Origin of the sequence: Streptomyces sp. ID05-26A, from assembly GCF_033794685.1 — a bacterium.
GTDB lineage: Bacteria > Actinomycetota > Actinomycetes > Mycobacteriales > Pseudonocardiaceae > Lentzea.
Genome location: NZ_JARAYZ010000005.1, coordinates 1 through 57,531 on the forward strand (window position 1 = coordinate 1; position 57,531 = coordinate 57,531).

Below are 57,531 nucleotides of genomic sequence, written 5' to 3' on the forward strand. Positions count from 1 at the left end.
TAGGCCAGAGGTGGAAGACCGGTAACGGTTGGAGCTGACTGGTACTAATAGGCCGAGGACTTGTTACAAAGACGCTACGCATCCACTGTGCGGTTCTGGAAGAACCGAGCGGCAACCGATCGCCGCAGGTAAAATTCCATAGAGTTTCGGTGATCATAGCGTTGGGGAAACACCCGGTCCCATTCCGAACCCGGTAGTTAAGCCCTTCTGCGCCGATGGTACTGCACTGGTTACGGTGTGGGAGAGTAGGTCGTCGCCGAACATTCTTTCCAGAAGACCCTCGAGGGTCGAGCACTCAGGTGCTCCCCTCGGGGGTTTTTTGCGTGCCCTGGATTCCCGCTTGCGCGCTCTGATCTGATGGGTCCATGGACGCAGTCGTGCACGTCACGCTGGAATCGTTCGACGCAGCCACCCACGATCGGCTGGCGGCCGATCCGGTGCGGAACACGGTCGCGCTCACCTCCCTGGACCGCATCCGCCGCTCGCCGGCCACCGAGGAACCGCCGATCCTGATCACGTTCCACGACAACGGCGAAGTGATCGGCTCCCTGGTCCGCACGCCACCGTGGCCGTACCAGGCAGCGGATCTCCCGCTCGCCGCGGTGGAGCTCGCGGTCGATGTCGCCGCCAAGGTCGATCCGGACGCTCCCGGCGTCACCGGTCCGCGGGAGAGGTCTGAGGCCTTCGCCACAGCGACGGGCAAGAACTACAAGGAATCCCTGGCCACCAGGCAGTACAGGCTGACCGCGCTCGCCCCACCGTCGATCGACGGCACGAGCCGCATGGCCACCGAAGACGACGTGGAACTCCTCGCGGCCTGGCGCGAGGCCTTCCTCAGCGAGGCCGTACCCGAAGCACCGGCCGCACCGGCGACCGAAGCTTTGCGCACTTCGCTGCGCCTCGGCCAGGGCCACGCTCTCTGGGTGATCGACGACACGCCGGTCGCCTGGGCCGTCGCGAGCCTCCCGCAGGCCGGCATGACGAGGATCGGCCCGGTCTACACCCCACCCGAGCACCGCAGGCACGGTTACGGCGCCGCGGTCAGTGCGATCGCCACCCAGTGGGCCCTGGACCAGGGCGCCACCGAGGTCCTCCTCTTCGCGGACCTGACCAACCCGACCTCGAACTCGATCTACCAACGCATCGGCTACGAACCACTCGACGACTGGGCGGAGTTCTGGTGGAAGCACTGAGCCACAACGACATCAGGGATTTCCTCGCCGTGGCGGGGAACTTCCTCGACGCCGACCCGGTGAACCACAGCGTGCACCTCACCGGTCTCGACGCCGCGTTGGCGGGCAAGAGGCCGGCGGTCACGTTGATCTCGTTGCACGACAACGGAACCGTCGTCGGCGCGGTGACGAGGATGGAGGGTCGCCCACTGCACGTCGCCGCGATGCCGGCGGTCGCGGGACCGGCGGTGGCCGAGGTCCTGCGCGGTGAGGACATCAACGAGGTGACGGGGAGCCGCGACCGGGTCGAGGCCTTCCGCACGGCCTGGCGCACGGGCGGCCGCGAGACCTACTCCCTGCGCCTGTACCGGCTGGAGGACCTGGTGGTGCCGGACGTCCCCGGCGAGCCGAGGCCCGCGACCCCAGCCGACGACGAACTGGTCACGGAGTGGTGGGTCCAGTTCGTGGGGGAACTGGACGGCCTCCCCCGCGACGAGGCCGAGAAACGGATGCGGGACAGCAGGTGGATGTCCGCGGGCCACGTCCTGTGGCTGGTCGACGGCGTCCCGGTCTCCTGGGCGGCGAGCACCACGCCCCTCTGCGGCGTGTCCAGGGTCGGCCCGGTCTACACCCCGCCCGAGCACCGCAGGCACGGTTACGCGGCAGCCGTCACCGCGGCGGTCAGCCAATGGGCGTACGGAGAAGGTGCCGGCCACGTCGTCCTCGCGGCGGACGTGGCCAACCCGACGGCGAACTCCGTCTACCAGGGCATCGGCTTCCGGGCGTTCTCCGACTGGTCCGAGTACCGCTGGGACTAAGCGAACAGCTCGGGTGCCAGCGGCCGGTTCCGGACGTGCGAGGAGAACACGAGCGACGTCGTCGTGTCGCCGTACCGCTGCATCACCTCGACGAGCTCCTCGAGTTCGGCCATCGACCGGCAGACGACCCGCAACAGCCAGCAGTCGTCACCGGTCACGTGGTCGGCATCGAGAACCTGAGGCAGCACCAGCACCTGCGTGCGGAACCGGGGTGTGTCGAGCGATCGCACTCGCACGCGCACGATCGACTCGATCGGCAGGCCCAGCCGCGAAGGCGACACCACGGCGGTGAAGCCGGTGATCACACCCAGCGACTCCAGCCGCCGGACCCGTTCGGTGACGGCCGGCGCGGACAGCGACACCTCGCGGCCGAGCGCGGTGAACGACATCCGCCCGTCCTGCTGCAGCAGCGACAGGATCTTCCAGTCCACGGCGTCGAGTTCCACCTGGAAATCATAAGCAGATCGACTTGGACGCCTGGAGTTCCTCATGTCCGGAACGGCACTGTCCCAGCAGGATCAACGGCATGACGAACGCACTGCGCTTCCCCGCCGCCGACCCGTCCGCCGCGGCTGCCCACTTCGCCGCCGAGCTCGCGTTCGAGGCCGACCCCGACGACGTGCACCGCGACCTGCTCGACGGCGACACCCGCGGGTACGTCCTCGTGGAGACGCGGGCCCCGGAAGCGTTTGCGCAGGCCCGCATCCCCGGTGCGATCAACCTGCCCTACCGCGATCTGCCGGCCGTCCTCGACCTCGACCCGGACCTGGTCTACGTCTGCTACTGCGAGAGCTTCCAGTGCAACGCGGCGACCAAAGGGGCACTCGCGCTCGCCGAACGCGGCTACCGGGTGAAGCGGCTGTCCGGAGGCATCACGGCCTGGCGGGAGGCGGGCTATCCGGTCGAGTCGGATCAGGTCGCCGGGCCGGGCGTATCGAAGGTCGCGTGTCACTGCTGACCGGAACCCACCTAGGCTCAAGTGCGTGAACGCACCACGCCTGCTCGTTCTGCAGCCCTCCGAGTCGGACCCGCTGGCCAAGCTCGGCGGCTGGCTCGAAGCCGAGGGCATCGAGCTCGATCTCGTGCAGTTGAAGAGCGAGCCCGCGCCGGAGAGCCTCGACGGTTACCAGGGCGTCATCTGCCTCGGCGGCGAGATGGGCGCGCTCGACGACCTCGACCACCCCTGGCTCGCGGACGCCCGCCGGTTGCTGTCGAGCGCCGTGTCGAAGCGGCTGCCCACCCTGGCGATCTGCCTCGGCGCGCAGCTGCTCGCGGCCGCCACCGGTGGCCAGGTCCGCAAGGGCCCGCAGGGGCCGGAGGTCGGTGTGCTGCTGGTGGCGAAACGAGACGCCGCCGCGAACGACCCGTTGTTCGCCGACCTGCCGTTCACGCCCGACGTGCTGCAGTTCCACAACGACGAGGTGCACCTGCTGCCACCCGGCGCGGAGCAGCTCGCGGCGTCCCCGAAATATCCGAATCAGGCGTTTCGGGTGGGCGAGAGCGCTTACGGCCTGCAGTTCCACATCGAGACGACCCCGGAAATCGTCTTGAACTGGGCGGCCAAGGATCCCGATTCGGCGTCCTGTGCGCGGGCTCACCACTTCGACCAGGAGTTCCTCGAAGAGTCGCACCGCGACTTCGAGGAGGTGTGGCAGCCGTTCGTCGCCCGATTCGCGAAACTCGTTCGGGGAGAACTGTTGCCCGCACTCGGTTCGGGCACACAACTTCCGTTGGTGTGACGTTACTTTCGTAGGTTTTAAGACATCCTCCGTTGGCGGTACCGTAATCTCCTGGACAGCTTGTTCGATCCAGCCGGAGGATCACTGTGGATCCCGCTCTTGTAGTGATCATCGTCGTCATCACTGCTCTCATCTTCGACTTCACCAACGGGTTCCACGACACGGCCAACGCCATGGCCACCTCCATCGCCACGGGTGCTTTGAAGCCCAGAACGGCGGTAGCGCTGTCGGCGGTGCTCAACCTCGTCGGCGCGTTCCTGTCGGTCGAGGTCGCCAAGACCATCTCCGGCGGCATCGTCGACGACGCCCAGATCACGCCCGCCATCATCTTCGGCGGGCTGGTCGGCGCGATCATGTGGAACCTCGTCACCTGGTACGCCGGGCTGCCGTCGAGCTCGTCGCACGCGTTGTTCGGCGGTCTGATCGGCGCGGCCTGGGTCTCGTCCGGTGTGGACGCCATCCACTTCGCCAAGGTCGTCGACAAGGTCCTGGTGCCCGCGGTCGTGGCGCCACTCGTCGCAGGCCTGGTCGCGGCCATCGCCACGATCATCGTGTACCGGCTCAAGAAGGCCGCGGACCCGCGCGTCGCGCACACCGGCTTCAAGGTCGGCCAGGTCGCGTCCGCGTCGCTGGTCTCCCTCGCGCACGGCACGAACGACGCGCAGAAGACCATGGGCATCATCACGCTCGCGCTGATCACGTCCGGCTCGCTCGCCCCCGGCTCCGGCCCGCCCACCTGGGTGATCGTCAGCGCCGGTCTCGCGATCGCGGCGGGCACGTACCTCGGCGGCTGGCGCATCACGCACACGCTGGGCCGCGGCCTGACGACCATCGAGCCCGCACAGGGCTTCGCGGCGCAGACCTCGACGGCCACGGCGATCCTCGCGTCGTCGCACCTCGGCTTCGCACTCTCCACGACGCACGTCGCGTCCGGCGGCATCATGGGCTCCGGCCTCGGCCGTGACCGTCGTGGCGTCAAGTGGGGAACCATGGGCAAGATGGCCGCCGGCTGGCTGCTCACCCTGCCCGCCGCCGGCATCGTCGGCGCTCTCGCGGGCAAGTGGGCCTCGACCGGTGCCGTCGGCATCATCGGCGTCGCCGCCATCGGCATCGTCGTGTCGGCCGTCATCTGGATCATGGCGCGGCGCGAGCCGGTCAAGCCCGAGCACATCGTCGACGAGGTCGCAGCCCAGGCCGAGCTGCACAAGGTGGCGGCATGAAGGTGGACTGGGAGGCGCTGCTCCAGGTCTTCGGCGCCACGCTGCTGGTCACGGTTCTGGTCGTGACGTTGTTCGTCGTCGGCATCCGCGCGCTGTCGGGTGACAAGAAGGCTCCCGCGTACGCGAGCTTCGCCGGGTGCGTCGCCGTGGTGCTCTACGGACTCTCACTGATCGTCTTCTAGACGTGTGAGGGCCGGTGCCGGTCGCGGCATTAGGGTTGGCTCACGATGAGCGAACCAGTCCGCCACGCGTCACCAGCAAGATTCGGTCTCACCGAGCCGCGCAGCGAGGAAGTGCTGCGCGCGCTCGGCCTGTGGGCTGACCGCAGGCCCACCGAGGGCTCCGAGCCGGTGCTCTCGGCGTTCTCCCGCTGCCCCGACCCGGACCTCGCGTTGCGCGGCTTGGAGCGCCTCCAAGCTGTCGCCGACTGGGACGCCCTGTCGGCCGCGCTGCACGAGGACGTCGTGGTGCGCGGGCGTCTGCTCGCCGTGCTCGGCTCGTCCACCGCCCTGTCGGACTTCCTCGTCGCGAACCCCGAACGGTGGCGTTCGCTGACCGAGGACGTCGACGTGTCGATGGACCTGGCGGACGGCGATGTGCTGCGCACGGAGTACCGCGCGAAGCTGCTGCTCGTTGCCGCGAACGACATCGCACACGTCGTCGAGGCCGAGTTGCCGTTCGTCCCGTACGACACGGTGGCGGCACAGCTGTCCGATTTGGCCGTGTCCGCGCTACGGGCGTCGTTGAAGCTCGCCGCGGAGAAGGTCAACGGCGCGGACCGCTGCCGGCTCGCGGTGATCGCGATGGGCAAGTGCGGTGCGAACGAGCTGAACTACGTGAGCGACGTCGACGTCGTGTTCGTCGCCGAGGGTGATCTGGGCGTGGCGACCCGGCTCGCGAGCACCCTGATGCAGATCGCCGGCCAGTCGTGCTTCGAGGTCGACGCGGCGCTGCGGCCGGAGGGCAAGGCGGGTGCGCTGGTCCGGACGTTGGACGGGCACGCGTCGTACTACAAGAAGTGGGCGCGGACCTGGGAGTTCCAGGCGCTGCTGAAGGCCCGGCCGGTCGCCGGGGACGCCGAGCTCGGGCAGGCCTACCTCGACGTCGTGCGGCCGTACGTGTGGACGGCGGCCGAGCGCGAGAACTTCGTCGAGGACGTGCAGGCGATGCGGCGCCGGGTCGAGGACCACGTGCCGACGCCGCTCGCCGACCGCGAGCTGAAGCTGGGCCGCGGTGGTCTGCGCGACGTCGAGTTCGCGGTGCAACTGCTGCAACTCGTGCACGGCCGTTCCGATGAGGACCTGCGCATCCAGGCGACGACGGCGGCGTTGGCCGCGTTGGGCCAGGGCGGGTACGTCGGGCGCGACGACGCGGCGGACTTCGGGCGTTCGTACCGGTTCCTGCGCACGCTGGAGCACCGGCTGCAGCTGCAGCGTTTACTGCGCACGCACCTCTTCCCGGCCGACGACGACACGACGGCGTTGCGGTGGCTGGCGCGGTCGGTGGGGCTGGCGGCGGACGGGCGCAAGTCCGAGGGACAGGTGCTGCTCGCGGAGTTCCGCAAGCACGCCAACCAGGTCCGGCGGCTGCACGAGAAGCTGTTCTACCGGCCGCTGCTGCAGTCCGTGGCGGGCGTGCCGACCGAGGCGTTGCGGCTCACCACCAAGGAGGCCGTGGCGCGGCTGGCCGCGTTGGGCTACACGTCGCCGGACGGCGCGTTGCGGCACATCCAGGCGTTGACGCACGGGATGTCGCGGCGGGCCCGTATCCAGGGCGCGCTGCTGCCGGTGCTGCTCGACCTCTTCGCCGGCACACCCGACCCGGACGGCGGGCTGCTCGCGTACCGCAAGGTGTCCGAGGCGCTCGCCGAAACCCCCTGGTACCTCAGGCTGTTGCGCGACGAGGGCGCGGTCGTCCAACGGCTCGCGGTGTTGCTGGGCACCTCGCGGCTGGTGCCGGACCTGCTGGTGCGCGCGCCGGAAGTGTTGCGGCTGCTGGCGGATACCGACGCGCTTGTTGGCGGTGACCCGCACTCGATCGGGAAACCCTTGCGCAGCGCCGTTTCCCGGTACGGCGACGCGGCACGGGCGATCGCGGCCGCACGATCGTTGCGGCGTCACGAGATGCTGCGGATCGCCGCCGCGGACCTGCTGGGGTTCATGCCGTTGGAGACCGTCTGCGTCTCGCTGTCCGAGGTGTGGGGTTCGGTGCTGCAGAGCGCCCTGGACGCGGCGGTGCGGGCGTCCGGTGAGCCCGTGGCCGCGCTGTCCGTGATCGGCATGGGCAGGCTCGGCGGGCACGAACTCGGGTACAGCTCGGACGCCGACGTGCTGTTCGTGTGCCGGCCGTTCGAGGGTGTGTCCGACTCCGAGGCGGTGAAGTGGGCGAGCGGCGTCGTCGAGAAGATCCGGCGGTTGCTCGGCGCCCCGTCGCAGGACCCGCCGTTGCAGGTCGACGCCGATCTGCGGCCGGAGGGACGGCAAGGGCCGCTGGTGCGGACGCTGGAGTCGTACCGCGCGTACTACCGGCAGTGGGCCGAGATCTGGGAGAAGCAGGCGCTGCTGCGGGCTCGTTTCATCGCGGGTGACGCTGCCCTGGGAGCCGAGTTCGAGGCGTTGATCGAGCCGCTGCGCTATCCGGCCGACGGCCTGGACGCGGCGTCCGTGCGGGAGATCAGGCGGATCAAGGCGCGGGTCGACGCGGAACGGCTGCCGCGCGGTGCCGACCCGAGCACGCACACCAAGCTCGGTCGTGGCGGGCTCGCGGACGTCGAGTGGACCGTGCAGTTGTTGCAGCTGCAGCACTCCGGCGCAGTACCCGGCCTGCGCACACCGTCCACAATGGCCGCGATGCAGGCTGCCGTCTCCGCCGGTCTGCTGGCCGCGGAGGACGCCGCCTCGCTGACCGCCGCGTGGAACCTCGCGACGCAGGCGCGCAACGCCGTGACGCTGGTGCGGGGCAAGGCTTCTGATCAACTGCCGACGTCCGGGCGCGATCTCGTCGCGGTCGCGTCGGTGATGGGCCACGAGCCCGGCGGCGATCCGGGCGAGTTCCTGGAGGAATACCGCAGGACCACTCGTCGTGCACGTGCGGTGGCGGAGCGTGTCTTCTACGGTGAGAAACCGTGAAAGCCATCGCGTACGACCGGTTCGGCGACGCCGAGGTCATGTCGTTGCAGGAGCTGCCCGACCCGCTGCTCGGGCCCGACCAGGTCCTGGTGGAGGTGCGTGCGGCCGGGGTGAACCCGGTGGACGGCAAGGTCAGAGCCGGGTACCTGCAGGGGCTGATCCCGCACCACCTGCCGGTGATCCCGGGGTGGGACGTGTCCGGGGTCGTGCGGGCCGTCGGCGTCGGTGTGCACGAGTGGAAGCCGGGCGACGAGGTGCTCGCGTACGCGCGCAAGGACCACGTCCAGTTCGGCTCCTACGCCGAGCTGATCTCGGTGCCGGTCCGGATGCTCGCGCGCAAACCGTCCACCGTGGACTTCGTGACCGCGGCCGCGTTGCCGCTGGTCGGGCTGACGGCGCTGCAGGCGTTGAAGGTCGTCGGCACGGGTTCCGGCGACGTCGTCCTGGTGCACGCGGCCGCCGGCGGTGTCGGGCACGTCCAGGTGCAGATCGCACGTGAGCTGGGCGCTTCACGGGTCATCGGCACCGCGTCGCCGCGCAACCACGAGTTCGTGCGGTCGCTCGGGGCCGAACCGGTCGCCTACGGTGACGCGCTGGTCGACGCGGTCGCGGAGCTCGTCGGAGGCGACGGCCAGGTCGACGTGGTGGTGGACAACGCGGGCGGGCTCGCGTTCGACCAGTCGTTGCAGCTGGTGCGCGACCGGGCGCGGATGACGTCCATTGTGGACGGGGCGCGGGCGCTGGAGAACGGTGTGGTCAACACCTGGGCGAGGCCCGACGCCGGGCAGACGCAGTGGCTGGTGGACCTGGTCGCGAATGGCCGGCTGCGCGTCGAGGTGCAGCAGACCTTTCCGTTGGCAGAGGCCGTGAAGGCGCACAAGCTGCTCGAAGGTGGCCACGTACGAGGAAAAGTCGTACTGACCGTCTGAAATCTTCAGGTATTTCTTCAGGTTTGGGGGCACTCCTCGCGGCGTGCCCCCATTTCTGAACTGTTCAGTCCTCGTCGGAATCGGGGTCCACCGCGGGAGCGCTGGTGTAGACCTCGACCACCCACTCCTCCTCCAATGCTTCCGCGTCGTCGACGTCGGGCACGAGCCGGTTGTAGACGCGGACACCGAGGTCGAGCACGTCAGCGGCTTGAACCGCTTCGAGCGCGTCTGGCGCCGAGTCGAAGATGTGGGTGGTGAGCAGCTGCGGAGCCGTGAATTCGGCGACATCTTGAGACACGCGCGGACCCTAGCGCATTGACGTTTCACCCAATCGAGATGAGACTGGGGCGCGCTCAGCGGGGGAGCTGTAGTTGTCGGGGGTCTAGCAGAGGAAGTCATGCAGCATCGCAGGGTCACGCGCCGAGGAAAGACCGTGATTGCCATCGCGGGCGTGGCTGCCGGGGTGCTCGCACTACTCGGCGTGATCGAATATGCACTGAGCGGCAACAACTCCGCCGCCCAGCCCAACGTCACCGCCACGACGACTACGTCGAACGGCGTCGAAACCCCTGATGGCGCACTGGAAACGACAGAGCCGTCGGCGGAAACGAAGGTCACGACGGGCTCGTTCAAGCAACAGCGCGGCATGCTGACCATAGAGGTCACCCGCGTAGAAGCCGCGAACAGCCGCGTGAAGCTCTTCGTGACGGCCACGAACGCCTCCCAGGCCAGGATGACCCTCCCCGTCGTCGGCATCGCCGTCGTGGACGATCTGAACCGCACCTACGCGGCATCGAGCAGCAAGTGGGACGGCCTCGTCACGCAGGGCACCACGACCTCGGGCACCGTCGTGCTCGACGAGAAGCTCGGCACCGGTGTGAACTCGCTCACGCTGACGTTCGGCTCGATCTCCGGCCAGTTCGCCCCGACCGGCGCCGCGATCACGGTCACCGGAATCCCGCTGCCGAAGTGATTTTCTGACCACACCGGGTACGCCTGGTGCGCGCCGACGGCCTCACCCGCGCCGAGGCGTGAGCCGGAAATGCCTGAGCCGGACGAAAACGGCGAGGAATCGCGCGGCTGATCGCCTAGCCTCTCGTCCGTGAAGTACCTCTTCTTCTGGGGCCACCAGCCCGAACACGACGGCAGCGTCGGCAAGGGCTGCCTGTCGCAGTGGTGGCCGTGCACGTTCGTCGTGGAAGGCCGCTCGTTCGCCTCCGCCGAGCACTACATGATGTGGCGCAAGGCTTTGCTCTTCGGCGACTCGGCGGTGGCCGAGCGCGTGCTGGCAGCCCGCACGCCCGGCGAGGCCAAGGCTTTGGGCCGTGAGGTGTCGGGTTTCTCCGACCCCGACTGGGTTTCCGCGCGACTGCAGATCGTCGTGGAGGGGAACCTGGCGAAGTTCGGCCAGGACCCGGCGCTGCGTTCTTACTTGCTGGGCACGGGTTCCCGCGTGCTGGTCGAGGCAAGCCCGCAGGACCGCGTGTGGGGCATCGGCCTCGTCGCGTCCGACCCGCGCGCGTCGGACCCCGCCCAGTGGCTGGGACTGAACCTGCTCGGCGAGGCCCTGATGCAGGTGCGTGCCCAGCTCGCGTCGTGATCCCGCGCGGGCATGGTCCTTTTCGGATCATGGCGCCCCGCGTGAACCCCGCGGCCGTCCCGCACGTGTTCCAGGCATCAGGGAGAACCGGCAGGGGAGAACTGGTGTTCAGCTATTCGGGACCGGCTCGGCTCATCTACGCGGACGGCAACGCGTTCCACATGGACCGGGTGGATCTGATCGAGACCGTGACCGACGACGGTGTCTGGCAGCTTTCGGGCGCGGGCACGGCCGCCGAGCCCCTCACCGAGGGGGATGCCCGGATCAGGCTGCCGACCGGGGGTGACGCCGACGTCTTCGTCTCCAACGTGCGGCTCAGCGGGTCGTCGTCCACCGTGACGCTGCTCGCCACCTAGACAGGCCGAAGGCCCGGCGGGAACTCCCGCCGGGCCTTCAACGCACAGCTCAACCGATCACACGTCGTAGTAGAGCGCGAACTCGTAGGGGTTCGGGCGCAGACGCAGCGGGTCGATCTCCTCGGAGCGCTTGTACGAGATCCAGGTGTCGATCACGTCCGGCGTGAACACGCCGCCCTCGAGCAGGAACTCGTGGTCGGCCTCCAGGTTGTCCAGCACCGCGTCGAGGGTGGCCGGGACCTGCTTGACGTCGCGGGCCTCCTCGGGCGGGAGCTCGTAGAGGTCCTTGTCGATCGGGGCCGGCGGCTCCATCTTGTTCTTCACGCCGTCGAGGCCCGCCATGACCATCGCCGAGAAGGCGAGGTACGGGTTGCCCGAGGAGTCGGGGCAGCGGAACTCGACGCGCTTGGCCTTCGGGTTGTTGCCCGTGATCGGGATGCGGATGCACGCCGAGCGGTTGCGCTGGGAGTAGACCAGCGAGACCGGGGCCTCGTAGCCCGGGACCAGGCGGTGGTAGCTGTTCACCGTCGGGTTGGTGAAGGCCAGCAGCGACGGGGCGTGGTGCAGGATGCCGCCGATGTAGTGGCGGGCGGTGTCGGACAGGCCCGCGTAGCCGCTCTCGTCGTGGAACAGCGGCTGGCCGTCCTTCCACAGCGACTGGTGCGTGTGCATGCCCGAGCCGTTGTCGCCGAACAGCGGCTTCGGCATGAAGGTGACGGACTTGCCGGCCTGCCACGCGGTGTTCTTGATGATGTACTTGAACAGCATCAGGTCGTCCGCGGCGTGCAGCAGCGTGTTGAACTTGTAGTTGATCTCGGCCTGGCCGCCGGTGCCCACCTCGTGGTGCGCGCGCTCGACGGTGAAGCCCTGGGCCTCCATGTTGAGGACCATCTGGTCGCGCAGGTCGGCGTAGTGGTCGTTCGGGGTGACGGGGAAGTAGCCACCCTTGTACTTGACCTTGTAGCCGAGGTTGCCGCCCTCTTCCTCACGGCCGGTGTTCCACCAGCCGGAGACCGCGTCGATCTTGTGGAACGCGGAGTTGGCGGTCGTGTCGAACTGGACCGAGTCGAAGATGTAGAACTCCGCCTCGGCACCGAAGTACGCGGTGTCGGCGATGCCCGAGTCGGTGATGTACTGCTCGGCCTTGCGCGCGATGTTGCGCGGGTCGCGGCTGTACGCCTCACGCGTGAACGGGTCGTGCACGAAGAAGTTCACGATCAGCGTCTTCTCGATCCGGAACGGGTCGAGGCGCGCGGTGAACAGGTCGGGCAGCAGCAGCATGTCCGACTCGTGGATGGACTGGAAGCCGCGCACGGAGGAGCCGTCGAAGGCAAGGCCCTCTTCGATCGCGTCTGCGTCGAACGCCTTGGCGGGCAGTGTGAAGTGCTGCATCACGCCCGGCAGGTCGCTGAACCGCACGTCGACGAACTTGACGCCCTCGTCGGTGATGAACTTCAGCACCTCGTCGGAATTCTTGAACACCCTCGTCGACTCCTTGACTATGGACAACGGCTTGTCATCACGAGCGACCGTATGTCGGCGGTGTTGCCCGTCCGTCACTCTGATGTTTCGCCAGTGTTAACGGGGACGGTCGAGGGGGCAAGGCGACCTGCCCGTGCTCACCCGTTGAGCACGCCTTTACTCTGGTGGGGTGAGCAGGTGGACCGGTTCGTGGCTGTCTGGACCTAATTCGGTGCTGTCGCCGGGTGACGACTCGAACGACGGCACGCAACAGCGCTGGCGTGGCGAGCGGCACGGCTTCCCCCAGGAGGGGCCCGGCTCCATCGCCTCGATCGGGCGGCGCACGTTCGCCATCCTGGTCGACTTCCTCCTCGCGGCGGGCGTGGCGGCTGTGTTCACCCAGCCTGACCTGCCCAAGAACTGGAGCCTGCTGGCCTGGTTCGTGATCACCACGGTCGCTGTCGCGTTCTTCGGGTTCACCCCGGGACACGCGCTGCTCGGCCTGCGGGTGGCGCGGATCGACGGCAAGACGTTCGTGCACCTGCCGCGCGCCCTGCTGCGCACCGTGCTCATCTTCCCGCTGATCCCGGCGCTGGTCTGGGACGCGGACGGCCGCTGCCTGCACGACAAGGCGGCCGGCACCGTGGTCATCAAGGTCCGCTAGCTCGCCCGGAACACAAAGAAGAGGCCCGCCGCACGAGATGTGCGGCGGGCCTCTTCTTTGCTGGTGGGAGCAGGTGGCGTCAGATGGTGGTGGTCAGCCCCGGCGGCGCATGGCGCGCTGGACGTTGCGCATCTTCGCGCCCGCGGGCATCGGGCCCTTGGGCAGCGCGGCGCCACGGCTCGCCAGTGCGGCGAGGCGGGTCTCCAGCGTGTCGACCTGGGCGGCCGTGATGTTGCGCGGCAGCTTCATCAGCTTCGACTGGAGCTTCTTCAGCGGGACCTGGCCCTCTTCGGTGCCGATGATGAAGTCGTAGATCGGGGTCTCGCCGATGACGCGGGAGATGCGCTTCTTCTCCTGCGCGAGGAGCGGCTTGACGCGCTGCGGGGCGCCCTCGGCGACCAGGACGACGCCCGGCCGGCCCAGCACGCGGTGCACGGCGTCGAGCTGCGTGGTGCCCGCCACGGCGGGGGTGACGCGCCAGCGGCCGCGCAGGTTCTCGAGCGCCCAGGCGCCCGCACCCGGCTGACCGTCCGCCTTCCGGAAGACGTTGCTCTGCACGCGACGGCCGAAGATGATCACGGCCACGAGCGCGCCGAGCGCGACGCCCAGTGGCACGAACATCCAGACCGCGTTGAAGACGATGCCCAGGACCACGGCGATCGCGGTGACGCCGAGGAGCGCGCCCAGCATCATCGGGATCAGCGCCTTGTCCTCGCGGCGCTGCATCTTGAACGCCTCGAAGATCTGTTTGCGCCGTGCACGTGAAGCCGCGCGGCGAACCTTCGCCGCTTCCTTCGCCGCCGCCTTGTCCTGCTTACCTGCCATGTGCCCAGGATACGGCGCGCTGGTCTCGGTGTTGCATCGGCCATCTGCGAGACTGCCGGGCATGGACGCGTTGCTGGAGGGTCTTGATCCGGAACAGCGCGCCGCGGTCGAGGCCCCGCGCGGCCCCGTGTGCGTGCTGGCGGGTGCGGGTACCGGCAAAACGCGCACCATCACGCACCGCATCGCCTACCTGTGCCAACGCGGCCACGTCGCTCCGTCGCAGGTCCTCGCCGTCACGTTCACCAAACGCGCCGCAGGGGAGATGCGCACACGATTGCGCTCTCTGGACGTGCACGGCGCACAGGCCGTGACTTTCCACGCCGCCGCCTCACGCCAGCTGCGTTACTTCTGGCCGCGCGTCATCGGCGGTCCGCGCTGGGAGCTCGTCGACCAGAAGATCCGCGTCGTCGCCCGCGCCGCCTCCCGGCTGGGGATGCCCACCGAGACGGACGCGCTGCGCGACCTGACCAGCGAGATCGAGTGGGCGAAGGCGTCGCTGCTGACGCCGGAGGACTACCCGGCCGCCGCCGCTCGTGCCGCGCGCGACATCCCGGCGCCCGCCGAGCAGATCCTGAAGCTCTACACGACCTACGAGCAGCTCAAGACCGAGGCGCAGCTGCTCGACTTCGACGACCTGCTGCTCTACACGGCGGGAGCGCTGGAGGACAACGCGGAGGTCGCGCAGGAGTTCCGTGACCGCTACCGCTGCTTCGTCGTGGACGAGTACCAGGACGTGACGCCGTTGCAGCAGCGCGTGCTCGACTCGTGGCTGGGCGCGCGCGACGACCTGACCGTGGTCGGCGACGCGAACCAGACCATCTACTCCTTCGCGGGCGCTTCGCCGCAGCCGTTGCTCAACTTCGGGCGCCGGTTCCCCGAGGCGGCCGTCGTGCGCCTCGAGCGCGACTACCGCTCGACCCCGCAGGTCGTGGAACTGGCCAACGACGTGATCAAGTGGGCGCGTGGCCGTCCGTCGGGCTCACGGCTGCAGCTGATCGGGCAGCGGCCGGACGGGCCGAAGCCGCGGTTCCACGAGTTCGACGACGAGCCGAGCGAGGCCGACGCCGTCGCCGGCCGCATCAAGACGCTGCTCGACGAGGGCGTCGCGGCGTCCGAGATCGCGATCCTCTACCGCGTGAACGCGCAGTCCGAGGTGTACGAGCAGGCGCTCGCGTCGCTCGGCATCCCGTACCTGGTGCGCGGCGGCGAGCGCTTCTTCGAGCGCGCCGAGGTGCGCCAGGCGATGATCACGTTGCGTTCGTCGGGTGACGTGGCCGGGAGCCTGCCCGAGGTCGTGCGTTCGGTGCTCGGCCGGGTCGGGCTCACCGACGAGCCGCCGACCGGTGGCAGCGCGCGGGAACGCTGGGAGTCGTTGCTCGCGCTGGTCGAGCTCGCCGAGGAGTTCGCCGCGGCCACGCCCGAGGCCGACCTGCCGCGGTTCTGCGTCGAGCTGGACCTGCGCGTCGAGGCGCAGCACCCGCCGACGGTCGAAGGCGTGACCCTGGCGTCGCTACACGCGTCGAAGGGCCTCGAGTGGGACGCCGTGTTCCTCGTCGGGCTGGTCGAGGGAACGATGCCGATCCAGTACGCCGACGGTGACGAGGCGAAGATCGAAGAAGAACGCCGCCTTCTATACGTAGGTGTCACGCGCGCGCGTGAGCACATCTGGCTGTCGTGGGCGCTGGCGCGTGCCGCCGGTGGACGCAAGTACCGCCGCCGCTCGCGGTTCCTCTACAACCTCGTTCCCGAGAATCACCCGGCCGCGCGGGTATCCGGTGGCGCGCAACGGCCTCCTCTCATGAAGAAGGAGAAGCCGACCTGCCGGGTGTGCACGTCGACGCTGGTCGACGCGCAGGCCGTCAAGCTCGGCCGATGCAGGTCCTGCCCGTCCGATGTGGACGAAGAGCTGCTCGAGTCGCTGCGCCGGTGGCGTGCGGGACGGGCGCGGGAGCTCAAGGTGCCCGCGTACGTCGTGTTCACCGACGCGACGCTGATGGCGATCGCGGAGCAGCGACCCACGGATTCGGCCGGGTTGGTCGCGATCTCGGGCATCGGCGCCTCGAAGCTTGATAAGTTCGGTGACGACGTGTTGGGCCTGGTCCGAGCCGGTGTCGGGTACTCCGCCACCTGATCGGGACAAGTTTCGTTAAATAGGTTGCGAGCCCCAGGTACGGGGTCATAACCTGCTCATGCCGGGTCCGGAGGACCCGTCTGGGGAAGAAGAACTACTACTACATCGCTCTAGCTCTCTGCAGCTGAGCTCTCTATGGAGGAGGTGACCCGTTGTGAAGCTCTCAATGACTTCGCGCGCGTTCGGCCTCTCCATGTCCGAGGGCCTCTGCACGTCCGCAACCGCTCAGGCTTCGTGGCAGCAGTCTGCCCTGAAGCCCGTTGCCTTGCTGACTCGTGAGCGGGCCACCGGACTGCGCGGCACCGCCCTCGGCGGCAGCGAACTGCGCAGCGAGCAGCCGATCGTCGCGCTGCCGGTGATCGATGGCGTCCACAACTACACGAATGCGCTGTCCGCGCATCAAGTGAGAAGGCTCCTGCCGACCCCATAGAGGGTCGAAGGACCACCAGGCTCACGAAAGCCGCGGACTCGTACAGAGTCCGCGGCTTTCGTGTTTTTGCAGTACCCCACACAAGGAGAAACACCTGATGTTGACCGCGACTGTCCCGCTCACCGGCGAGACACTTCCGGACCTCGCGGAGGGGCTCGACATCCCCTGCCGCACCCACAACCCCGACCTCTGGTTCGCCGACGCGCCCGCCGACCTCGAGAAGGCGAAGTCCTTCTGCGGGACCTGCCCGGTCCTCGCCGAGTGCCTCGCCGGTGCGGTCGCTCGTCACGAGCCGTGGGGCGTCTGGGGTGGAGAGATCTTCGAGCGCGGAGTCGTCATCGCGCGGAAGCGGCCGCGTGGCCGTCCGCGCAAGGACGCGGCAGTTGTTCCGGCCAGCAGGACGGAGTCGGCAGCGTGAACACCGTGCAGCTCAACCACAACGCAATGCCCACCTACCTGAACGAGGGCCTGACACACATGTCTCTGAGTGAAGAACTCGTGCGAATACGAATACAAGAAGCCCAGAGGTTCGCTGAAGAGCAACGCCTGGCGAACCGCCTCGCGTCAGCGCAACGTTGGCGCAGGTTGTCGCGATGGGCGGGACGCAGAGCGGCTCGCTTCGACCTCTGACAGTCACGAGCTGAGGCCGTCATCCACGAGAAGGTGGATGGCGGCCTCGGCCGTTCCTCCGTACCGTCCCCTTTGTGCCGCACCACACTCACGACGGAATCGACTGGTCAGCTCGCCTCCACGCGATGAGGCGCTACGGCTCGCTGCAGGCGGAGGCACTGGCCTCGGTCGCACGCAGACTGGTAGCTCCCCTGCCCGACTCACCGGTGGTGATGGACGTGGGTTGCGGCGCCGGCTCCATGAGCGTGCCCCTCGTCTCGGCCCTGCGAGAGCACGGCGGAGGCGTCCTGGTCCTGGTCGACGCCACCCCCGAACTGCTGGACGCGGCCTGCGCCGCTGCCCGGGCGGAAGGCGACGGCGCCGTCTCGGTGAAACCGGTCCTGGCCGACCTGGCCGCAGAAGACCCGCTCTCGTTCGCCGGCCCGGTGGAACTCATCTGGGGTTCCCGGGTCGTCCACCACCTCCCTGACCAGTTGCGCGGCATGAAACGCCTGGTAGAAGCCCTCGCCCCAGGCGGCTGGCTGGCCCTCGCTGAGGGCGGTCTCGAAACCCGCTTCCTCCCGTGGGACCTCGGCGTAGGTTCGCCCGGCCTGCAGGACCGCATGGCGGCGGCCCGCGCCTCGTGGTTCGTGTCGATGCGCGAGAAGATGACCGGCTCGGTCCGCCTCCCGGTCGGCTGGAACGTGGCCCTGGCCGACGCGGGCCTCGGCGAGATCAGCGCCTTCAGCTTCGTCGTCGACCACCCGGCCCCGGCCAAACAGCTGGTGCGCGACTGGGCAGTCGACCGCCTGACCTGGCTGGCCGAGATCACCGACGCTCACCTGCACCCGGCCGATCGGGACGCGCTTCGCCGGCTGTTGAATCCCTCCGACTCGGAGTACGTCGGCGCTCGTGAGGACGTGTTCCTGCTGGAGACCGACACCGTGCACGTGGGGCGGCGCCGGTGACGCCTGGCCCTCGGCCCGCGTCTGGTTCTGGGTCGGAGTCTGGTCCTGCGCCGGTGGGGGCTGGATCCGGGTCGGTGGACTCTGGTGCTGCGGTTGGGGCTGGTTCTGCCCCGGCGGGGTCCGGAGCTGTGCCGGCGGGGTCCGGAACTGCCCCGGTGGCGGCGTGCCACAGGTGTGGGCGGCTGCGTTCCTCCGTTTCTGACCTGGAGTTCCTGGCCTGGTCTTCGGAGCGGACCGGTGGGGTGCTCCGGTGGTTGTGTCAGGTGTGCTCGAAGACCCATGTGCGGGACATCGAGGGCAAGCTGCCGGACGAGTACTGGCGCTGACTCGCCTGGGAACGCGGATCATGCGGATCACGCGGTCGGGTGAAGTGTCGGCGGGTTGTGCGGTAGGCCGGGAGTGGGTTGGCGCCGGGCCACCGGGGTGATGTGGGTTGCCGGCCGGCGCCTGGGTTGAGGGTGGCGTGGGATGAGTTGCTGGGGTGAAGCGGTGTCGGCCGTGAGTGTCGGGTGCTGCCGTCAGGGCGGTGAGGCCCGCATGGCGAGGGTCATGCGGGTGAAGTGCGGAAGTGTGAGTTGGCTAGTGAGTGGGAGCGGGCGCGAGGCGTGAGGTGTCGGCCGTGAGGAGTCCGCGCGAGCCCGGTAGGTGCTGCCTCTTGGGGGAGCCGGCGCGAGCCCGACAGGTGCTCCCGCCTGAATGAGGTAGCGCGGGACGGTAGGTGGCGGCTGTGAGGAGTCCGCGCGAGCCCGGTGGATGCTGCCTCTCAGGGGAGCCCGCGCGAGTTTGGTGGGTGCTGACTCTTGGGGGAGCCGGCGCGAGCCCGATTGGTGCTCCCGCCTGAACGAGGCAACGCGAGGCGTCAGGTGTCTACCTCCTCAAAAAACCAGTGCGAGGCCCCTGGATATGGGCGGCGCGGGCGCGAAGGCGCGGGGCGGTCAGGTCGGGTACAGGTGTGACAAGACCTGTCTGAACAGCGCTGTTCCCCGGCGGCTGCTCACCCGTAACTCCTCGCGGAGTTCGCCCGGCGTGCACAGCCGGGCGTCCACCACGGCGTCGAGGATCTCCACCACGGCGCGTGGGTTCAGCTCCCGCCGGGCCATGTCCAGGGCTGCCCTGGGGGGAGGGGCCAGGCGTAGGCCGTGGCGTTCCACCACGTCTGGTGGGCGGGTGGTGCGTTCCAGCAGGATTCCTGGATTGGCTCTTCGCACATTGCTTCCCGCCAGCACGTGAATGTGTCTGGGCAGGGGAAGTGCCGCTCCTTGGCGGACCAGCGCGTCCGCTCCTGTGATCACCGAAGAAGGGCCTGCGAAAGAAAGGACCGCGCGGAGTCTGTCCAGCCGGGTCGCGGGGGACGGCTTGGTCAGGACGACGCCGGGCAGCAGGCGCTGCCACGACCCGGCGGGGGTGCAGTGGTGCTGGATCTCGCGTGAGGAGATTCCGGATTCGCGCAGTTCAGCGGTGGTGGCGATGTGTGTCATGTGCCCATCGTGGGGCACGGGAAGGGTGTTGAACCGGGGTCAGGGCGAACCTGTGGATAACTTCCCTCGGGTTCACTCGGACGAGTTAGTCGGCGAATCCTGGTTGCCAGCGCGCGACGATTTCGTGCGCTGTCACGTGGGCGTCGAGCTGGCAGAGAATGCCCGTCGCGCCCATTGTCACTCGGTGAATCAGCAGATATTGCGGCGGCAGGTTCAGGGAGCGGCCCGTCTGTGAATCCGGGCTGCGCAGGTCGCCCACCCTTTCCGCCTGCGACTGCAGCCAGCGGCGGGTGAAGTGGAACGACTCGGCGCGCAGCGGTTCGACGAACGGGGCGAGGTAGCCGAGGACGTCCTCGCCGTGCAGTTCCATGCCCTCGCGGATGAAGTTCTCGGTCCGCAGCAGTTCGACCAGGTCGGCGGAGCGTCCGTCGAGGGCCAGCCTCGTCATCAGGCCCAGGGTCTTGGGCAGGCCGTCCGGCAGGCGGGCCACGGCGCCGAAGTCGATCACGCGCAGGCGGCCGTCGTCGCCCAGCATGAAGTTGCCGGGATGCGGGTCGGCGTGCAGCAGGCCCGAGCGGGACGGGGCCGAGAAGTGGAACTCGGCCAGCAGCTGTCCGGCCAGGTCGCGGTCCTCGACGGAGCCCTCGCGGATGATCGACGACAGGCCCACGCCCGAGGTCCACTCGGTCACCATGACCTTGGGCGACGAGGCGATGACCCGGGGAACGAGCACGTGCGGGTCGTTCTCGAAGGCCTTCGCGAACGTGCGCTGGTTCGCGGCCTCGTCGCGGTAGTCGAGCTCCTCCAGGTACCGGTCGCGCAGCTCCTCCAGCAGCGGGCGCACGTCGGTGCCGGGCATGATCGCCTGCAGCAACCGGGAGAACCGCAGCAGCTGCTTCAGGTCGGCGCGCAGGGCCTCGTCCGCGCCGGGGTACTGGACCTTCACCGCGACCTCGCGGCCGTCGTGCCACACCGCGCGGTGCACCTGGCCGATCGACGCGGACGCGGCCGGGTCGTCGTCGAACTCCTGGAAGCGCTTCGTCCAGGACGCTCCGAGCTGTTCGGCGAGCACGCGGTGCGTGGTGCGGGCGGGCATCGGCGGGGCCGCGGTCTGCAGCTTCGTCAGCGCCTCGCGGTACGGCGCCGCCAGTTCGTCCGGGACCGCCGCCTCGAACACGCTCAGGGCCTGGCCGAACTTCATCGCGCCGCCCTTGAGCTGGCCCAGCACCGCGAAGACCTGTTCCGCCGTCTTGGCCGTCACCTCGGCGTTGACCTCGTCGGCCGCGCGTCCGGTCAGTCGCTTCCCCCAGCCGCCGACAACCCGGCCTGCCACCCCGAGCGGGAGGCTCGCCAGCTTGGCGGTGCGCTGCACGGCCTTGCGCGGAATCTCGGTCACTCGGCCATGTTATGTGCGGAGCACTGACAGTCAGGGTGCGGATACCAGCTTCGCCTCTCAGCAACACCGGACGCGAGGTCCAGCTCGAGAGTGGCGTTCAGCACTGGCGGAGGGGTCAGGTCGCGGCCGCGGAGGTAGATCAACGACTCCAGGATCTGCGCCACCGCCAACGCCGCCGTGCCCGACGCCACCAGCACGTCCGACGAGGCGGGCTTGCCGACGAGCTGGGCCGCGATGACGGGCCACGCCGGGTCCTGGTCGGTGCGGTGCAGGTCCGCGCAGTTCAGGCACGAAGAACGGCCAGGCAGGACCAGCGGCCCCACGATCCCCACGCCCTCACGGACGCGCACGGCCAGATGCGGCGTGCGGAACGCCATCAGCGTGCCCACGAGGTTCGGATCGGGGACCAGCGTCGCCGCCAGCACGGTCAGATCCGCGTTGTGCGCGAGCTGAACGCTCGATTCCGCTAGAAGCGAAGTAACTGAAAGTGCAAGGTGTCCGGACCCGTGGACGGCGGCTGTCCCACCCCTCTCGGGAGGTCCGTCGTCGAGCAGGCCGGCGTCTTCGAGTGAGGAGAGAACTTCACCCAGCTGGGTGGGGCTCCCGCCGCGGCTTTTCAGCCTTTCACCCAGTTCAGCGACAGTGTGCCGGCCGTCCATCGTGATCAGTTCGTCGACCAGCGCCTCGGGCAGCGAGTCGATCACGACGGCGTGCTTCGGGTCGGTGCCCACCTGGACGACGCCGGGGGCTCTGCGCACCACTGCCAGTCCGGCACGCACGCGAGGTCTTGTCTCCACGACGGTAGAGACTGGCAGGGGGCGGCGCCCCCTGCCAGCGCAAACGTCAGACCTTGGCCTTGCCGAGGATCCGCGTCATCTTCGTGCCACAGACAGGGCAGGTGCCCTTCGCCATGCGCCGACCATTGGTCTCCTCGACGTTGCCGTCGAAGTCCCGCTTCTCGCGGCACTTGACGCAATAGCCGTTGTAGGACTCGGCCACAGCCCCTCCCTTGCAGTTGTGAGTGCGGACACACTCGGGGACCTTGGCGCGACGGTACCTCTGCAAGCGTGCGAAACCGCGCATGTCGATTCCGCGCGTGTCCAGCCGCCGTTCGGTGGAACTTCACCCGCCGGGTGCGCGCCTGCCGCCGGTTGGGGGCCGAAAATTGTCGGTGGCGACGTTTACGGTGAATCCATGGCCGAACCGCGGGTGGAAGTGCGGCGGAGCCCCCGGCGCCGCCGCATGGTCAGCGCGTACCGGGAGGGCGACACCGTCGTCGTCCTCCTACCGGCACGGATGACCAAGGGGGAAGAGAAGCACTGGGTCGCGGAGATGTTGAGCCGCCTCCAGCGCAGTGAGACGCGCAGGAAGTCCCCTGCGCGCACATCGGACGAAGCGTTGATGGCGCGGTGCGCCGAGCTTTCGGCGCGTTACCTGGACTCGCTGGCGGAGCCGGTGAGCGTGCGCTGGGTGCCGCCCATGCGCACGCGCTGGGCGTCCTGCACGCCGACGGAGGGCACGATCCGCGTGTCCGAACGGCTGCGCGACGTGCCGCCGTGGGTGCTCGACTACGTGCTGGTGCACGAGCTCGCGCACCTGCTGGTGCCAGGGCACGGCAAGGACTTCTGGGAGTGGGTGCACCGCTACCAGAAGACCGAGCGGGCCATGGGTTACCTGGAGGGTCTCTCGGCCGCCGCAGGCTGGGGGATCACCGAGGACTGAAGGACCGCACGAACGCAACGCGCTCGGCGAGGGAAGTCCTCACCGGGCGCGCTGCACGTTCAAGAGCCGATCAGGCCTCTTCAGGCTTGTCGCCCTTCTCGCCGTCCTCGCGCATGGTGCGCTCCAGCTCGGCGATCGGGTCCTCGAGGGCCTTGCGGGTGTTCGTGAGGCGCTCGGCGAACTCCAGGGGGTCGTCCAGGTCCGCGGCCGTCGGGACGAGCTCGGCGTGCTCCCACACGCTGTCGCGCACCTCGACGCCGTGCTGGTCGCCGACCAGCTTCCACAGGGCGGAGGCGGCGCGCAGCTTGCGCGGGCGCAGCTCCAGGCCGACGAGCGTCGCGAACGTCTGCTCGGCCGGGCCGCCGGAGGCACGGCGGCGGCGCAGCGTCTCGCGCAGGGCGGGAGCGCCCGGCAGGCGTTCGGAGACGGCGGAGTCGACCACGACGTCCACCCAGCCCTCGACGAGCGCGAGGAGCGTCTCCAGGCGCTCGAGAGCGGCCTTCTGCTCCGGGGTGGTCTGCGGTTCGAGCAGGCCCGAGCCCATGGCCTCCTCGATGGAGGCGGGGTTCGACGGGTCGATCTGGCCCGCGAGCTGCTCCAGGGCGGAGGTGTCGACCTTGATGCCCTTGGCGAACTCCTCGACGGTGTCGAGCAGGCGCTGCCGCAGCCACGGCACGTGGGTGAAGAGGCGCTGGTGAGCGGCTTCGCGCGCGGCGAGGAACACCATCACCTCGGACGCGGGGCGCTCCAGGCCCTCGGTGAACTTCTCGATGTTCGCCGGCAGCAGGGCGGAGGTGCCCTCGGGGCCGAGCGGCAGGCCGACGTCGGTCGAGGTGAGCACCTCGGCGCCGAGCTGCGCCAGCGCGTTGCCGAGCTGCGAGCCGAACGCCATGCCGCCCATCTGGCCGAGCATCGCGAGCAACGGGCCGGCCGCCTGCTTGGCCTCGGCGGGCATCGCCTCGACCCAGGCGCCGGACATGCGCTGCGCGACCGGGTCGCACAGGCGCTGCCAGGTCGGAATGGTGCGCTCGATCCAGTCGCGCGCGGTCCACGCCTGCGTGGTGCGGGTGCCGGCGGGCAGCGACGTGACCGGGTCCAGCCACATCTCGGCCAGGTGCACGGCGTCGGTGACCGCGCTCGACTGGTCGCCGGCGAACCCGATCGTGGTCGTCGTCGAGGACAGCTGCTGGAACGCGATCTGCTTCGCGAGGTCGTAGTTGACTGGCCCGCTCGACGACCCCGCGTTGCTCAGCATGGAGCCCAGCTGGCTGAGCATGTTGCCCAGCTGGCTGAAGTCGAACGGGTTGTCTCCCGGCTTCCCGCTCTTGTCGTCGGGGTCGTGCGGGCTGAACCCGAACGGCACGTCACTCATGCCTCTACCGTACGCGGACCGACATGGTCGTACGCTGTTCAGCCGTGAGTGAAACCGTCACGACCGCACCCCCGCCCGCGCCCCCGCCGAGGGAACGCGGACTGACGCGCCGGACCTGGACGCTGATCGTCAGCTTCCTGGTGGTGGCGGCACTCGGACTGCTCGGCGGTTTCGCCAGAGTCCCGTACGTCGCGCTGGGCCCCGGCCCGACCTACGACGTGCTCGGCCAGGTCAAGGACACCGACGTGGTCTCGGTCGACGGCCAGGACACCTTCCCCACCAAGGGAACCCTGCGGATGACGACGGTCTCGCTCACCGACGACGTCTCGCTGTTCGGCGCGCTGGGCCTGTGGCTGTCGGGCCGCTACGCCCTGGCGCCGCGCGAGGAGTTCTTCAAGCCCGGTGAGTCGGAGGAGGAGGTGCAGAAGAACAACGAGCTCGCGTTCAGCGAGTCGCAGACCTCCGCCGAGGTCGCCGCGCTGCACTACCTCAAGTATCCGGGCATGGTGATCGCGAACCAGGTCACCAAGGGCAGCCCCGCGGAGAACGTCATCCCGCTCGGCGCCCGCATCATCTCCGTCAACGGCAAGCAGGTGCAGAGCGCCGCCGACGTGAGCTCCGCGCTGGAGAACACCAAGCCGGGCGAGCGCATCGAGGTGGCGTTCGAGAAGGACGGCACCTCCCAGTCGACGCAGCTCACCCTGGGCACCCGCGACGACGGCCGGCCCGCGGGCTTCATCGGCATCTCGCCGGTCGACCGCGCCGACGTGCCGTTCAAGATCAAGATCAGCCTGTCCGACGTCGGCGGCCCGTCGGCCGGCCTGATCTTCGCGCTGGCGATCGTCGACAAGCTGACGCCCGGCGAGCTCAACGGTGGCAAGGCCATCGCGGGCACCGGCGAGATCACGGGAGACGGCACCGTGAAGCCGATCGGCGGTATCGCGTTCAAGATGGTCGCCGCGAAGGAAGCGGGCGCGCAGGCGTTCCTCGTGCCCGCCGCGAACTGCACCGACGCGAAGCAGCAGGCGCCGAGCGACCTCAAGCTGATCAAGGTCGAGAACCTGACGGACGCCGTGTCGTCGCTGGAGGCGCTCAACGCCGGCAAGGACACACCGAGCTGCTGACCGGCGCGCTGTCCGCTCACCGCGAACACCAGGCAACGAGATCACAACCCCGGCGCGATCAGGCGCCGGGGTTGTGCCAGCCTGGGGGACGTGACTAGGGGCGCAGCGTGGCGAGCAGGGCGTCGGTGAGGTTGGGCGCCAGCTCGGGGTGCTCGACGACCTCCTCCGGCACCTCGGCCGTCCCGCGCAGGCGCAGCACGCAGAAGACCGAGCCGTCACGCAGGACCGCGGCCACCATGCGCGCCTCGCGGCGTGACGGGTGCTCGGCGGCGAACTTCCGCGCCGCCTCGTCGTCCAGTTCGCCGTGGCTCAGTTCCGTCTCCGCCTCCGGGGGCAGGACGACGATCTCCTGGGCCAGGGCGCAGCCGGTCACGGCCGGGGGCCACTCGATGCCCGCGAGCGCGTCGCCCAGATCGCCGTCCAGGGAGTCCTGGGCGATCGGGGTCAGCGGGCTCGACTCGGGGTCGAGCTGGTCCCGCAGCTCCGGCTGCTGGTCGAGCAGGTCTGAGGTGGCCACTAGGGCGAAGAGTTGCGGTGGCTGCTCCCAGCCGCCTGCCGCTACGAACTCCTCGACCTCGCGGGCGACCGTCGGAAGGATGACCGCTGGCGTTTCACTCGCTGACACGCATGTCATCGTAAGACGGCGGACTTCACGGGAACCCAGGGCGTCGTCCGTAGAGTTGGACTAAACGTACGTATCGATTTACCGCGATCCAGGAGCGTGCCTCGTGGCCACACGGCCTCCGGTCGGACTGCCGAAACTGTCCCGACGCAGCCGAATACTGCTCATCGTCGGAGTTGTGCTCCTGTTCGGTCTCATCACGGGATCGCGGCTGCTCGACACCTATGTCAACTGGCTGTGGTTCGGCGAGGTGAAATTCCGCGACGTCTACAGCACCGTGCTGCTCACCCGGCTGGGGCTGTTCGCGGCCGTCGGGCTCGTGGTCGGCGGCATCGTCGGGCTGAACCTCCTGCTCGCCTACCGGGCGCGGCCGGTGTTCGTGCCGGTGTCCGGGCCGGACGACCCGGTGGCGCGCTACCGCACCGTCGTGATGCGGCGGATGCGGTTGTTCTCGATCGGCATCCCCGTCTTCGTCGGCTTGATCGCGGGCGCGTCGGCGCAGAACGACTGGGAGCACGTCCAGCTGTTCCTGAACTCGCAGCCGTTCGGCGTGACCGACCCGCAGTTCGGGCACGACATCGGCTTCTACGCGTTCCAGCTGCCGTTCTACGAGTGGCTGCTGTCGTGGCTGTTCATCACGGTCGCGGTGTCGTTCATCGGCGCGGTGATCGCGCACTACCTGTTCGGCGGCATCCGGCTGGCCGGTCGCGGCGGACAGCTCTCCGGTCCCGCGCGGCTGCACCTGGCGCTCGTCGCCGGCACGTTCGTGCTGCTGAAGGCCGTCGCGTACTTCTTCGACCGGTACACGCTGCTGCTGCACGAGAACGAGAAGTTCGTCGGCGCGAGCTACACCGACCTCAACGCGGTGCTGCCGGCCAAGCTGATCCTGCTGTGCATCGCGGTGTTCTGCGCCGTCGCGTTCTTCGCGGGCGCGTTCATGCGCAACGTGCAGCTGCCCGCCATCGCGACCGTGCTGCTGGTGCTGTCGAGCGTGCTCGTCGGCGCGGCGTGGCCCGCGGTGCTGGAGCAGTTCTCGGTCAAGCCGAACGCCATCCAGAAGGAAGCCGAGTCGATCACCCGCAACATCGCGGCGACGAGGCAGTCGTTCGGGCTGACCGACGACAAGGTCGAGACGAAGCCGTACGACGGCAAGCAGAACGTCACCAACGACCAGCTCAAGGTCAACGACGCGGGCACCCTGGGCAACATCCGCCTGCTCGACCCGGCCGTGCTGGCGCGCACCTTCACGCAGTTCCAGCAGCTGCGGCCGTTCTACGGCTTCCCGAACAAGCTCGACGTCGACCGGTACACAGTGGACGGAAAGCTGCGCGACTACATCGTCGCGGTGCGCGAGCTGAAGCTCGACAGCCTGCCGCAGGGCCAGCGCGACTGGATCAACCAGCACCTCATCTACACGCACGGCAACGGCTTCGTCTACGCCGAGGCGAACAAGGTGAACGCGATCGCCGACGAGTCCAACGGCGGTTACCCGGACTTCAAGACCGGTGAGGTCAAGTCCAACGGCGAGATCGGCAACGACCCGAAGGGCATCAAGGTCGACCAGCCGCGCACGTACTACGGCGAGCTGTTCGGCCAGAACGACTACTCGATCGTCGGCGGCCGCCCGGCCGGTTCGGCGGCGGAGTACGACACGGACGCCAAGTCCTACACCTACACCGGTGGCGGCGGCGTCCCGATCGGCAGCCTGTTCAACAAGCTCGCCTTCGCGGCGTACTACGGCGAGCGCAACATCCTCTTCAACCAGTCGATCGCGGACGACTCGAAGATCCTGTTCAAGCGCACCCCGCGCGACCGCGTGCAGGCCGTCGCCCCGTGGCTCACGGTGGACAGCGACCCGTACCCGGCCGTCGTCAACGGCCGCATCACGTGGATCGTCGACGGCTACACCACGCTCGAGAACTACCCGTACGCGCAGCGCACCCAGCTCGGTGACGCGACGAACGACTCGCTCACCGCGGACGGCGTCGTCATCTCGCAGGTCAACAAGCCCGTCAACTACATCCGCAACTCGGTCAAGGCCACTGTGGACGCTTACGACGGCACCGTGAGCCTGTACCAGATCGACGACAAGGACCCGGTCCTCAAGGCGTGGATGGGCGTCTTCCCGGGCACGGTGAAGCCGGGCAGCGAGATCTCCAACGAGCTGCGCCAGCACTTCCGCTACCCCGAGGACCTGTTCAAGGTGCAGCGGCAGATCCTGTCGAAGTACCACGTCTCGTCGCCGTCGGACTTCTACTCCGGTGTCGCCTACTGGGCACCGCCGCAGGACCCGACGATCGACAACGTGACGACGGCCGACGCCCAGCGCGACGCGGCGAGCAAGCGCCGCGACGCCCAGCCGCCGTTCTACGTCCTCGCCGGTGACCCGAGCGACCCGAGCAAGGTCCGCTTCCAGCTGACCAGCCCGCTCGTGCGTGAGAACCGGGAGTTCATGGCGGCCCACGTCTCGGTCGGATCCGATCCGGACAACTACGGGAAGATCAGCGTCCTGCAGCTCAACCAGGACGCGAAGGGCCCGCAGCAGATCCAGACGCAGTTCCTCACGTCCGACAACGTCAGTCGCGAGCTCAACCTGCTGACCCAGCAGAAGACGACGGTCGTCTACGGCAACCTGCTCACGTTGCCCGTGGGCGGAGCGCTGCTCTACGTCGAACCCGTCTACATCGAGCGCGCGTCGAACAACACGTCGTACCCGCAGCTGTCGAAGGTGCTCGTCTGGTACGGCGACCGGGTCGGCTACGCGTCCACGCTGAACGAGGCGCTGGACCAGGTGCTCAGCGGTGCGGGCTCGGTCGTGCCGCCGCCGAGCGACAACAGCAACGGCAACGGCCAGACCTCGACGTCGCCGACGACGCCACCCGCGAACAGCTCGTTGAGTCCTGACCTGCAGAAGGCCATCAACGACATCGACGCGGCCCTGGCCGACATCAAGCGGGCGCAGACGAGCGGGAACTTCACCGAGCTCGGCCAGGCGTACTCGAAGCTGGACGACGCCTCGAAGAGGTTCAAGCAGTACAACACCGGTGCGCCGGCCGCGCCGACGACGGGCCAGTCGTCGGTTGTGCCGAGCCCCACACCGTCTGGCTGACCTACCGATTTGCTTTATCTGCTCCGCCCCGCGTAAGGTTCTAATTACCGACGCGGGGTGGAGCAGCTCGGTAGCTCGCTGGGCTCATAACCCAGAGGTCGCAGGTTCAAATCCTGTCCCCGCTACAAGGCAGAGGCCCGGAACCATCAGGTTCCGGGCCTCTTGCTTTTCGACAACTGAATCCGCTGCTGCGACGGGCCGGCTTTTCGTTCGAAGAAGGCCTGTCCGGCAATCCTCGGCTCCACGACCGGCAGGTAGCGCCTGTGTGGCCCTCTACCTGCGGAAACGTCGTTAGAGGGGGGTGGTGAAAAAGCGGTTTTCGGGGGGTGTAGAGTTCTCCTTACAACAGCAAGACAGCAACACAAGTTAGAAGCGGCGCGGGGTGGAGCAGCTCGGTAGCTCGCTGGGCTCATAACCCAGAGGTCGCAGGTTCAAATCCTGTCCCCGCTACTAAGTTACGCAGGTCAAGGCCACGATCACTTTCGAAGTGATCGTGGCCTTGATCTTTTTGCCATCCAGATGTCATCGAACCAGTCCCGCTCCAAGATCATCTTTGACGTTGCGTGAGGGCTCTACTCCTGGGCGCCATCGGGTTCGTCGGACTCCGGGCCCGCATCTCGGGACTGGTTGGCACGCGCAGACGGACTTCCGGGCCGCCTGCCCGGTCCGGGTGCCGGGGCTGTGTCGAGGCGGTCCTGCCGTGGTGGTGGAACACCGGAACTTCCGGTGCGGCGGTGTGTTCACCTGCCCGCAGGTCTGGGCTCCTGATCCCTGATAGCCCGCGTCAGCCAGAAACTGCACACCTGGCGTGTCCTCCAGCATTGTGACCAGGCCGGAGTCAGCGCAGAGCGCGTGTAACGCGGTGCATCGGCCGCGCGACATCCGCACAACGGTAGTGCCGGTGGGGTGTGGTGACGGGAGTGCGGGCGTGGCGCTGGGGAAGGGAGGGCGTCGGGTTGGATTGCTGGTGACGGTGGCCTCCATGATCGTGTTCTTGGTGGTCGTGCCCTCGAACACGGCTGTTGGGCAGACGAATTCGCCGGTGACCGTCTCCATGAGCGTGTCGGCATCGCCGGTGTCCGTGGGCGACGAGGTGCGGGTCACTGCTGTCGTCGCAGGTCGCGACGCCGTCGGAACACCGACGGGAAACGTGCTGTTCGCTGTTGACGGTCGTGCGGGCACGCGTGTGGCGCTGGTGGATGGCGCGGCCACGTTGCCCTTGTCCGATCTGGACGTCGGAGTCCACACGGTGACGGCCGCCTACGACGGCGACGGCACGTTTGCGGCGGGGGATGCCGGTCCGGGAGCGCGGATCGTCGTGGTGCCCGGCGGCACGTCTCGCTACGTCCCGTTGACGCCTGCCCGGTTGCTCGACACCAGGCCAGGCAGCCAAACCGGCTTCAGCGGCGGCAAGCCGAACAGCGGTGGAGTAGTGCAGCTCCAGGTGGCCGGCCGTGGTGGGGTGCCGGTCAAGGACGTGTCCGCCGTCGTGCTCAACGTGACCGCGACGGAGACCGAAGGGGCGGGCTTCGTCACGGTGTACCCGGCCGACGGGCCGCGACCGCTGGCATCGAATCTGAACCCCGAGTTCGTCGGCCAGACGATTCCCAACCTGGTGGTCGTGCCCTTGTCCGCGTCCGGGCAGGTGGCGCTCTACACCCTCGTGCCCGCACATCTCGTGGCTGACGTCGCCGGGTACTTCACGCCGACCGTGAGCGCGGCGGACGGCCGGCTTGTCCCGGTGACACCGGCCCGGCTGCTGGACACCCGGTCTGACGGACCGCAAACCGGTTACACAGGACCGAAACCGGGCGCGGGCGCCACGGTGGGCCTGCAGGTGACCGGCCGCGGTGGAGTGCCCGCCGACGGGGTGGCGGCGGTGGCGCTGAACGTGACGGCCACCAACACCGGCGCTTCGGGCGGGTACATCACCGCGTATCCGGACGGCGTTTCCCGGCCGCTGGCGTCCAATCTCAACTTCACCCGGGTCGGGCAGACGATCCCGAACGCGGTTTGGGTGCCGGTCTCCAGCGCGGGGCGGATCAACCTGTTCGCGTCGCAGTCCACTGACCTGGTTGTCGATGTCGTCGGCTGGTTCACCACCAGCCGAGCCAGCCAGAAGACCAGCGGGTTGTTCGTGCCCACCAGCCCGAGCCGGGTGCTTGACACCCGCGTGGACGGGCCGCAGAAGGGCTACAGCGGACAGAAGCCCGGCCCGAACGCGGTCGTCGCAGTCCGCGGCGCCCCGATTCCAGCCGCAAGTGCCGCTGCGGTGGTTACCAACGTGACCGGTGTGGACGCCACCGGCACCGGGTACGTCTCCGCCTACCCAGCGGGGCAACCACGTCCCCTCGCGTCCAGCCTCAACCTGGATCTCCCTGGACAGACTCGCCCGAACCTGGTGACGAGTCCCTTGGGCGAAAACGGCACCGTGAACCTTTTCACGCAGTCCGGCACCCATCTCCTTGCGGACGTTGCCGGTTGGTTCACCAACGACCTCGATCCCGCGCCGGCGACGACACAACACACGACGGCTGAGGCGGCACCCGGCACACTGACGCTCCCACCGGATGGGGTCACCGCAGTAACCGGCGACTCGACGACCGGCTACACGGTGCGCTTACCTGCCGGTGCTGCGGTTCCCGCCCAGGGCACCGCGGTCGTGCTCCAGGGCGGTGGCGCTGTCTACCCGAGTGGCCTTGCCGGGCGGGTCACCGCCGTGAAACCGGGCATTGGCGGCACGACCGATGTCACACTGGCGCCGGTGGCCCTCGACGAGGTGTTCCGCGTGCTCGACGTCGGATATGACGGACCTGCCGACCTCATCCCGACCACTACCGCGGCCACGCCCGCCGCCCGCGCGGACGTCACCGCAAGCGACATCGGCGGCGGAGAGACGAGCGTTGAGAACTCGCTCATCGACTTCGGGGCGGGTGCATTCGACTGCGACGTCAGCACCGGTGTCTCTGTGTCGGCGTCGCTGGTGCGGTTCGAGAACACGAGAGTCCACTTCGAACAGCGCGTCGGCTTCGGCGTCGCACCGTACGTGTCGTTCTACGTGCAGACCGAGCCGGTCGTGCGATTCTCCGGCGAGGTGCACGGCAAGGTGACGTGCGAGCTGTCCGCCGCGTTCCGCAACACCCACCGTCTCGTCTGGACACTGCCGACCTCGGTGCCGGTGACCGTCGACCTCGCGCCGGCGCTGCGGTTCGAGGCCACAGTCGCGGGCAACATCACCTTCACGGAACGCTTCTACCGGATGGTCGGCTTCTCCACCAATCCCGACCTGTCGATCCGTACCTACAACGCTGGTTCGCAGGCCACCGAGGACGCCTCCGTCGGCGCCGACGTGTCGGCGTCGTTGCTGATCGGCGCGGACGCGTCGGTCAAGCTGCTGGACGTCGCAGGCGCCGGGATCACCCTCGGCCCGGAATTCAAGGCGTCGGTGGACCAAAGCCGTTGCGTCGAGCTGTCTGTCGCCATCACCGCGGACTTCGACCTGCGGATCAACCTGTGGATCAAACAGTTCAAGTACACCGTGCTCACGTTGCGGCTCGGCCCGTGGACCCTCTTCCGGCAGTGTCCAGGCGGCGGCACCCATCCACTGTCGATCGTGACGGGCGACCTCGGCCCGTACCCGGTGAGCCAAGCCGTCAACGTGCGACTCCAGGCAAGCGGCGGCGTGTCGCCGTACTCGTGGCAGGCGGTGAACCTTCCGCCCGGACTGGCGCTGTCCGCACAGGGCGTCCTCACCGGTACACCCACCGCCGGCGGCGTCAGCACCGCGACGATCACGGTGAGGGACCAGCCAGGCACAACGGTCTCGCGGGATTTCCGGATCACTGTGACCAGCCCGGTGACCGTCGGGCCCACGGCCTGGGCGACCGCGCACGCGCATCTGGTCTACGTGCAGTACCTGGACGTCCAGCCGTACTGCGACGACCGCGACATGGTCTACCGCGCGGATGGACTGCCTCCCGGGCTGTCGCTTGTCGGCGGGTGGGCCTTCGGCATAGTGGCCGTGTCCGGTGTGACCGATGCGCTCGGCACGTACGGTGTCACCGTCACGATCACCTGCCGGGGTCAGACCACCACCCTCCGGGTGACCTTGAAGGTCGCTCCGGCACCCGACTCCGGGCCGGATGGGGTGCCGAACTTCGGTATGTCCGTGGGTAGCAGCGGAAGCACCGGCTACGACCCGGGCTACGCGGGTCCATGGGTGTCGGCCGCACAACCCAGCCCGGACGGCCGCCACATCGCCACGATTCTCGGCGCCACCGGGGTCGTCGCCGTGTACGACAAGAACTCCACCACGATGATCCCGCTGACCTACGGACTCTCCGACTCCGGCATCGGTTATGGCGGCGCCGACTCGAACCTGGCTTGGTCGCCGGACGGCAGGTATCTCGCGTTCGTCTCGAGGGAGAATCTCGACGCGCCCGAACCGGGTGACCCGGATGGCAACCACGGCTGGTACGACGTTTTCGTCTGGGACAGCCACACCGGCACAACCCGCAGGATCACGGACAGCCCACCCTTCGGCTACGGGACCCAGAGCGACACCCCGGTGTGGTCACCTGACGGCACTCTCCTGGCTTTCAACAGCCGCGACCAGGACCACACCGTCGACCGGGTGCGGACTTGGCGCCCCGCGACCAACCAGCTCAGTGACCTGCCCTGCGGAAACGGCCAAGGCTGCCGAGCCGTCGCGTCCTCCACCCCCGGCGCCACGGAGCCGTGGACCGCCGACTCCCAGCACCTCACCATGATGGAACACAGGCCCGGCGACTTCTACGGCGTCACCGGCCTCCGGGTGTGGGATCGAGCAGGTGGTTCCCGCCTGCTCTCCACCGCCGACCGTTACTTCGGTGCCCGGCTCACCCAGGACGGCCGCAAGGCGGTGGTCGAACAAGTGCAGGGCAACATCCGCACGACCCATCTCGTGGACGTGCTCACGGGCGCCGTCATGGAGAACTACACAGCGTCGGTAACCGTCAACCCGGAGGCGGTGGCGCCAAGCGTGTTCTCCCGGTCCGGCGGCCACTTTGTGCTGTGGGCGTGCTTCGACACACCGACCAATCGCTGTGGACCGGCGATCGTGGACACCGACACCGGCGCAACCGACGCAAGCCTGGTGGACATCGGGTCGATTGTCGGCTGGGTCGGGGACACGGCCGTATTCGTGAAGGTCACGAACCAGTACTGCTACACGGCGGTTATACCGGGCGGCATCCGCCGCACTATCGGCTGCTACGGCTTCGACTGGCAGGTGGGCAGCGACGGCACCGGCCTCTATCTGTCCCACGTCACTGCACCGGGCACCGTGGGACTCCGACGAATCGCGGTATGACCGGTCGCGGGCCGAGTTGCGTGGAGGCCGCCAGAGAAAGTGTGCAACCGGTCACGTTGGTTTCAGGTTCTCCGGATGTCAGCAGCCACCCGCTGGTCAGGCCGCCCTTCGGACCTGTTGCGAGTCTTCGAGACGTACTTCTTGAATTTCTGGCGGCCTGTACGCGGCTCACCTGCAGTTTGCTGGGAAATCTGCAGGTCGGCCAGAAGTTGATCGAACATCATCGCTGGTCTCATGACCCAGAGGTCGCAGGTTCAAATCCTGTCCCCGCTGCTGGTCAGATGGCCGGAACCATCAGGTTCCGGCCATCTGCTTTTCTGCCGGGCCCCCGTGCCGGGGGCGAACCCCCGTACCTCGAGCGGGGTCGTTCAGGTCATGTTCTCCGCCCAGTACTGCGCGCACAGCATGCTGGAGCAGATGCGGCCCTCTCCGTTGACGGTGCGGTGCTTGCGGATCTGCTTGCCGCAGACCATGCACTCGTCCTTGCCGGCCTGCTCCGGGATGCCTCCCGTCACCCACGCCCTGGTGTGTGCCGCCACCTTCTTGTGGTCCAGCCACTTCAAGTTCAGGTTCTTCACGGTCCCCGACCTCCGTCGTCCGACTGCGCCGTTCTGGCAATGATCATTTTCCCGGAACATCGGGCGCGGGAAAGGGGTCCGCGCGTACATCACCAGGTCGTGCGACGCTGGACCCCGACCGTCCATTCGGGTGGCTTCGGCCGGTGAGAGTCGTACCGCCGATCGAGTGAGAGCGGGGGGCTTTCGTTTCTGCGAAAGGACTTTTCCATCCGGGATGGACACAGACGGTCAAGAGGCCAAACGCGTGAGGCTCGGAAACTGCCGCTTACTCAGCGGAACTTTTCGTTGCTCCGCATGGCCCATCAGACTAGCCCGGTGATCAGCCACTGTGGACAGAACGGCTGACCATTGTGGACAGCTTCCCCCGGACGTGGGAACGTTGCCGGTGTGTCAGACCTGAATGCGACCGCAGCCGCCCTGCTCGGGCTGCTGCACGACGGACCCAAGACCGGTGGCCAGTTGGTGGCGGAGGCAGGAGACCGCTTCGGCGCGTTCTTCAGCGTGACCCGCTCCCAGGTGTACCGCGAGCTGCCCGCGCTGGCTGACCAAGGCCTGCTGCGCCTCGGCAAGCAGGGACCGCGGTCCAGCCAGCAGTACGTGCTGACTGCCGCGGGCAAGAAGGCCTTCAAGAACTGGCTGCTGTCCGAGCCCGGCCCGGACCACCTGCGCAGCCCGCTCATCCTGCGCCTGGTGCACGCCGGTTCGCTGACCGCGAAGCAGCGTGAATCCCTGATCACGACCGCGCGTTCGACGTACGGTCAGGAACAGGAGAGCGCGAAGAGCGCGGCCAAGACGGCGGAGGACCCCTACGCCAAGGCGGTGGCCGAGTTCGGTCTCGCTCACGCGAAGGCCGTTCTCAAGCTGCTGGACGCCATCCCCACGGCCTGAGCGCGACGGCCACGGACTGACGCCGGTCGCTTTCGGCATCCGCACGGGTGCTGAAAGCGCACGACGCCGGTCCGTGGCCGCTTGCGTGAAAAGAGCACCGGTCGGCACCGGTGGCCGGTGCTGGCGTAATCTTTTTGCGTGAACCCGGACGTCGAAGCAGACATCAAGGACCTCTCCGCCACTCTTTCGAGCATCGAGGCGGTGCTGGACCTCGACGCGCTGCGCGCCGCTGTCGCGGACCTGGAGGCGCAGGCGACCCGCCCCGACCTCTGGGACGACCAGGAGAAGGCGCAGAAGGTCACCAGCGCGCTTTCCCACAAGCAGGGTGAACTGCGCCGGGTCACCGGCCTGCGCTCGCGTCTCGACGACCTGCCGCTGCTCTACGAACTCGCGGAAGAGGCCGAGGACGCCGACGCGGCGGCCGACGCGGACAACGACCGCGTCAAGCTGCGCGAGGAGATCGCGAGCCTCGAGGTGCGCACGCTCCTGTCCGGCGAGTACGACGAGCGCAACGCGCTCATCACCATCCGCGCCGAGGCCGGTGGCGTCGACGCCGCGGACTTCGCCGAGATGCTGCTGCGCATGTACTCGCGCTGGGCCGAGCGCCACAACTACGGCGTCGACGTCTTCGACACCTCCTACGCCGAAGAGGCGGGCATCAAGTCCGCCACGTTCCGCGTCAGCGCCCCCTACGCCTACGGCACGTTGAGCGTCGAGCAGGGCACGCACCGCCTCGTGCGCATTTCGCCGTTCGACAACCAGGGCCGCCGCCAGACGTCGTTCGCCGGCGTCGAGGTCGTGCCCGTCGTCGAGCAGACCGACCACGTCGAGATCGACGAGAAGGACCTGCGCGTCGACGTCTACCGCTCGTCCGGTCCCGGCGGCCAGGGCGTCAACACGACGGACTCGGCGGTGCGCCTCACGCACATCCCGACCGGCATCGTCGTGTCCTGCCAGAACGAGCGCTCGCAGCTGCAGAACAAGGCCACGGCCATGAACGTCCTCCAGGCGAAGCTGCTCGAGCGCCGCCGCCAGGAGGAGCAGGCGAAGATGGACGCGCTGAAGGACTCCGGCTCCAGCTGGGGCAACCAGATGCGCTCCTACGTGCTGCACCCGTACCAGATGGTCAAGGACCTGCGGAACAACCACGAGGTCGGCAACCCGTCCGCGGTGCTCGACGGCGAGATCGACGACTTCCTCGAGGCCGGCATCCGGTGGCGCAAGCAGTCCCAGCAGGGGTAGTCCCGAGCTGGTCGCCGATCTGAGTCGAAGAGCACGTTCAGCCCCGAACGAGGGCCGGACGTGCTCTTTTCGTGAACGGGTCGTGCCTGGTCGGACACGCCGCGTCGAGGTTCGAGCCGCCCTTCCGGGGCTCGAAGTTAACCGGAACGGGGGCTTTACCCCGGCCATGAGTAGACTCGCGCCTCGTGATTCGTCTCGAACACGTTTCCAAGGTCTACAAGACCTCCACGCGTCCTGCGCTCGACGACGTGTCCGTCGAGATGGAGAAGGGCGAGTTCGTCTTCCTGATCGGGCCCTCGGGCTCCGGCAAGTCGACGTTCCTGCGCCTGCTGCTGCGCGAAGAGGTGCCGACCAGGGGACGCGTCTACGTCTCCAACTTCGACGTCGCCAAGATGTCGCGGCGCAGGGTCCCCCGCCTGCGCCAGTCGATCGGCTGCGTGTTCCAGGACTTCCGTCTTCTGCCCACGAAGACGGTGGCGGAGAACGTCGCCTTCGCGCTCGAGGTCATCGGCAAGCCCCGCAACACCATCGTCAAGGTGGTGCCGGAGGTGCTGCAGCTGGTGGGCCTCGACGGCAAGGAGGACAGGTTCCCGACCGAGCTGTCCGGTGGTGAGCAGCAGCGCGTCGCGATCGCCCGTGCGTTCGTGAACCGCCCGCTGGTGCTGATCGCCGACGAGCCGACCGGAAACCTGGACCCCGACACGAGCCAGGACATCATGTTGCTGCTGGAGCGGATCAACCGCACCGGCACGACCGTCATCATGGCCACCCACGACCACGGCATCGTCGACTCGATGCGCCGCCGAGTGGTGGAGCTCGCGTACGGCAAGGTCGTCCGTGATGACGCACGTGGCGTTTACGGCGTTGGCCGTTAAGCGCTCCTAGTCCCCGAAACCCCAAGGAACCCCGCCCCCGATGCGTACCAGCTTCGTGTTCAGCGAGGTCATCACCGGACTTCGCCGGAACGTCACGATGACGATCGCGATGATCCTCACGACCGCCATCTCGCTCGGGCTGCTCGGCGGTGGTCTGCTCGTCGTCCGCATGGTCGACAAGATGCAGGCCAACTACGCGGGCAAGCTCGAGGTCTCCGTGCTGCTGACGAACGATGTCAGCGCCAACGACAAGGACTGCACACAGCAGCCGTGCGCGGGCCTGCGTTCCGCGCTGGAGCAGACGTCCGGCGTCGAGACCGTGGTGTTCCAGAACCGCGACGAGGGCTTCGAGCGCTTCAAGCGCATCTTCGAGGCCCAGCCGGAACTGCTCAAACTCGCGCGTCCCGAAGCCATCCCGGCGACGTTCCGCGTGAAGCTCGAGGACCCGGAGCGCACCGACGTCATCAAGCAGGCCTTCGAGGGCAAGCCCGGTGTGAAGGGCGTCGACGACCAGGGCAAGTTCCTGGAGCGGTTCTTCGAGGGCCTCAACGGCATGCGCGACGTCGCCCTGATCCTCGCGCTCATCCAGGCGTTCGCCGCGCTGTTGCTCATCTCGAACACCATCCAGGTGTCGGCGTTCACCCGCCGCGTCGAGGTCGGCATCATGCGACTGGTGGGCGCGACACGGTGGTACACGCAGCTGCCGTTCCTCATCGAGGCGGTCGTCGCGGGCATCATCGGCTCGGTCACCGCGGTCGGCGGCCTGGTGCTGTTCAAGGCGTTCTTCCTCGACCGGATCACCAGGAACCTCACCGAGTCGGGCATCATCCCGCCGATCGGTTATCTGGACATCCTGATCGTGTCGCCCTGGCTGTTCCTCGTCGCGATAGTCATCTCGGCGACCACCGGCTACGTGACACTCCGCCTCTACGTGCGCCTTTAAGAGTTTTGCCAACCACTTAGACTGGTCGTCATGGTCAAGGAACGCGGGCAGAAGGTCATCGCGTCGAACCGCAAGGCTCGGCACGACTGGTCCATTCTGGACACCTACGAGGCGGGCATTCAGCTCGTCGGCACCGAGGTGAAGAGCCTGCGCATGGGCCGGGCGTCCCTCGTGGACGCCTTCGCCCAGGTCGACGACGGCGAGATCTGGCTGCACGCGTTGCACATCCCGGAGTACGTCGCGGGCACCTGGACGAACCACGAGGTCCGGCGCAAGCGCAAGCTGCTGCTGCACAAGGCGGAGATCGAGCGGCTGATCGGCAAGACCAAGGAGTCCGGTCTGTCGCTCGTGCCGCTGCAGATGTACTTCAAGGACGGGTACGTCAAGGTCGAGATCGCGCTCGCGAAGGGCAAGAAGTCCTACGACAAGCGCCAGGACCTGGCCAAGCGCGACGCGAACCGCGAGATCGCGAAGGCGCACGGCCGCGCCCTGAAGGGCCGCTACTGATGGCACTGGTGGACGTCCACGTCCACTTCATGCCGCCGAACGTCCTGGACAAGGTCTGGGCCTACTTCGACCGCGTGCGCGAAGCCGGGGTCGACTGGACCATCCAGTACCGCACCGACGAGAACGCCCGGCTCACCGCACTGCGGGAGCTGGGCGTCGTCGCGTTCGCACCCCTGCTCTACCCGCACAAGGCCGGCATGGCGCAGTGGCTGAACGAGTGGGTGGCCGACTTCGCGGCACGGGTCCCGGAGGCGGTGCCGACGGGCACGTTCTACGCGGAACCGGGTGCCGAGGCGTACGTGCGCAAGGCCCTGGAGGCCGGTGCGCGCTGCTTCAAGTCACACGTCCAGGTCGGTGCCTACGACCCGCGTGACGCGCTGCTGGACGGCGTCTGGGGCCAGCTCGCGGAGGCCGGTGTGCCGGTGGTCGTGCACTGCGGCGACGGGCCGATGCCGGGGGAGTTCACCGGGCTCAGCGTCTTCGAAGAGGTGTTGAAGAAGCATCCACGGCTGACGGCCGTTCTCGCGCACGCCGGGATGCCGGACTACTCAGGCGCGTTGGACCTCGTGGAGCGCTATCGGAACGTGCACGTCGACACGACGATGGTCGGCGTTCCGTTCACCGAGCAGATGACGCCGCTGCCGCCGGACTGGCGTTCGCGGATCGCGGGGATGGTCGACCGGGTGGTGCTGGGCACCGACTTCCCGAACATCCCGTACCCCTACGAGGTGCAGCTCGACGCCATCCGCTCGTGGGGCCTGGACGCCGCCGCCGAACAGGCGGTCCTGCACGACAACGGCGCCCGTCTGCTTCAGCTGTCGAGGTAGGCGAGCACGGCGCGCACCCGGCGGTGCTCCGAGTTCGACGGCTCCAGGCCGAGCTTCGCGAAGATGTTGCCGACGTGCTTCTCGACCGCGCCGTCGGACACCACGAGCGTGCCGGCGATGGCCGTGTTCGACAGTCCCTGCGCCATCAGGCCGAGCACCTCGCGTTCGCGGGGCGTCAGCTTGTCGACCGGGCTCTTCTTGCTGCGCACCATGAGCTGCGTGATCACCTCGTGGTCGATGCTCGTGCCACCGTCGGCGACCCTGCGCACCGCGTCGACGAACTCCTTCACGTCGGCCACCCGTTCCTTGAGGAGATAACCGACGCCGCTCGCACCGCCCGCCAGGAGCTCCACGGCGTAGCGCTCCTCGACGTACTGCGACAGCACCAGCACCGGCAGCCCCGGATAGCGGCGGCGGCACTCGATGGCGGCCCGCAGGCCCTCGTCGGTGAACGTCGGCGGCATCCGCACGTCCACCACGCACAGGTCCGGCTTGTGCTCGGTGACGGCGTCCAGCAGATCGTCACCGTTCTCCACCGCGGCGACTGTCTCGATGCCCTCGTCGGCGAGCAGACGCTGCACGCCCACCCTCAGCAGCACCGAGTCCTCGGCGATCACCACGCGCACGGCAACTCCGCTCGAATAACGGTCGGCCCACCAGCGGGGCTGACGACGACAACCACACCGTCGATCGTGGCAGCCCGGTCCGCGAGCCCGGCGAGCCCGCCGCCGTGCCTCAGTTCCGCGCCACCCTGACCGTTGTCGGTGACCTCCACCAGCACCCCGGTGTCCACCCTGTTGACCCGCACGGTCGCCTTGGTGCCGTTGGAATGCTTGGTGATGTTCGTGAGCGCCTCGCCGACCGTGAAGTAGGCGGCGCTCTCCACTGATGTCGGAGGACGCGGATCCACGTTGACCTGCAGGTCGACCTCGATCGGCACACGGGCGGCGAGCGCGGACAACGCGGCGTCGAGCCCCCGGTCACCCAGCACCGACGGGTAGATGCCCCGCGCCAGGTCCCGCAGTTCCTTGATGGCGAGCTTCGCGTCCGCGTGCGCCTCCGCGATCAGCTCGGCGGCACCCTCCGGGTCCGAGTCCATCTTGGACTTCGCCCGGCCCAGCCCCATCGCCACCGCCACCAGCCGTTGCTGGGCACCGTCGTGCAGGTCGCGTTCGATGCGCCGGCGCTCCGCCTCGGCCGCCTCCACACCCCGCGCCCGGCTCGACTGGAGACGTTCCGCCTCGATCGCCAGCGCGTCCGCCCGCGTCGGACCGAGCATGGCGCGCGCGAACTTGCCGTGCACCGTGCCGAGCGCCCTCGTGCCGAGAACGGCGAACGGGATCAGCGCCAGCCCGATCAACGACACCGGCAAGGCCGACACGAACGAGTCGATCGTCCAGAAATCACCCACGATCACCGCGAACGGTGCCGTGCCGATCCAGAACGGCACCGCGATGAACGCCGCCGCGATCGACCACATGGCGAGGACGGCGGAGAACTCGAGGATGCCGACCGGCAGGAGCAGCAGGAGGTAACCGAAGTCGCGCCACGTCGCCGGATCCGTGAACTGGGCCTTCCAACGCTGCCACAGCGTGCCCGGCGGCCTCTCCCGGTACGGCTGGGGGATGTCCGTGCGCAGCGCCGCCCTCACCCACGATCGCTCGATCGTCGCGCCACCCCGCACGACGTTCATCGCGAGCCACAGCAGCGGCAGACCCACCCAGATGATCGCCGTCGCGAACCCGACCACGGTCAGCACGACGGAGAGGGTGAACCAGAAGATGCCGGTCACCAGGTTGGTCAGCAGGTAGAACCCGGCTGCGAGCGCGTTCGGTTTCCTCATGACGTCCATGGTGTCGTTCCCGCTGGTCAGAGACCATCTGGCCAGCCATCCGGTCGAAGGTGGGGACAGCCCTACCTGCCTCGGGAAGAACTCGCTGGCCCCAGTCGTTATGCTAGGTGCAACCACTACCAGGGGGTGAACGGTTTCGACTGTGGACGTTGATTCAGGGGAAGCGTGCCGGTGCAGGCGAGAGACCACCGTTAAGCGTCATCGCAAACCAATAAGCGCCACGTCTAACGACAAGCGCACCGCGTACGCTCTCGCTGCCTGACAGCGAAAGCTAGCGGTTGTCGGCCTAGGAGTGCCTTCGGCCTAGTTCCCGGCATCAGCTAGAGGGCTTACCTGCAGTCTCGGTCGCGGAGACTGTTCGGGAAACTCACAGCGACTGGGCCCGTCACACCTGCTCGTTCGCGTGACAGGTGGGGTCAAGCAGAGACACAGCGGACTGCGCACGGAGAAGCCCTGATGAACCGGCACAGGACCCGGGTTCGATTCCCGGCACCTCCACTCGATGGGTGAGTGCTGTTCGTGGACAGCACTCACCCTTTCTCGTTCTCGGGTGTCCTCTGGGGGCCGAGCCCCCAGACCCCCACGCCGGGGGCGCGCCCCCGGACCCCCGGCCGCCTCGTCGCTTCGCGACCTCGGGGCCCATCAGGCGTTGTTGGTCGTCTGGATGGCGGTCAAGGCGTTTAGGAAGTCTTTGGCGTCGAACATTGCTCCTGCTGCTGCTACGCCTGTGGTGGTGTAGCGGGCTGAGAGCAGGCGTTCTGTGGCTTCTACTGCTAGTGGGGCGCTCACGGCGTAGATGTCCTTGCCTGAGGCGGTCATTCGGCGTTCTTCGCCTGCTCGGCGTACTCGGACGTCGATCTCGAACGTCTCCGGCTCTTGGCGTGATCCTGCGGCGGCGAGTCCATTGGCAGCCTCTAGTGACATGTAGTTGGTCACCGAGGGGATTTGCAGGTGGCTGGGGACCGTGACGATGTCGGCCATCGAGAACTCGCCGATCACCTGACGGGTGCTGCTGGGGAAGCCCCAGGTAAGGGTCGGCGGGGTTTCGTCGTGGTAGGTGAGGCTTCCGTTGTGGAAGCGGACTCGTTGGCCGTTTCGGCGGGCTCGGGAGACCTTGCCTGCGGTCAGGGTGCCTGGGCTTGGTTGCCAGTCGCTCAGGTTGTAGGCGATGTGGGCCTCGTCCGCTGTGGTCCAGTCGGCCATGGCGGCGGTGACCAGGAGGTCGCTCAGGCCTCCGAAGAAAGCCATCGCGGGTACTGCGGGGACTGAGGCTCCTCGGGCGAAGGTGTCTGCGTTCGCCTCGATTTCGGCTGCCACGTCCACGTACGGGATGCCGGCTCGTTCTGCTGCGGCCAGCAGCGGTAGGGCCGTGGTGGCGAACGGGCCCGCTGTGTTGATCACTGCTTCTGCGCCGGCCAGGGCTCGGTCGAGGGCTGCCGGGTTGTCGGCGGTTGCTTGTGCGCGGCCGAACGGGAGTGGGGTGTGGCCTCGGTTGCTGAGCTCTGCCACTACGAAAGTGCCGGTGAGGCCGGAGGCGCCGTAGACCGCGATCTTGTGTCCCATGTGATCAGTCAACTCGTGGGGGTGGGCTGGGAACAGTGTCTGGAACGACGTGATGCGTACACTTTCGGACATGCTTGCGTTCGCTGTGGTCAGCGGGATGTTGCACTTCGAGCTGACGGCCACCTACGAGATCTTCACGGCGCCGCAGCTCGACTACGACGTGCGGATTTGTGGAGACGAGACGTCTCGTCTCGGCAGGTTCACGCTGGAACCCGATTTGTCACTCGATCGGCTTGTCGAGGCGGACACCGTGGTGGTGCCGGCGATCGAGGACGTGGAGCAGCCGCTCGATCCGCGGTTGGTCGAGGCTGTGCGGGCGGCGCACGACGGTGGGGCGCGGATCGTGTCGTTGTGCACGGGGGCGTTCGTGCTGGCTGAGGCTGGGCTGCTCGACGGGTTGCGGGCCACTACGCACTGGGCGCACACCGATCAGTTGGCCTCGAGGTATCCGCGCGTTGAGGTCGATCCTGACGTGCTTTACGTCGACAACGGGCAGGTGTTGACGAGTGCGGGCAAGGCGGCGGCGATCGACCTCAGTCTGCATGTGATTCGCAGTGACTTCGGTGCTGCCACTGCCAACACGGCGGCGCGCCGGCTTGTCGTGCCGCCGCATCGGGACGGTGGGCAGGCGCAGTTCGTGCTGGCGCCGGTGCCGTCCGGGGAGGGTCATCCGCTCACCGAGTTGTTCGAGTGGGTGTCGTTGCGGTTCGACCAGATGATCACCGTCGAGGACATGGCTCGGCAGGCCAGCATGAGTTCGCGGCACCTTGCGAGGCTTTTTCGGGCGGTGACGGGCACTACGCCGTTGCAGTGGTTGCACGTGCAGCGGATCCGGCGCGCGCAGGAGTTGCTGGAGATGACGGACGACAGCGTGGACCAGGTCGCGGAGGCGTCCGGGATGGGGACGGCCGCCACGTTGCGGCGGCACTTCCACCGGACCGTCGGTGTGCCGCCGGACACGTACCGCCGTACGTTCCGGCCCGTCGGTGGCAGGTAGGGCCGGGCGTTAGGTTGTCCTGATGAGCAACGGACAGCGCATCGGGGCGCGGGTGTTGCGGCGCAAGCCGATCGACCAGCTGACTCATCCCGGCAGCGAACTCAAGCGCACCATGGGTGTCGGCCACCTCACGATGATCAGCATCGGCGCCACGCTCGGCACCGGCATCTTCGTCGTGCTGGGGGAGGCGGTGCCGCAGGCCGGGCCCGCGATCGTGCTGTCGTTCGTGCTGGCGGGCATCACCGCGTTGTTCTCAGCGTTGTCGTACGCCGAGCTCGCGGGGCTGATCCCCGCGTCCGGTTCCTCGTACTCCTACACCTACGCGACGCTCGGCGAGATCGTCGCCTGGGTCTGCGGCTGGTGTCTCGTGCTGGAGTACGGCGTGTCGGTCGCGGCGGTCGCCGTCGGGTGGGGGCAGTACGTCAACGAGTTGCTGCACCTCGTGACGGGGCTGCGGATTCCGGACGTCCTGAGCCAGCCGCCGGGTGCCGGTGGGATCGTCAACGTGCCCGCCGTGCTGGTCGTGGTGCTCTCGATGCTGGTGCTGCTCGGTGGCGCGAAGGGCAGTGCCCGCACCAACACCGTGCTGGTGTGGGTGAAGGTCGGTGCGCTGCTGATGTTCTGCGCGGTCGCGTTCACCGCGTTCGAGGCGGGCAACTTCGCGCCGCTGTTCCCGTTGGGGCTGGCGGGGATGAGTGCCGGCGCGGCCACGTTGTTCTTCTCCTACATCGGGTTCGACGCCGCGTCGACCGCCGGTGAGGAGGCCAGGAACCCGCAGCGCGACCTGCCGCGCGCGATCATCATCTCGCTGGTCGTGGTCACCGCGCTGTACTGCGCGGTCGCGCTGGCCGCGGTCGGGGCGATGCCGTGGCAGACGTTCGAGGGCACGGAGGCGGCGCTGGCGCGGGTGCTGACGGACAACACGGGGAGCACGATCTGGCCGATCCTGCTGTCGATCGGTGCCGTCGTCGCGATCACCTCGGTGGTGCTGACCGTTCTCTACGGGCAGACGCGCATCCTGTACGCCATGTCCCGTGACGGGCTGGTGCCGTCGATCTTCTCGAAGCTCAGCCCGCGCACCGGTGTGCCGTTCGCGAACACGATCGTCGTCGGCCTGTTCATCGCCGTGCTGGCCGCGCTGGTGCCGTTGGGGGCGCTGGCCGACGCGACGAGCATCGGCACGCTGTTCGCGTTCGGGCTGGTCAACATCGCGGTGATCATCCTGCGGCGCACCGAGCCGGACCGCGAGCGCAGCTTCCGGGTGCCGTTCTTGCCCGTGACGCCGTTGCTGGGCCTGGCCTTCTGCGTCTACATGATGTTCAGCCTGGGGCTGGACACGTGGATCGCGTTCCTCGCCTGGATGGCCCTCGGGTTCGTCGTCTACTTCGGGTACAGCGTGCGGAAGGCGCGGCTCGAGGTTCAGGCCAGGGACTGAAGCTCGCGGGCGAGGTTGCTCCGCGCGGCGGCGTCCCACCGTTGCCGCGCGGGTTCGCTCACGTACAGCGTCTCGCGGTCGAGCAGGGTCTTGAGCACCTTCGCGCGGCCTGCCCTCCACGTCGGGTCGTCGTACTGCGCGTACTCCTGGCGCACGGCCTGGCTGTACCGGTCGTAGTGCTCCGGTTCCGAGCCGAGGATGGCCAGGTCGGCGTCGAGCAGCACGTGCGCCAGCGGGTCGTCGGACGAGTGCGTGATCGTGGCCAGCACCAGCGACTCCACGCGCGCGACGTGCGCTTCGTCCACACCCGCCATGCGTTCCCGTGCCCACGCGGCCGACGCGCGTTCGTCCTCACCGGGCTTGCCGTCGTAGATCACGTCGTGCGCGCAGGCCGCCAGGGCGAGGATCGCGCGTTCCTCCACCGTGAACGCGAACGCGTCCGCCAGCGCCGACGAGTCGCGGACGACGGACACGACGTGGAACGTGTTGTGGTAGGTCCGATGCGGTTCGGCGTAGCGCTCCATCAGATCGCCCGCGTCCGGCGCACCGCCGAGCGTGCGGACCGCGTCGTCCCAGATCCGTCTCACCGCGCCAGTTCCTCCTCGACGACGTCCGCGGCGACCGTGCTCCCGCCCGCCCGCGCAATCATCCGCTGCATGTCCTTCACCCGCGCGGAAATCGCGGAATCCGACGACAGCTGACTCACCAACGAGCGCACTCCCTCCACGGTCACCGTGTCGAGCAGCACACCGAGCCCCAGTTCCTCGACCCGCTGGCCGTTGAGCCGCTGGTCGGTCATGTGCGGCACGACGATCATCGGGACGCCGTGGTGCAGCGCCTCCATCACCCCGCCCATGCCCCCGCGCGTCACGAACACACTGGCATGTTCCAGCACCGCGAGCTGCGGCACCTCGTCGTGCGTCTCGACGTTCATCGCGGGACTCAGGACCTTGCCCTTCGTGACGAGGTGCCACGGCATGCCCCGCGCGGCGTCCGCGCAGACCTGCGTACCCGTCGTCGCGAGCACCACCGGCCGGTCGGGCGGCGGTTCCCAGGTGTCCTGGAACGCGCGACCGGTCAGGCACGGGCCGGTGAAGACGACGCGGTCGTCGAACGTGTGGCCCTGCGGCTGGAACTCCCTGGGGAACAGGGCGATCCGGCGGCGCGCGCCCGAGACGAACTCCGGCAGCGAGCTGCCTATGAAGCCGTGCACCCTGGTGAAGAACCTGATCGCGGCCGGGTCGAACGTGCGCGGCGGCAGCACCTCGGTGCCGAGCGACCAGTGCTCGTTGCTGCTCAGCAGCACTTCGAGCAGCACGTTCGGCACCCCCAGCCGGTGCGCTATGACGCCACCGGACCAGGCCGCGATGTCCCACACGACCAGGTCCGGCGGGTCGTCGCGGAACGTGTCCTCGAGCTGCGGCAACGCCGACTCGGCCTCGGCGAGCGCGAGCCGGGTGGCGTCGTAGAGCGAGCTGGGCAGTTCGTCGGGAAGTGTTGTGGCGCAGGGGATCGCGGTCGCACCGCACTCGGTGACGGCGGCGGTGAACGGCGCGGTGGCGGGGCAGCTCACCCGGTGGCCGCGGCGCACGAGCTCGGCGATCATCCCGAGCGCGGGCAGGAAGTGTCCGCGCTCCGGCATGAGGAAGACCGCGATGTGCGCCATAAGAGTGGTAAACGTTGTTCGATTCCTAATGGTTCATTTGCTCTTGTCCCAGGGGCGCTCCGGCCAGTGGTGCTTGGGGTAGCGGCCCTTGAGCTCGCTGCGGACCCGCAGGTAGCCGTTGCGCCAGAACGACCTGAGGTCGCTGGTCACGGCGGTCGGGCGGCCGGCGGGGGAGAGCAGGTGCACGACCACCGGGACGCCCGCGATGAGCGGCGTGTCGGCCCACTTCATGGCGTCCTGGATGCGGACGGAGAGAACGGGCTGGTCCTGCGTGTAGTCGATCTTGCCCTGGCCTATGCGCTCCGGGGCGAGCTTGTCGAACTCGGCCGCCTCCGGGTACGGCAGCAGGCTCCTCAGCAGCGCCGTCGTGTCGATCTTGGCCAGGTCGGAGCGCTTCTTCGCCTTGCCCAGGTCGATCGCGCGGACCAGGGCCTCGTCGTCGACGCTCGGCCAGTCGCGGGTGCGGTGCAGGAACGCCATCCGCTCGCGCAGGCGCAGTGCGCTGTCGGGCCACTTCAGCAGGCTCAGGCCCTCGGTCTCCAAGCCGAGGCGGAGTGCCTGCTGGGACTTGGCGAGGTCGTTGAGCGGGCGTTCGTCGAGGGTGATCGCGCCGAGTTTGCGGACCTCGTTCGCGACGACGTCACCGGTCCAGCGGATGTCGTCCTCGGTGTGCACCAGGGCCTTCGCGGCGGTGACGGCGAGTTCCTCGTCGGCCGGCGCGGCGAGGCGGACGCGGCCGTGCTTGCTGCCCGGTTCGCGGTCGGCGATCGCGATCGCCAGCCACTTGTGGTGCGAGTCGGTGTGCTCGACGGCCGTGCCGTTGGCCATCAGGTAGACGGTGCTGTTCTTGGAGCGGCGCTTCGCCAGCCGTTCCGGGTAGGCCAGCGCGACGACGAGCGCGGGGTCGCCGTTGCCCGCCGGGTTGGTGCCGAGCTTCTCCAGCTTCTTGGCTTCCTGGCGCCACTTGCCAGGGGCCTTCAGCGCGGTCGCGAGGTCGCTCGTGGAGGTGTGCGTGCTGTCGTCGAGCAAGGCCACGACCTCGGCCGCGGTCCGGTTGCCCGCGAGTGCGCTGCCGTCGATGAGGGCGCGGCCGAGCCGGGGGTGCAGGCCGACGCTCGCGATGCGGTCGCGGCGGCCGGGTTCGAGCGCGCCGATGGCGTCGAGGGTCTCCTGCGCCGCCTTGAGCGCGCCCTCCGGTGGAGCGTCCCACCAGTTCAGGGCGCTGCCGTCCGGTGTGCCCCAGACCGCCAGTTCGAGGGCGAGCCTGGTCAGGTCGGCGGTCTTGATCTCCGGTTCCGGGTAGCGGGGGAGCGTCGAGTGCTCGTGCTCTGGCCAGCAGCGGTAGACGCGTCCCGGTGCCTCACGGCCCGCACGTCCGGCGCGCTGGTCGGCGACCGCCTGGGAGACGCGGATCGTGGTGAGACCCGCGAGGCCCCTGCGGTGGTCCACCCGCGGGACTCGGGCGAGGCCCGCGTCCACCACCGCCCTCACGCCGGGGACGGTGAGGCTGGACTCGGCGATGCTCGTGGCGAGCACGACCCGCTGGTGGTCGCCGCGTTTGAGGGCCGCGTCCTGGGTCTGGGCGTTGAGCTGGCCGTGCAGGATCACGGTTTCCGCGTTGAGCAGGCGCGCGGTCCGGTTGATCTCCTTGACACCGGGCAGGAACGCGAGGACGTCACCGTCCACTTCGGACAACGCCTTGTTGATGGCCCTCGCGACCGTGTTCTCGATGTGCTCGTTGCGCGCGGGCGGGACGTACGTGAGCGCCGTCGGGAACATGCGGGACTCGGTGTGCAGGACCGGGGCGTCGAGCAGGTCCGACAGGCGTTGGGCGGCAACGGTCGCGCTCGTGGCGAGGAGTTTGAGGTCCGGGCGCAGGCCCGCCTTGGCGTCGAGGAGGAGCGCGAGCAGGAGGTCGGCGTCGAGGTGACGTTCGTGACACTCGTCCAGCAGGACCGTCCCCACGCCCTTGAGCTCCTGGTCGTGCTGGAGCCTGCGGACGAGAAGACCGCTGGTCACGACCTCGATGCGGGTGTTCCTGCCGACCTTGCGGTCGCCCCGGACCGAGTAGCCGACGGTGTGGCCGACCGGTTCGCCCAGCAGGCTCGCCATGCGCGCGGCGGCGGCTCTCGCGGCGATCCGGCGCGGTTCGGCCACGACCACCTTGCCGTCGAACTCGCCTTCGAGGGCCAGCGGGACCAGCGTCGTCTTGCCGGTTCCCGGCGGCGCGACCAGCACGGCCGCCCCTCGTTCCCGGAGTTGCTCCAGGAGTTGGGGGAGAACGGATTTCACCGGGAGGTCAGGCAGGTCCACGCCGGTGAGTGTGTCAGGGTGGGAGACATGTGGAAGGACCGCCGCGTTGGTTGACCCGTTGCGAGACCCGGACGACCCGGAGCTGCTCGACCCCTACCAGTCCCGATCGCTCGCGATCCTGGTGGAGGGAGCGCGGCTCGCGTCCGGGGCCGTCCGGTACGGCAGGGTGGGCAAGGTCGGCAGCGCGGCCGTGGTGATCAACCGCGAGAACCCGCTGCCGTCGGGCAACTTCGGGTGCGCCCTGGAAGGGACGTCGGTCGAGGTCGCGTCGACGCTGCTGCAGCTCGAGCACACGTTCGCCGCGGTGGGGCGTGCGGAGGCCGTCGTGTACGCGTCGCCGACCACCGTGGACGAGATCGAGGGCATCGCCGACGACTCCGGCTGGTACGCGGTCGAGGAGTTGCTGACCGTCGTTCATCGAGGGCCCGCTTCGGTGTCCGAGGGGGTCCGGCCGGCGGTCGACGCGGACCTGCCCGGGATCGTCGAGCTGCTGTCCGACGAGCTGGTCGGGAACCGGGAGCGCCTGGGCCGCTGGCTCGGACACCGGTTGGACGACCCGCGGTGCCTGGTGCTGGTGATGGACGACGGCGATCGGATCGGCGGGTTCGTGTCGGGGTTCGCCGAACGCGGTGTGGGCCTGGTCGAGCAGTGCGTGGTGCGTCCGGCGCGACGACGTCGTGGTGTGGGGCGGTCGCTGGTGGTGTCCGCGGTGTCCGCTTTGCGCTCTTCGGGCGCGATGCTGGTCGTGTCCCAGGTGGACGAGGGGCCGGGGGAGCGGTTCGCCGAGGCGTGCGGGTTCGTTGCGGCGTATCCCGTGACTGCTTATGTACGCAGAGTGGATGAGCTGCTCGACTGAGTTACTTAGTTGCCGCGTGACATATCCTTAGCAGGGCTAAGGGAGGCTTTGTGCGCGAGCGGTTGCCCGTCGAAGTGTGGGTTCTGGTGGTGGCGAGCTTCATCATCGCCATCGGGTTCGGGATCGTGGCGCCCGTGCTGGCGGTGCTGGCGAAGTCGTTCGGTGTCGGCAACACCGCCGTCGCGATCCTCGTCGCCTCGTTCGCGTTGGTGCGGCTGGCGTTCGCGCCGATGAGCGGCCAACTCGTCAACAGGTTCGGCGAGCAGCGGATCTACATCATCGGAATCCTGATCGTGGCCGTCGGCACCGGGTTGTCGGGCTTCGCGGCCAGTTACGGCGAGATGCTGACGTGGCGTGCGCTCGCCGGCATCGGGTCGACGATGTTCACCGTGGCGGCGCTCGGGCTGCTGATCCGGATCACGCCGCAGCCGATGCGCGGGCGTGCGTCCGGGCTGTGGGCGGCTGGATTCCTGCTGGGCAACATCCTGGGCCCGGTCGTCGGTGCCGTCCTCGTGCCGTTGGGGATCTGGGTTCCGTTCGTGTCGTACGCCGGGATGCTGTGCATAGCCGCGTTCGTGGTGTGGTTCTTCCTGCGCAAATCGACGTTGGCCGCGATGGACAGGACCAACACCGAGACGCCGATGACCATGCGTGAGGCGCTGCAACACCGTGCCTACCGGGCCGCGCTGGCGTCCGGGTTCGCCAACGGCTGGGCCGTGTTCGGCGTGCGGATGTCGCTCGTGTCGGTGTTCGTGATCGAGGCGTTGAACCACAGCGCGACCGAGGCGGGCATCTCGATGTCCGTGTTCGCCGCCGGCAACGCCGCCATGCTGTTCGTCTCCGGGAAGGTCGCCGACACCTGGGGCCGCAAGCCCATCGCGATCGTCGGCCTGGTCATCAGCGGCCTCGGCACGATCTGGATGGGCTTCACCACCGAGATGTGGGTCTTCATGGCCGCGTCCGTCGTCGCCGGCATGGGAGCGGGCCTGCTGAACCCGCCGCAGAACGCCGTGGTGGCCGACGTCATCGGCGGACGCAAGGGCGGCCCCGTGCTCGCGGGCTTCCAGATGGTGACCGACTTGGGCGCGATCATCGGCCCGATCAGCGCGGGCCTGATCGCCGACTCGTTCGGCTACGAGGCGGCGTTCGCCGTCACCGGCGCCTCGCTGTTGCTGGCCGTGGGCTACTGGCTCGTCGCTCCCGAGACCCTGCCCACGCACGAGGAGGAGCACACGGCCGCCGCAGTGGCGCCGGAGTGCGGCCGCCTCGACGAAAGCGCGGAGGTCCCGACCGGCGAACGCGTCGGTGGCAAGCCCCGTCACCCAGAAGCGTGATTGCGCGCTCAGCTTTCTTTTAGTTTGTGTCGCTACGCTCGTCGCCGTGGGTGGAGCAGAGCGCAGTGCGCGGAAGAAGAAGCAGGCCGCGCGTGCGGTGGTCCAGGCCCGTTCAACGGGCAGTTCCGACCGCACCAAGGTGATCGCGGGCATCGCCGTGGTGGCGGTGCTGGCCGTCGCCGTCATCGGTTACGTCATCTACGAACAGATGAAGCCCTCCACGTCGGCCACCGACGCGATCCCGCTGGCCCCGGCCGATCACACGATCTCCGCGCCGGCCGTCCGCGAGGGCAACACCGTCCTCGTCGGCAAGGACACGGCCACCGTGACCGTCGACGTGTACGAGGACTTCCTGTGCCCGATCTGCGGCACGTTCGAGAAGACCTACGGCACCGACATCAAGAAGGCCGTCGAGGACGGCAAGGTCAAGATCCGCTACAACATCCTCCCGATGCTCAACCGCCTCTCCTCGCCAGAGGGCTACTCGACCGACTCGGCCAACGCCGCCCTGTGCGTGGCCGACGACGGCAAGTTCAACGCGTTCCACGCGGCGCTGTTCAACAAGCAGCCCGAGGAAGGCGAGGCCGGCTACACCAAGGACCAGCTCATCAAGCTGGGCAAGGAGGTCGGCGTGACCTCCGCGACCTTCGAGTCGTGCGTGCAGAACCAGACCTACAAGTCGCAACTGGACGAGCTGATGTCCAAGACCAGCAACGACCCGGCACTCCGCGACCCCGAATCCGGTCGCTTCCGGGGCACGCCCAGCGTCGCGGCCGGCGGCAAGCTCGTCGACCTGGACAACAAGAACTGGCTCGCCGACCTGACCAAGTAGGTCGCTGTCCTCTGTGGACTTGGCGCGCGGTGTGCGTGCGGCTCTCGGGTCGTTCGTGTGCCGCGCGTCACTCGTTCCGAGGGGGCCGTGGTCAGCAGGCGATTTGTGGTTCGGCCGGGTGGGCGGCACCCGGTTCTACCAGGTCGGATGTGGTTCTGGGGGGCCCGATTTTTATCTTGTGGCGGGGGTGTTGTACGGTATAGCCACACGAGAACGACGGGGAAACCCGGTGGGAACGTGGATCTTCAAGGGGCTGTGGCGCAGCTGGTAGCGCATCACACTGGCAGTGTGAGGGTCAGGGGTTCGAGTCCCCTCAGCTCCACTTGAAGAAGAACCCGGCTGGTCCAGCGAATTCGCTGGACCAGCCGGGTTTTTGCTTTTGTCCACTGTGGATGATCGCATTCCCCGGGCGGGTTGAGTCTCACGCTCCTGGGGGAACGGCGATGCTCCGCAGGTTGAACGCGAGGCCGAGCTGTTCTGCCAGTCCGGAGACGGCGATCTCGGCGACCAGGTTTCCGGTGGCGCGGTCGAACCGCTTGATCTTGACCGGCGTCTTGCCGTCGAAGGTCTCCTGGATCAGGTGGATCGACTTCTCCGTGAAGGCTGCCTGGCTGAACGACCTGGTGTCCGAGGCGAGGCCGGTGTCGAACCGCGGCACGGTGACTCCCGATGTGATGTCCGTGCTCATGACGTGGCCGTCGGCGGCCAGCCATTCGAGGTGGCCGTCTCGGGCTGCCTGTGCGTCGTAGGACTTCTGGGAGAACGTTTCGGGGTCGGACAGTTCCTCGCTGATGGGGCGTTTCTGTGCGTCTACGAGGGGGCGTTCGGTGTGTTCGCCGGTCTTGGTGTTCCAGGAGACGATGGTCGTGTGAGGGTTGCCGTCTCCGTCGGTGTAGTCGGAGAGGAACGTGATGACGCCGTTGTGGCAGGGCACGTGGCGGTTGTGGTCTCCCGCGTTGAAGGCCGCTCGCCAAGTGAGGGCCTTTTCGCGTCCTTCGGTTGCCGGGTAGAGCTGGGAGAGCAGTTCTGGTTCGGCGGAGGTGTCGAAGTTCGAGCGCATGCCGGGGACGGTGGCTGATGCCGCGAGGTGCGTGCCTGGCTGAGTGGCGATTCCGTTGAGGACGCCGTCGCACAGCGCGTTCATGTAGTAGTTGCCTTCGACCTGGTAGAGCTGTGAGCCTGTCGCGGTCGTCACGGCCACCTGGTTGGTGTAGCCGGATTCTTGTTCGGAGAAGCCCTCGTTGTAGACCGCGAGGAAGCCTTTGTCGTCGGGTAGCGCGAAGGCTGACTGTTGTAGAGATGACTTCTTGTTCTCGAAGCTGGTCAGGCCGTCCTTGTTGAGGATGTAGTCGCGTGTGTCGTCGCTGAAGAACAGACCGCGGCCTGACCACGCGATGTGCGGCTCGCGCATGCCGTTGGTCTCTATCAGTTTCTTGCTGCCGTCTGCGCCCACCAGAACCAGGTAGGCGGGGCGCTTCTTCGTGTCGTCCGAGTCCGGGCTCAGGTAGAACGCCAGGACTGTGTCGCCCAGCGTTGCCTTGTCGGGCTTGACGATTTCTGTCGCGGTGTCGGGAGTGGTGCAGGCCGTCAATGCCAGAACGGCGCCGGCGGCGAGTGCGGCTAGTCGGGGCACGGGCACCGTTGAGTCCTCTCGGAAAGGGTGGGCGGTGCGGCTCGCGCTGGGCGGGCCGCACCGCCCACTGGGATTTGTCAGCTGCGGGTGCTGTAGATGACGGTGCTGACGTCGTTCTTGATGTCGTCTGCGTGCACGGCTGTTCCGCCGTTGTGGTCGAGATCGATGTTCGCGGCCATGTAGGCCCGCCACACCAGTTCGGCGCTGTTCAGCTCGTGGTCGCCGTTGTGCTTGTTCTTGTTGGAATGCGTGTCGAACGGCTTTGTGCGGAGCTTTCTGTAGGCGTGGTCGGCTGCCGCGTCGCGGTTGGCCTGCGTGGTCTTGACGTACATCTTGTGGACGGGGCCGCACTTGGTGAGCGTGGCCGCTGTGCGGGCCTGGCTCTTGCTGCCCTGTCCGGGCGCCTCCACGACGGTCTTCGTCGTGTAGTGGATGCCGACGTGATTGCGGGTTCCGAGGGCGAGCTTCGTGTAGGAGTGGAAGATGTCGCCCTTGTAGCGCGAGTTTCCGACCGTCACCTTCGTGGTGCAGTCACTGTCGGAGGAGACGCCGGCCTCCGTGGCCTGTGCGGGTGTGATCAGCAGACCGGTCATCGCCATTCCCGCCGCGATGGACGAGGCGAGAAATCGCCCGAGTTTCGACATGTGCACCCCCTGCTCTCGATGTGGTGTCGTCAGCTGCGGGTGCTGTAGGTGACGGTGCTGGTGTCGGCCAGGATGTCGTTGGGGTACACGCCGGTTCCGCCGTTGTGGTCGAGTTCGATGCCCGCGGCCTTGTAGGCCCGCCAGACCAGTTCGGAGCAGTTCAGCCGCAGCGTCGAGTTGATCTTGTTCACGGCGAAGTCGATGTCGTAGGACTTTCCGCGGAGTTCGTTGTAGGCGTAGTTGGCTGCCTTGTTGCGAGTGGTCTGCTTCGCCTTGACGTACATCTTGTGGACGGGACCGCACTTGTTCAGCGTGGCGGCCGTGCGGGCCTGGCTCAGGCTCTTCGGTCCAGGCGCCTCCACGACGATTTTCGTCGTGTAGAAGATGCCGACGTGGTTGTGGGGGACGACGGTCTTGGCGAAGGAGTGGAAGATGTCTCCCTTGTACTTCGAGTTTCCGACCTTCACCTTCTTGCTGCAGTCGGCGTCGGAGGCAGTGCTGAAATCCGCGTCCGGCGTGACCGGCTCAGCTGCTTGCGCGGGTGCGACGAGCAGGCCGGTCATCGCCATTCCCGCCGCGATGGACGAGGCGAGAAATCGCCCGATTTTCGACATGTGAGAACCCTCTCTGAATACCCTTGCTGGTTGTCGAGCGAATTGCTCTCATCGGCAATTTCTCCGATGTTGCGAATACTGACACATGTCGGAATATGGCGGGTACACGCCGGGAATACGAGATCGGGTCTCGACGTATACAGTACGTCGAGTCGAGGGGGCGCGATGAGGTTTGGGATTCTGGGACCGCTGGCGGCGTGGCGTGAGGGCGAGGAAATCGACCTCGGCACCCCCAAGGCGCGAGTCCTGGTGGCGGCGTTGCTGAGCCGCGTCGGGCGCCCCGTCTCGGAAGATCAGCTGGCGATGGCCCTGTGGGGGGACGAGCCGCCGAAGAGCGCCACCAAGAACATGCAGACCTACGTCCATCGGCTCCGCCGTCAACTGGGTGATCCGGCTCGCGTCGTGCGGAGGGGTGCCGGGTATCTGATCCAGGCGGACAGGAACGAGCTCGACGCCACGACGTTCGAGGACCTGGCTCAGGCGGGGCAGGTGGCGGAGACCGCCGACGCACTGGACGAGGCGTCGCGGCGTCTGCACGAGGCGGTGCGGCTCTGGCGGGGGCCCGCGTTCGCGGGCATGGCCGAGGTGCCGATGCTGGCGGCGGAGGCCGCGCGGCTGGACGAGGTCCGCCTGTCGGTGTTGCAGTCGAGGATCGCCGTGGACCTGAAGCTGGGACGTCACGCCGAGTTGCTGGGTGAGCTGGCCGCGCTCGTCCGCGCTCATCCGTTGCGAGAACGGCTTCGCGCCCAGCTGATGCTGGCGTTGTACCGCTGTGGCCGCCGGGCGGACGCTCTCGCCGAGTACACGCGGGCCCGTACGACGCTGATCGAGGAGACCGGCCTGGACCCGGCCGAGGAACTGCACGAATTGCAGCGGCGGATCTTCAGCCAGGACCCTTCCCTCGACCTCGCTCCCCGCGTCGTGGTCACGTCCGTGCACGCGCCGAAGCTCCCCACCCCCGCCGAGCTGCCGCTGGACATCCCGGACTTCACCGGCAGGGACGACGAGGTGGCCGACCTGAAAGCGGCCCTCACCGCGCCGAGACCGGGTGCGGTCGCCGTGGCCTGCATCGCGGGGCTGGGAGGCCTGGGCAAGACCACGCTCGCCGTGCACGTCGCGCACGCGATCGCCGAGCGTTTCCCCGACGGCCAGCTCTACGCGGACCTTCGTGGCGCCTCCGCCGAACCGTCCAGGCCGGAGGACGTGCTCAGCCGGTTCCTGTTCGCATTGGGCATCAGCGGCAGCGGCATCCCCGCTTCCCTGGACGAGCGCGTGGCGTTGTTCCGGAGCTGCCTCGCGGGTCGCAGGATCCTCGTGCTGCTCGACAACGTGGCGGGGGAGGAGCAGGTGCGGCCGCTCCTGCCGGGGCAGCCCGGCACGGCGGTGCTGCTCACCGGACGGGTGCGGCTGGTCGGGCTCGAGGGCGCCAGCCTGCTGGAGCTCGACGTCCTGCCGTCGGCCCAGGCCATGAACCTGATGCGCGCCATCGTCGGCGACGACCGCGTCCAGACCGATCCGAGCGCGGCCCAGGAGATCATCCGGTTGTGCGGCCACGTGCCGCTGGCGGTGCGGATCTCGGCGGCAAGGCTGCTCAGCAGGCGGCAGTGGTCGCTCTCCCACCTCGCCGACGTCCTCGGGGAGGAACGGCACCGGCTGGACGAACTCGTGGCGGGCGACCTCGACGTCCGCGCGGGGTTCGAGATGAGTTA

52 protein-coding genes, 3 tRNA genes, 1 rRNA gene and 1 other RNA gene (1 of these 57 only partly in view) are annotated in these 57,531 nt (G+C 68.2%); 37 read left to right on the top strand and 20 right to left on the bottom strand.

Annotation, left to right across the window (positions count from 1 at the left end; translation table 11 throughout):
• The first annotated feature begins 145 nt into the window (after positions 1–145).
• The 3 genes from rrf to PV646_RS34560 all read left to right on the top strand — a co-directional run bounded on the left by rrf (position 146) and on the right by PV646_RS34560 (position 1,990).
• Positions 146–262: ribosomal RNA gene (gene rrf, locus PV646_RS34550) — 5S ribosomal RNA — on the top strand.
• 103 nt (positions 263–365) lie between these two features.
• Complete coding sequence (locus PV646_RS34555) at positions 366–1,193, top strand: GNAT family N-acetyltransferase (RefSeq protein ID WP_500346520.1); 828 nt, start codon at positions 366–368, stop codon at positions 1,191–1,193.
• Entirely contained in the window at positions 1,181–1,990 is an 810-nt protein-coding gene (locus tag PV646_RS34560; RefSeq protein WP_500346521.1) for a GNAT family N-acetyltransferase, read from the top strand. Before PV646_RS34555 ends, PV646_RS34560 begins: the two co-directional genes overlap by 13 nt.
• Here the strand turns inward: PV646_RS34560 and PV646_RS34565 are convergent.
• Positions 1,987–2,436 carry an Lrp/AsnC family transcriptional regulator gene (locus PV646_RS34565; protein ID WP_500346522.1) on the bottom strand — a complete coding sequence of 150 codons (450 nt, stop codon included), beginning with the start codon at positions 2,434–2,436 and terminating at the stop codon, positions 1,987–1,989. The genes PV646_RS34560 and PV646_RS34565 overlap by 4 nt on opposite strands.
• Positions 2,437–2,516: 80 nt before the next feature.
• Between PV646_RS34565 and PV646_RS34570 the strand changes: the two genes are divergently transcribed.
• The 6 genes from PV646_RS34570 (at position 2,517) to PV646_RS34595 (ending at position 9,006) form a co-directional block, all read left to right on the top strand.
• Positions 2,517–2,948, top strand: a complete 432-nt coding sequence (locus tag PV646_RS34570) for a rhodanese-like domain-containing protein (RefSeq protein WP_500346523.1) — start codon at positions 2,517–2,519, stop codon at positions 2,946–2,948.
• A 25-nt stretch (positions 2,949–2,973) separates the two neighbouring features.
• On the top strand, positions 2,974–3,729 hold the full coding sequence (locus PV646_RS34575; protein ID WP_500346524.1) for a type 1 glutamine amidotransferase: 756 nt from the start codon (positions 2,974–2,976) through the stop codon (positions 3,727–3,729).
• 86 nt (positions 3,730–3,815) lie between these two features.
• On the top strand, positions 3,816–4,949 hold the full coding sequence (locus PV646_RS34580; protein ID WP_500346525.1) for an inorganic phosphate transporter: 1,134 nt from the start codon (positions 3,816–3,818) through the stop codon (positions 4,947–4,949).
• Entirely contained in the window at positions 4,946–5,131 is a 186-nt protein-coding gene (locus tag PV646_RS34585) for a hypothetical protein (protein ID WP_500346526.1), read from the top strand. Before PV646_RS34580 ends, PV646_RS34585 begins: the two co-directional genes overlap by 4 nt.
• A 45-nt stretch (positions 5,132–5,176) precedes the next feature.
• Entirely contained in the window at positions 5,177–8,077 is a 2,901-nt protein-coding gene (locus tag PV646_RS34590) for a bifunctional [glutamine synthetase] adenylyltransferase/[glutamine synthetase]-adenylyl-L-tyrosine phosphorylase (protein WP_500346527.1), read from the top strand.
• Positions 8,074–9,006, top strand: coding sequence for an NADP-dependent oxidoreductase (locus PV646_RS34595; RefSeq protein WP_500346528.1), 933 nt, complete (start codon positions 8,074–8,076; stop codon positions 9,004–9,006). Before PV646_RS34590 ends, PV646_RS34595 begins: the two co-directional genes overlap by 4 nt.
• A gap of 64 nt (positions 9,007–9,070) precedes the next feature.
• Here PV646_RS34595 and PV646_RS34600 read toward each other — a convergent pair whose 3' ends face one another.
• A complete protein-coding gene (locus tag PV646_RS34600; protein WP_500346529.1) occupies positions 9,071–9,304 on the bottom strand; it encodes a hypothetical protein in 234 nt (77 codons plus the stop codon).
• Between the two features lie 135 nt (positions 9,305–9,439).
• Here PV646_RS34600 and PV646_RS34605 point away from each other — a divergent pair, with 135 nt between their 5' ends.
• The 3 genes from PV646_RS34605 to PV646_RS34615 all read left to right on the top strand — a co-directional run bounded on the left by PV646_RS34605 (position 9,440) and on the right by PV646_RS34615 (position 10,962).
• Entirely contained in the window at positions 9,440–9,979 is a 540-nt protein-coding gene (locus PV646_RS34605; RefSeq protein WP_500346530.1) for a hypothetical protein, read from the top strand.
• 129 nt (positions 9,980–10,108) lie between these two features.
• Positions 10,109–10,606, top strand: a complete 498-nt coding sequence (gene ybiA / locus PV646_RS34610) for a riboflavin biosynthesis intermediates N-glycosidase (RefSeq protein ID WP_500346531.1) — start codon at positions 10,109–10,111, stop codon at positions 10,604–10,606.
• A gap of 29 nt (positions 10,607–10,635) precedes the next feature.
• Positions 10,636–10,962, top strand: coding sequence for a hypothetical protein (locus tag PV646_RS34615; RefSeq protein ID WP_500346532.1), 327 nt, complete (start codon positions 10,636–10,638; stop codon positions 10,960–10,962).
• Positions 10,963–11,019: 57 nt separating this feature from the next.
• Here the strand turns inward: PV646_RS34615 and glnA are convergent, their stop codons facing one another.
• On the bottom strand, positions 11,020–12,444 hold the full coding sequence (gene glnA / locus PV646_RS34620; RefSeq protein ID WP_500346533.1) for a type I glutamate--ammonia ligase: 1,425 nt from the start codon (positions 12,442–12,444) through the stop codon (positions 11,020–11,022).
• A gap of 211 nt (positions 12,445–12,655) precedes the next feature.
• On the opposite strand from glnA, the gene PV646_RS34625 reads away from it, so the two are divergent.
• Positions 12,656–13,087: an RDD family protein gene (locus PV646_RS34625; RefSeq protein WP_500346534.1), complete on the top strand. Its 432-nt coding sequence runs from the start codon at positions 12,656–12,658 to the stop codon at positions 13,085–13,087.
• 93 nt (positions 13,088–13,180) lie between these two features.
• Here the strand turns inward: PV646_RS34625 and PV646_RS34630 are convergent, their stop codons facing one another.
• On the bottom strand, positions 13,181–13,912 hold the full coding sequence (locus PV646_RS34630; protein ID WP_500346535.1) for a DUF4191 domain-containing protein: 732 nt from the start codon (positions 13,910–13,912) through the stop codon (positions 13,181–13,183).
• A gap of 61 nt (positions 13,913–13,973) precedes the next feature.
• Here PV646_RS34630 and PV646_RS34635 point away from each other — a divergent pair, with 61 nt between their 5' ends.
• The 4 genes from PV646_RS34635 (at position 13,974) to PV646_RS34650 (ending at position 18,050) form a co-directional block, all read left to right on the top strand.
• Positions 13,974–16,043 (top strand): ATP-dependent DNA helicase UvrD2, encoded by a 2,070-nt coding sequence (locus PV646_RS34635; protein ID WP_500346536.1) that lies wholly within the window; start codon positions 13,974–13,976, stop codon positions 16,041–16,043.
• Between the two features lie 154 nt (positions 16,044–16,197).
• Positions 16,198–16,473, top strand: coding sequence for a hypothetical protein (locus PV646_RS34640; protein ID WP_500346537.1), 276 nt, complete (start codon positions 16,198–16,200; stop codon positions 16,471–16,473).
• A gap of 97 nt (positions 16,474–16,570) precedes the next feature.
• Entirely contained in the window at positions 16,571–16,891 is a 321-nt protein-coding gene (locus PV646_RS34645; RefSeq protein ID WP_189160471.1) for a WhiB family transcriptional regulator, read from the top strand.
• 337 nt (positions 16,892–17,228) lie between these two features.
• On the top strand, positions 17,229–18,050 hold the full coding sequence (locus tag PV646_RS34650; RefSeq protein ID WP_500346538.1) for a class I SAM-dependent methyltransferase: 822 nt from the start codon (positions 17,229–17,231) through the stop codon (positions 18,048–18,050).
• Positions 18,051–18,985: 935 nt separating this feature from the next.
• Here the strand turns inward: PV646_RS34650 and PV646_RS34655 are convergent.
• The 4 genes from PV646_RS34655 to PV646_RS34670 all read right to left on the bottom strand — a co-directional run bounded on the left by PV646_RS34655 (position 18,986) and on the right by PV646_RS34670 (position 21,923).
• Complete coding sequence (locus tag PV646_RS34655) at positions 18,986–19,528, bottom strand: hypothetical protein (protein ID WP_500346539.1); 543 nt, start codon at positions 19,526–19,528, stop codon at positions 18,986–18,988.
• Positions 19,529–19,613: 85 nt separating this feature from the next.
• Positions 19,614–20,924 (bottom strand): ABC1 kinase family protein, encoded by a 1,311-nt coding sequence (locus PV646_RS34660; protein WP_500346540.1) that lies wholly within the window; start codon positions 20,922–20,924, stop codon positions 19,614–19,616.
• Positions 20,921–21,721, bottom strand: coding sequence for a hypothetical protein (locus tag PV646_RS34665; RefSeq protein ID WP_500346541.1), 801 nt, complete (start codon positions 21,719–21,721; stop codon positions 20,921–20,923). Before PV646_RS34665 ends, PV646_RS34660 begins: the two co-directional genes overlap by 4 nt.
• A 46-nt stretch (positions 21,722–21,767) precedes the next feature.
• Positions 21,768–21,923 carry a DUF5679 domain-containing protein gene (locus PV646_RS34670; protein WP_189160476.1) on the bottom strand — a complete coding sequence of 52 codons (156 nt, stop codon included), beginning with the start codon at positions 21,921–21,923 and terminating at the stop codon, positions 21,768–21,770.
• A 195-nt stretch (positions 21,924–22,118) separates the two neighbouring features.
• On the opposite strand from PV646_RS34670, the gene PV646_RS34675 reads away from it, so the two are divergent.
• Positions 22,119–22,646, top strand: coding sequence for a M48 metallopeptidase family protein (locus tag PV646_RS34675; protein WP_189160477.1), 528 nt, complete (start codon positions 22,119–22,121; stop codon positions 22,644–22,646).
• A gap of 70 nt (positions 22,647–22,716) precedes the next feature.
• On the opposite strand, the gene PV646_RS34680 is transcribed toward PV646_RS34675, so the two are convergent.
• Positions 22,717–24,018 (bottom strand): zinc-dependent metalloprotease, encoded by a 1,302-nt coding sequence (locus tag PV646_RS34680; protein ID WP_500346542.1) that lies wholly within the window; start codon positions 24,016–24,018, stop codon positions 22,717–22,719.
• Between the two features lie 44 nt (positions 24,019–24,062).
• Here PV646_RS34680 and PV646_RS34685 point away from each other — a divergent pair, with 44 nt between their 5' ends.
• Positions 24,063–25,142: a YlbL family protein gene (locus PV646_RS34685; RefSeq protein ID WP_500346543.1), complete on the top strand. Its 1,080-nt coding sequence runs from the start codon at positions 24,063–24,065 to the stop codon at positions 25,140–25,142.
• Between the two features lie 94 nt (positions 25,143–25,236).
• Here the strand turns inward: PV646_RS34685 and PV646_RS34690 are convergent, their stop codons facing one another.
• Complete coding sequence (locus tag PV646_RS34690; protein WP_500346544.1) at positions 25,237–25,767, bottom strand: PPA1309 family protein; 531 nt, start codon at positions 25,765–25,767, stop codon at positions 25,237–25,239.
• Positions 25,768–25,870: 103 nt separating this feature from the next.
• Between PV646_RS34690 and PV646_RS34695 the strand changes: the two genes are divergently transcribed.
• From PV646_RS34695 to PV646_RS34710, 4 genes are all read left to right on the top strand, one after another.
• Positions 25,871–28,873, top strand: coding sequence for a UPF0182 family protein (locus tag PV646_RS34695; protein WP_500346545.1), 3,003 nt, complete (start codon positions 25,871–25,873; stop codon positions 28,871–28,873).
• Between the two features lie 51 nt (positions 28,874–28,924).
• Positions 28,925–28,998 (top strand) — tRNA-Met (locus PV646_RS34700).
• Positions 28,999–29,249: 251 nt separating this feature from the next.
• A tRNA-Met gene (locus tag PV646_RS34705) sits at positions 29,250–29,323 on the top strand.
• A gap of 532 nt (positions 29,324–29,855) precedes the next feature.
• A complete protein-coding gene (locus PV646_RS34710) occupies positions 29,856–34,223 on the top strand; it encodes an Ig-like domain repeat protein (RefSeq protein WP_500346546.1) in 4,368 nt (1,455 codons plus the stop codon).
• A gap of 368 nt (positions 34,224–34,591) precedes the next feature.
• On the opposite strand, the gene PV646_RS34715 is transcribed toward PV646_RS34710, so the two are convergent.
• The gene (locus PV646_RS34715; RefSeq protein WP_089922009.1) at positions 34,592–34,801 is read right to left on the bottom strand and encodes a hypothetical protein; all 210 of its coding nucleotides are present in this window, start codon (positions 34,799–34,801) and stop codon (positions 34,592–34,594) included.
• Between the two features lie 387 nt (positions 34,802–35,188).
• On the opposite strand from PV646_RS34715, the gene PV646_RS34720 reads away from it, so the two are divergent.
• The 6 genes from PV646_RS34720 (at position 35,189) to PV646_RS34745 (ending at position 40,083) form a co-directional block, all read left to right on the top strand.
• A complete protein-coding gene (locus tag PV646_RS34720) occupies positions 35,189–35,689 on the top strand; it encodes a PadR family transcriptional regulator (RefSeq protein ID WP_030470382.1) in 501 nt (166 codons plus the stop codon).
• Positions 35,690–35,827: 138 nt separating this feature from the next.
• A complete protein-coding gene (prfB, locus tag PV646_RS34725) occupies positions 35,828–36,931 on the top strand; it encodes a peptide chain release factor 2 (protein WP_500346547.1) in 1,104 nt (367 codons plus the stop codon).
• A 185-nt stretch (positions 36,932–37,116) separates the two neighbouring features.
• Positions 37,117–37,806: a cell division ATP-binding protein FtsE gene (gene ftsE / locus PV646_RS34730; RefSeq protein WP_086666930.1), complete on the top strand. Its 690-nt coding sequence runs from the start codon at positions 37,117–37,119 to the stop codon at positions 37,804–37,806.
• A 40-nt stretch (positions 37,807–37,846) separates the two neighbouring features.
• The gene (gene ftsX / locus PV646_RS34735) at positions 37,847–38,749 is read left to right on the top strand and encodes a permease-like cell division protein FtsX (RefSeq protein ID WP_439663516.1); all 903 of its coding nucleotides are present in this window, start codon (positions 37,847–37,849) and stop codon (positions 38,747–38,749) included.
• A 30-nt stretch (positions 38,750–38,779) separates the two neighbouring features.
• The gene (smpB, locus tag PV646_RS34740) at positions 38,780–39,256 is read left to right on the top strand and encodes an SsrA-binding protein SmpB (RefSeq protein WP_189160483.1); all 477 of its coding nucleotides are present in this window, start codon (positions 38,780–38,782) and stop codon (positions 39,254–39,256) included.
• Complete coding sequence (locus PV646_RS34745) at positions 39,256–40,083, top strand: amidohydrolase family protein (RefSeq protein ID WP_500346548.1); 828 nt, start codon at positions 39,256–39,258, stop codon at positions 40,081–40,083. The genes smpB and PV646_RS34745 overlap by 1 nt, the downstream gene beginning before the upstream one ends.
• On the opposite strand, the gene PV646_RS34750 is transcribed toward PV646_RS34745, so the two are convergent.
• Both PV646_RS34750 and PV646_RS34755 read right to left on the bottom strand, forming a co-directional pair.
• Positions 40,068–40,703, bottom strand: a complete 636-nt coding sequence (locus tag PV646_RS34750) for a response regulator (RefSeq protein ID WP_500347061.1) — start codon at positions 40,701–40,703, stop codon at positions 40,068–40,070. The genes PV646_RS34745 and PV646_RS34750 overlap by 16 nt on opposite strands.
• Complete coding sequence (locus PV646_RS34755) at positions 40,697–41,926, bottom strand: sensor histidine kinase (RefSeq protein WP_500346549.1); 1,230 nt, start codon at positions 41,924–41,926, stop codon at positions 40,697–40,699. Before PV646_RS34755 ends, PV646_RS34750 begins: the two co-directional genes overlap by 7 nt.
• Before the next feature lie 131 nt (positions 41,927–42,057).
• Here PV646_RS34755 and ssrA point away from each other — a divergent pair.
• Positions 42,058–42,436, top strand: a transfer-messenger RNA (tmRNA) gene (gene ssrA, locus PV646_RS34760).
• 141 nt (positions 42,437–42,577) lie between these two features.
• Here ssrA and PV646_RS34765 read toward each other — a convergent pair.
• The gene (locus tag PV646_RS34765; RefSeq protein WP_500346550.1) at positions 42,578–43,498 is read right to left on the bottom strand and encodes a saccharopine dehydrogenase NADP-binding domain-containing protein; all 921 of its coding nucleotides are present in this window, start codon (positions 43,496–43,498) and stop codon (positions 42,578–42,580) included.
• Between the two features lie 70 nt (positions 43,499–43,568).
• Between PV646_RS34765 and PV646_RS34770 the strand changes: the two genes are divergently transcribed.
• Together PV646_RS34770 and PV646_RS34775 are read left to right on the top strand one after the other, a co-directional pair.
• Positions 43,569–44,495 (top strand): GlxA family transcriptional regulator, encoded by a 927-nt coding sequence (locus PV646_RS34770; RefSeq protein WP_500346551.1) that lies wholly within the window; start codon positions 43,569–43,571, stop codon positions 44,493–44,495.
• Between the two features lie 22 nt (positions 44,496–44,517).
• Positions 44,518–45,930: an amino acid permease gene (locus PV646_RS34775; RefSeq protein ID WP_500346552.1), complete on the top strand. Its 1,413-nt coding sequence runs from the start codon at positions 44,518–44,520 to the stop codon at positions 45,928–45,930.
• Here the strand turns inward: PV646_RS34775 and PV646_RS34780 are convergent.
• Genes PV646_RS34780 through hrpB form a run of 3 tightly spaced genes read right to left on the bottom strand, consistent with a single transcriptional unit; the run spans position 45,915 to position 49,909 of the window.
• Positions 45,915–46,517, bottom strand: coding sequence for an HD domain-containing protein (locus tag PV646_RS34780; protein ID WP_500346553.1), 603 nt, complete (start codon positions 46,515–46,517; stop codon positions 45,915–45,917). The genes PV646_RS34775 and PV646_RS34780 overlap by 16 nt on opposite strands.
• Positions 46,514–47,596, bottom strand: coding sequence for a nucleotide disphospho-sugar-binding domain-containing protein (locus tag PV646_RS34785; RefSeq protein ID WP_500346554.1), 1,083 nt, complete (start codon positions 47,594–47,596; stop codon positions 46,514–46,516). The genes PV646_RS34780 and PV646_RS34785 overlap by 4 nt, the downstream gene beginning before the upstream one ends.
• A 33-nt stretch (positions 47,597–47,629) precedes the next feature.
• Positions 47,630–49,909: an ATP-dependent helicase HrpB gene (gene hrpB, locus PV646_RS34790; RefSeq protein WP_500346555.1), complete on the bottom strand. Its 2,280-nt coding sequence runs from the start codon at positions 49,907–49,909 to the stop codon at positions 47,630–47,632.
• Between the two features lie 46 nt (positions 49,910–49,955).
• Between hrpB and PV646_RS34795 the strand changes: the two genes are divergently transcribed.
• The 4 genes from PV646_RS34795 to PV646_RS34810 all read left to right on the top strand — a co-directional run bounded on the left by PV646_RS34795 (position 49,956) and on the right by PV646_RS34810 (position 53,253).
• Positions 49,956–50,765, top strand: coding sequence for a GNAT family N-acetyltransferase (locus PV646_RS34795; RefSeq protein ID WP_500346556.1), 810 nt, complete (start codon positions 49,956–49,958; stop codon positions 50,763–50,765).
• 50 nt (positions 50,766–50,815) lie between these two features.
• Positions 50,816–52,099, top strand: a complete 1,284-nt coding sequence (locus PV646_RS34800) for an MFS transporter (RefSeq protein WP_500346557.1) — start codon at positions 50,816–50,818, stop codon at positions 52,097–52,099.
• Positions 52,100–52,145: 46 nt separating this feature from the next.
• A complete protein-coding gene (locus PV646_RS34805) occupies positions 52,146–52,931 on the top strand; it encodes a DsbA family protein (protein WP_500346558.1) in 786 nt (261 codons plus the stop codon).
• 249 nt (positions 52,932–53,180) lie between these two features.
• A tRNA-Ala gene (locus PV646_RS34810) sits at positions 53,181–53,253 on the top strand.
• Positions 53,254–53,352: 99 nt separating this feature from the next.
• Here the strand turns inward: PV646_RS34810 and PV646_RS34815 are convergent.
• The 3 genes from PV646_RS34815 to PV646_RS34825 form a co-directional block, all read right to left on the bottom strand.
• Entirely contained in the window at positions 53,353–54,570 is a 1,218-nt protein-coding gene (locus PV646_RS34815; RefSeq protein ID WP_500346559.1) for a YycP family beta-propeller protein, read from the bottom strand.
• A gap of 71 nt (positions 54,571–54,641) precedes the next feature.
• Entirely contained in the window at positions 54,642–55,208 is a 567-nt protein-coding gene (locus PV646_RS34820; protein ID WP_500346560.1) for a hypothetical protein, read from the bottom strand.
• A gap of 29 nt (positions 55,209–55,237) precedes the next feature.
• Complete coding sequence (locus tag PV646_RS34825) at positions 55,238–55,822, bottom strand: YiiX/YebB-like N1pC/P60 family cysteine hydrolase (RefSeq protein ID WP_500346561.1); 585 nt, start codon at positions 55,820–55,822, stop codon at positions 55,238–55,240.
• A 165-nt stretch (positions 55,823–55,987) separates the two neighbouring features.
• Between PV646_RS34825 and PV646_RS34830 the strand changes: the two genes are divergently transcribed.
• A protein-coding gene (locus tag PV646_RS34830) for an AfsR/SARP family transcriptional regulator (RefSeq protein WP_500346562.1) crosses the window boundary here: on the top strand, positions 55,988–57,531 show its 5' portion. 1,495 nt of this gene lie beyond the right edge of the window; 1,544 of the gene's 3,039 nt are visible here — the first part of the coding sequence; the start codon lies at positions 55,988–55,990; the stop codon falls past the right edge of the window.

Bases quoted from the DNA above. Each gene is read 5' to 3' on its own strand.
- PV646_RS34775 (WP_500346552.1), top strand. From the start codon at position 44,518: ATGAGCAACGGACAGCGCATCGGGGCGCGGGTGTTGCGGCGCAAGCCG.
- PV646_RS34590 (WP_500346527.1), top strand. From the start codon at position 5,177: ATGAGCGAACCAGTCCGCCACGCGTCACCAGCAAGATTCGGTCTCACC.
- PV646_RS34745 (WP_500346548.1), top strand. From the start codon at position 39,256: ATGGCACTGGTGGACGTCCACGTCCACTTCATGCCGCCGAACGTCCTG.
- PV646_RS34765 (WP_500346550.1), bottom strand. From the start codon at position 43,498: ATGGGACACAAGATCGCGGTCTACGGCGCCTCCGGCCTCACCGGCACT.
- PV646_RS34645 (WP_189160471.1), top strand. From the start codon at position 16,571: ATGTTGACCGCGACTGTCCCGCTCACCGGCGAGACACTTCCGGACCTC.
- smpB (WP_189160483.1), top strand. From the start codon at position 38,780: ATGGTCAAGGAACGCGGGCAGAAGGTCATCGCGTCGAACCGCAAGGCT.
- PV646_RS34785 (WP_500346554.1), bottom strand. From the start codon at position 47,596: ATGGCGCACATCGCGGTCTTCCTCATGCCGGAGCGCGGACACTTCCTG.
- ftsX (WP_439663516.1), top strand. From the start codon at position 37,847: ATGCGTACCAGCTTCGTGTTCAGCGAGGTCATCACCGGACTTCGCCGG.
- PV646_RS34820 (WP_500346560.1), bottom strand. From the start codon at position 55,208: ATGTCGAAACTCGGGCGATTTCTCGCCTCGTCCATCGCGGCGGGAATG.
- PV646_RS34635 (WP_500346536.1), top strand. From the start codon at position 13,974: ATGGACGCGTTGCTGGAGGGTCTTGATCCGGAACAGCGCGCCGCGGTC.
- PV646_RS34825 (WP_500346561.1), bottom strand. From the start codon at position 55,822: ATGTCGAAAATCGGGCGATTTCTCGCCTCGTCCATCGCGGCGGGAATG.
- PV646_RS34770 (WP_500346551.1), top strand. From the start codon at position 43,569: ATGCTTGCGTTCGCTGTGGTCAGCGGGATGTTGCACTTCGAGCTGACG.
- PV646_RS34650 (WP_500346538.1), top strand. From the start codon at position 17,229: ATGAGGCGCTACGGCTCGCTGCAGGCGGAGGCACTGGCCTCGGTCGCA.
- PV646_RS34630 (WP_500346535.1), bottom strand. From the start codon at position 13,912: ATGGCAGGTAAGCAGGACAAGGCGGCGGCGAAGGAAGCGGCGAAGGTT.
- PV646_RS34680 (WP_500346542.1), bottom strand. From the start codon at position 24,018: ATGAGTGACGTGCCGTTCGGGTTCAGCCCGCACGACCCCGACGACAAG.
- PV646_RS34555 (WP_500346520.1), top strand. From the start codon at position 366: ATGGACGCAGTCGTGCACGTCACGCTGGAATCGTTCGACGCAGCCACC.
- PV646_RS34675 (WP_189160477.1), top strand. From the start codon at position 22,119: ATGGCCGAACCGCGGGTGGAAGTGCGGCGGAGCCCCCGGCGCCGCCGC.
- PV646_RS34615 (WP_500346532.1), top strand. From the start codon at position 10,636: ATGGCGCCCCGCGTGAACCCCGCGGCCGTCCCGCACGTGTTCCAGGCA.
- PV646_RS34655 (WP_500346539.1), bottom strand. From the start codon at position 19,528: ATGACACACATCGCCACCACCGCTGAACTGCGCGAATCCGGAATCTCC.
- PV646_RS34755 (WP_500346549.1), bottom strand. From the start codon at position 41,926: ATGAGGAAACCGAACGCGCTCGCAGCCGGGTTCTACCTGCTGACCAAC.
- PV646_RS34570 (WP_500346523.1), top strand. From the start codon at position 2,517: ATGACGAACGCACTGCGCTTCCCCGCCGCCGACCCGTCCGCCGCGGCT.
- PV646_RS34710 (WP_500346546.1), top strand. From the start codon at position 29,856: ATGATCGTGTTCTTGGTGGTCGTGCCCTCGAACACGGCTGTTGGGCAG.
- PV646_RS34585 (WP_500346526.1), top strand. From the start codon at position 4,946: ATGAAGGTGGACTGGGAGGCGCTGCTCCAGGTCTTCGGCGCCACGCTG.